53 protein-coding genes, 3 pseudogenes and 1 CRISPR repeat array are annotated in these 57,047 nt (G+C 69.9%); of the genes and pseudogenes, 21 read left to right on the plus strand and 35 right to left on the minus strand.

All coding sequences use genetic code 11. The annotated features are described in order from the left end of the window. The 4 genes from ACH4ZA_RS22585 to ACH4ZA_RS22600 all read left to right on the plus strand — a co-directional run. A partial coding sequence (locus ACH4ZA_RS22585) for an alpha-glucosidase C-terminal domain-containing protein (RefSeq protein WP_398431155.1) occupies window positions 1–360 on the plus strand: 360 nt, incomplete at its 5' end. Between the two features lie 28 nt (window positions 361–388). Further along, window positions 389–1,759 (plus strand): maltokinase, encoded by a 1,371-nt coding sequence (locus tag ACH4ZA_RS22590; RefSeq protein ID WP_398431157.1) that lies wholly within the window; start codon window positions 389–391, stop codon window positions 1,757–1,759. A 5-nt stretch (window positions 1,760–1,764) separates the two neighbouring features. Further along, on the plus strand, window positions 1,765–3,969 hold the full coding sequence (gene glgB, locus ACH4ZA_RS22595; protein WP_398431158.1) for a 1,4-alpha-glucan branching enzyme: 2,205 nt from the start codon (window positions 1,765–1,767) through the stop codon (window positions 3,967–3,969). Window positions 3,970–4,027: 58 nt separating this feature from the next. Beyond that, the gene (locus ACH4ZA_RS22600) at window positions 4,028–5,119 is read left to right on the plus strand and encodes a glutamate--cysteine ligase (protein ID WP_398431159.1); all 1,092 of its coding nucleotides are present in this window, start codon (window positions 4,028–4,030) and stop codon (window positions 5,117–5,119) included. A gap of 6 nt (window positions 5,120–5,125) precedes the next feature. Here the strand turns inward: ACH4ZA_RS22600 and ACH4ZA_RS22605 are convergent. Beyond that, window positions 5,126–5,358: pseudogene (locus ACH4ZA_RS22605) on the minus strand (DUF6480 family protein). Between the two features lie 199 nt (window positions 5,359–5,557). Between ACH4ZA_RS22605 and ACH4ZA_RS22610 the strand changes: the two are divergent. Next, window positions 5,558–7,462 carry an AMP-dependent synthetase/ligase gene (locus ACH4ZA_RS22610; protein WP_398431161.1) on the plus strand — a complete coding sequence of 635 codons (1,905 nt, stop codon included), beginning with the start codon at window positions 5,558–5,560 and terminating at the stop codon, window positions 7,460–7,462. 179 nt (window positions 7,463–7,641) lie between these two features. Continuing rightward, the gene (locus ACH4ZA_RS22615; protein ID WP_398431163.1) at window positions 7,642–8,088 is read left to right on the plus strand and encodes an ATP-binding protein; all 447 of its coding nucleotides are present in this window, start codon (window positions 7,642–7,644) and stop codon (window positions 8,086–8,088) included. Window positions 8,089–8,118: 30 nt separating this feature from the next. On the opposite strand, the gene ACH4ZA_RS22620 is transcribed toward ACH4ZA_RS22615, so the two are convergent. Both ACH4ZA_RS22620 and ACH4ZA_RS22625 read right to left on the minus strand, forming a co-directional pair. After that, the gene (locus tag ACH4ZA_RS22620; protein WP_398431164.1) at window positions 8,119–8,577 is read right to left on the minus strand and encodes an ATP-binding protein; all 459 of its coding nucleotides are present in this window, start codon (window positions 8,575–8,577) and stop codon (window positions 8,119–8,121) included. Continuing rightward, window positions 8,574–8,945 carry a PRC-barrel domain containing protein gene (locus tag ACH4ZA_RS22625; RefSeq protein WP_398431166.1) on the minus strand — a complete coding sequence of 124 codons (372 nt, stop codon included), beginning with the start codon at window positions 8,943–8,945 and terminating at the stop codon, window positions 8,574–8,576. Before ACH4ZA_RS22625 ends, ACH4ZA_RS22620 begins: the two co-directional genes overlap by 4 nt. A 199-nt stretch (window positions 8,946–9,144) precedes the next feature. Between ACH4ZA_RS22625 and ACH4ZA_RS22630 the strand changes: the two genes are divergently transcribed. Beyond that, window positions 9,145–9,924 carry a sigma-70 family RNA polymerase sigma factor gene (locus ACH4ZA_RS22630; protein WP_398431167.1) on the plus strand — a complete coding sequence of 260 codons (780 nt, stop codon included), beginning with the start codon at window positions 9,145–9,147 and terminating at the stop codon, window positions 9,922–9,924. Between the two features lie 193 nt (window positions 9,925–10,117). Here the strand turns inward: ACH4ZA_RS22630 and xerC are convergent, their stop codons facing one another. After that, window positions 10,118–11,752, minus strand: coding sequence for a tyrosine recombinase XerC (xerC, locus tag ACH4ZA_RS22635; RefSeq protein WP_398431168.1), 1,635 nt, complete (start codon window positions 11,750–11,752; stop codon window positions 10,118–10,120). Between the two features lie 161 nt (window positions 11,753–11,913). Between xerC and ACH4ZA_RS22640 the strand changes: the two genes are divergently transcribed. After that, entirely contained in the window at window positions 11,914–12,183 is a 270-nt protein-coding gene (locus tag ACH4ZA_RS22640) for a DNA-binding protein (protein ID WP_398431169.1), read from the plus strand. A 70-nt stretch (window positions 12,184–12,253) separates the two neighbouring features. Here ACH4ZA_RS22640 and ACH4ZA_RS22645 read toward each other — a convergent pair whose 3' ends face one another. The 8 genes from ACH4ZA_RS22645 to ACH4ZA_RS22680 form a co-directional block, all read right to left on the minus strand. Then, a complete protein-coding gene (locus tag ACH4ZA_RS22645) occupies window positions 12,254–12,565 on the minus strand; it encodes a DUF6087 family protein (RefSeq protein WP_351683391.1) in 312 nt (103 codons plus the stop codon). 67 nt (window positions 12,566–12,632) lie between these two features. Further along, entirely contained in the window at window positions 12,633–13,766 is a 1,134-nt protein-coding gene (locus tag ACH4ZA_RS22650; RefSeq protein ID WP_398431171.1) for a methyltransferase domain-containing protein, read from the minus strand. After that, on the minus strand, window positions 13,766–14,734 hold the full coding sequence (gene tgmB / locus ACH4ZA_RS22655) for an ATP-grasp ribosomal peptide maturase (protein ID WP_398431173.1): 969 nt from the start codon (window positions 14,732–14,734) through the stop codon (window positions 13,766–13,768). Before tgmB ends, ACH4ZA_RS22650 begins: the two co-directional genes overlap by 1 nt. 3 nt (window positions 14,735–14,737) lie before the next feature. Further along, window positions 14,738–15,034, minus strand: a complete 297-nt coding sequence (gene tgmA, locus ACH4ZA_RS22660) for a putative ATP-grasp-modified RiPP (protein ID WP_398431174.1) — start codon at window positions 15,032–15,034, stop codon at window positions 14,738–14,740. Window positions 15,035–15,167: 133 nt separating this feature from the next. Continuing rightward, window positions 15,168–15,566, minus strand: coding sequence for a hypothetical protein (locus ACH4ZA_RS22665; protein ID WP_351683381.1), 399 nt, complete (start codon window positions 15,564–15,566; stop codon window positions 15,168–15,170). Between the two features lie 199 nt (window positions 15,567–15,765). After that, the gene (locus tag ACH4ZA_RS22670) at window positions 15,766–16,308 is read right to left on the minus strand and encodes a DUF6415 family natural product biosynthesis protein (RefSeq protein WP_351673511.1); all 543 of its coding nucleotides are present in this window, start codon (window positions 16,306–16,308) and stop codon (window positions 15,766–15,768) included. After that, entirely contained in the window at window positions 16,305–16,532 is a 228-nt protein-coding gene (locus tag ACH4ZA_RS22675; RefSeq protein WP_398431176.1) for a hypothetical protein, read from the minus strand. Before ACH4ZA_RS22675 ends, ACH4ZA_RS22670 begins: the two co-directional genes overlap by 4 nt. Next, window positions 16,529–16,846 carry a hypothetical protein gene (locus tag ACH4ZA_RS22680; protein ID WP_398431177.1) on the minus strand — a complete coding sequence of 106 codons (318 nt, stop codon included), beginning with the start codon at window positions 16,844–16,846 and terminating at the stop codon, window positions 16,529–16,531. The genes ACH4ZA_RS22675 and ACH4ZA_RS22680 overlap by 4 nt, the downstream gene beginning before the upstream one ends. 300 nt (window positions 16,847–17,146) lie before the next feature. On the opposite strand from ACH4ZA_RS22680, the gene ACH4ZA_RS22685 reads away from it, so the two are divergent. The 7 genes from ACH4ZA_RS22685 to ACH4ZA_RS22715 all read left to right on the plus strand — a co-directional run bounded on the left by ACH4ZA_RS22685 (window position 17,147) and on the right by ACH4ZA_RS22715 (window position 22,623). Then, window positions 17,147–18,442, plus strand: a complete 1,296-nt coding sequence (locus ACH4ZA_RS22685; RefSeq protein WP_398431179.1) for an XRE family transcriptional regulator — start codon at window positions 17,147–17,149, stop codon at window positions 18,440–18,442. Next, the gene (locus ACH4ZA_RS22690; RefSeq protein WP_398431180.1) at window positions 18,439–18,993 is read left to right on the plus strand and encodes a GNAT family N-acetyltransferase; all 555 of its coding nucleotides are present in this window, start codon (window positions 18,439–18,441) and stop codon (window positions 18,991–18,993) included. Before ACH4ZA_RS22685 ends, ACH4ZA_RS22690 begins: the two co-directional genes overlap by 4 nt. Window positions 18,994–19,196: 203 nt before the next feature. Further along, window positions 19,197–19,538, plus strand: coding sequence for a hypothetical protein (locus ACH4ZA_RS22695; protein ID WP_398431181.1), 342 nt, complete (start codon window positions 19,197–19,199; stop codon window positions 19,536–19,538). 3 nt (window positions 19,539–19,541) lie between these two features. Then, window positions 19,542–20,339 (plus strand): hypothetical protein, encoded by a 798-nt coding sequence (locus tag ACH4ZA_RS22700; protein ID WP_398431183.1) that lies wholly within the window; start codon window positions 19,542–19,544, stop codon window positions 20,337–20,339. Window positions 20,340–20,676: 337 nt separating this feature from the next. Beyond that, on the plus strand, window positions 20,677–21,102 hold the full coding sequence (locus tag ACH4ZA_RS22705; RefSeq protein WP_398431185.1) for a peptidoglycan-binding protein: 426 nt from the start codon (window positions 20,677–20,679) through the stop codon (window positions 21,100–21,102). A gap of 57 nt (window positions 21,103–21,159) precedes the next feature. Next, window positions 21,160–22,023, plus strand: a complete 864-nt coding sequence (locus ACH4ZA_RS22710; RefSeq protein WP_398431186.1) for a cutinase family protein — start codon at window positions 21,160–21,162, stop codon at window positions 22,021–22,023. 69 nt (window positions 22,024–22,092) lie between these two features. After that, window positions 22,093–22,623, plus strand: coding sequence for a zinc ribbon domain-containing protein (locus ACH4ZA_RS22715; protein WP_398431188.1), 531 nt, complete (start codon window positions 22,093–22,095; stop codon window positions 22,621–22,623). Between the two features lie 942 nt (window positions 22,624–23,565). Here the strand turns inward: ACH4ZA_RS22715 and ACH4ZA_RS22720 are convergent. The 16 genes and pseudogenes from ACH4ZA_RS22720 to ACH4ZA_RS22795 all read right to left on the minus strand — a co-directional run bounded on the left by ACH4ZA_RS22720 (window position 23,566) and on the right by ACH4ZA_RS22795 (window position 47,130). Then, the gene (locus ACH4ZA_RS22720; RefSeq protein WP_398431190.1) at window positions 23,566–24,315 is read right to left on the minus strand and encodes a transposase family protein; all 750 of its coding nucleotides are present in this window, start codon (window positions 24,313–24,315) and stop codon (window positions 23,566–23,568) included. 647 nt (window positions 24,316–24,962) lie between these two features. After that, window positions 24,963–25,937, minus strand: coding sequence for an endonuclease/exonuclease/phosphatase family protein (locus ACH4ZA_RS22725; RefSeq protein WP_398431191.1), 975 nt, complete (start codon window positions 25,935–25,937; stop codon window positions 24,963–24,965). A 365-nt stretch (window positions 25,938–26,302) separates the two neighbouring features. After that, complete coding sequence (gene cas2e, locus ACH4ZA_RS22730) at window positions 26,303–26,620, minus strand: type I-E CRISPR-associated endoribonuclease Cas2e (protein WP_398431193.1); 318 nt, start codon at window positions 26,618–26,620, stop codon at window positions 26,303–26,305. After that, a pseudogene (cas1e, locus tag ACH4ZA_RS22735) lies at window positions 26,620–27,560 on the minus strand (type I-E CRISPR-associated endonuclease Cas1e). Before cas1e ends, cas2e begins: the two are co-directional and overlap by 1 nt. Window positions 27,561–27,616: 56 nt before the next feature. Further along, window positions 27,617–28,267 carry a type I-E CRISPR-associated protein Cas6/Cse3/CasE gene (gene cas6e, locus ACH4ZA_RS22740; protein WP_398431195.1) on the minus strand — a complete coding sequence of 217 codons (651 nt, stop codon included), beginning with the start codon at window positions 28,265–28,267 and terminating at the stop codon, window positions 27,617–27,619. Further along, the gene (gene cas5e, locus ACH4ZA_RS22745; protein WP_398431197.1) at window positions 28,264–29,034 is read right to left on the minus strand and encodes a type I-E CRISPR-associated protein Cas5/CasD; all 771 of its coding nucleotides are present in this window, start codon (window positions 29,032–29,034) and stop codon (window positions 28,264–28,266) included. Before cas5e ends, cas6e begins: the two co-directional genes overlap by 4 nt. Beyond that, on the minus strand, window positions 29,031–30,158 hold the full coding sequence (cas7e, locus tag ACH4ZA_RS22750) for a type I-E CRISPR-associated protein Cas7/Cse4/CasC (protein ID WP_398431199.1): 1,128 nt from the start codon (window positions 30,156–30,158) through the stop codon (window positions 29,031–29,033). Before cas7e ends, cas5e begins: the two co-directional genes overlap by 4 nt. Further along, window positions 30,155–30,793, minus strand: coding sequence for a type I-E CRISPR-associated protein Cse2/CasB (casB, locus tag ACH4ZA_RS22755; protein ID WP_398431201.1), 639 nt, complete (start codon window positions 30,791–30,793; stop codon window positions 30,155–30,157). Before casB ends, cas7e begins: the two co-directional genes overlap by 4 nt. 68 nt (window positions 30,794–30,861) lie before the next feature. After that, window positions 30,862–32,451 (minus strand): type I-E CRISPR-associated protein Cse1/CasA, encoded by a 1,590-nt coding sequence (gene casA, locus ACH4ZA_RS22760; protein ID WP_398431203.1) that lies wholly within the window; start codon window positions 32,449–32,451, stop codon window positions 30,862–30,864. 503 nt (window positions 32,452–32,954) lie between these two features. Next, window positions 32,955–35,831, minus strand: coding sequence for a CRISPR-associated helicase Cas3' (gene cas3, locus ACH4ZA_RS22765; protein WP_398431206.1), 2,877 nt, complete (start codon window positions 35,829–35,831; stop codon window positions 32,955–32,957). Window positions 35,832–35,997: 166 nt separating this feature from the next. Further along, window positions 35,998–40,661: direct repeats of the CRISPR family, unit length 29 nt; unit sequence GTCCTCCCCGCCGACGCGGGGGTGTTCCG. A 66-nt stretch (window positions 40,662–40,727) separates the two neighbouring features. Then, window positions 40,728–40,970, minus strand: coding sequence for a hypothetical protein (locus tag ACH4ZA_RS22770; protein WP_398431208.1), 243 nt, complete (start codon window positions 40,968–40,970; stop codon window positions 40,728–40,730). Continuing rightward, on the minus strand, window positions 40,967–41,125 hold the full coding sequence (locus ACH4ZA_RS22775; protein ID WP_398431210.1) for a hypothetical protein: 159 nt from the start codon (window positions 41,123–41,125) through the stop codon (window positions 40,967–40,969). Before ACH4ZA_RS22775 ends, ACH4ZA_RS22770 begins: the two co-directional genes overlap by 4 nt. 2 nt (window positions 41,126–41,127) lie before the next feature. Beyond that, window positions 41,128–44,868 carry a phage minor head protein gene (locus ACH4ZA_RS22780; protein WP_398431212.1) on the minus strand — a complete coding sequence of 1,247 codons (3,741 nt, stop codon included), beginning with the start codon at window positions 44,866–44,868 and terminating at the stop codon, window positions 41,128–41,130. Then, window positions 44,861–45,061 (minus strand): hypothetical protein, encoded by a 201-nt coding sequence (locus ACH4ZA_RS22785; protein WP_398431214.1) that lies wholly within the window; start codon window positions 45,059–45,061, stop codon window positions 44,861–44,863. The genes ACH4ZA_RS22780 and ACH4ZA_RS22785 overlap by 8 nt, the downstream gene beginning before the upstream one ends. Then, window positions 45,058–46,638 (minus strand): hypothetical protein, encoded by a 1,581-nt coding sequence (locus tag ACH4ZA_RS22790; protein WP_398431216.1) that lies wholly within the window; start codon window positions 46,636–46,638, stop codon window positions 45,058–45,060. The genes ACH4ZA_RS22785 and ACH4ZA_RS22790 overlap by 4 nt, the downstream gene beginning before the upstream one ends. A gap of 159 nt (window positions 46,639–46,797) precedes the next feature. Next, window positions 46,798–47,130: a DUF1360 domain-containing protein gene (locus ACH4ZA_RS22795; RefSeq protein WP_398431217.1), complete on the minus strand. Its 333-nt coding sequence runs from the start codon at window positions 47,128–47,130 to the stop codon at window positions 46,798–46,800. Between the two features lie 399 nt (window positions 47,131–47,529). Between ACH4ZA_RS22795 and ACH4ZA_RS22800 the strand changes: the two genes are divergently transcribed. From ACH4ZA_RS22800 to ACH4ZA_RS22810, 3 genes are all read left to right on the plus strand, one after another. Beyond that, entirely contained in the window at window positions 47,530–47,664 is a 135-nt protein-coding gene (locus ACH4ZA_RS22800; protein WP_398431219.1) for a hypothetical protein, read from the plus strand. 552 nt (window positions 47,665–48,216) lie between these two features. Next, complete coding sequence (locus ACH4ZA_RS22805; RefSeq protein ID WP_398431221.1) at window positions 48,217–48,363, plus strand: hypothetical protein; 147 nt, start codon at window positions 48,217–48,219, stop codon at window positions 48,361–48,363. A 115-nt stretch (window positions 48,364–48,478) separates the two neighbouring features. After that, window positions 48,479–48,886, plus strand: coding sequence for a hypothetical protein (locus ACH4ZA_RS22810; RefSeq protein WP_398431223.1), 408 nt, complete (start codon window positions 48,479–48,481; stop codon window positions 48,884–48,886). Window positions 48,887–48,923: 37 nt separating this feature from the next. Here ACH4ZA_RS22810 and ACH4ZA_RS22815 read toward each other — a convergent pair whose 3' ends face one another. The 7 genes from ACH4ZA_RS22815 to ACH4ZA_RS22845 form a co-directional block, all read right to left on the minus strand. After that, on the minus strand, window positions 48,924–50,489 hold the full coding sequence (locus ACH4ZA_RS22815; RefSeq protein WP_398431225.1) for a terminase large subunit domain-containing protein: 1,566 nt from the start codon (window positions 50,487–50,489) through the stop codon (window positions 48,924–48,926). A 3-nt stretch (window positions 50,490–50,492) separates the two neighbouring features. After that, window positions 50,493–51,089, minus strand: a complete 597-nt coding sequence (locus tag ACH4ZA_RS22820; RefSeq protein WP_398431227.1) for a hypothetical protein — start codon at window positions 51,087–51,089, stop codon at window positions 50,493–50,495. Beyond that, entirely contained in the window at window positions 51,086–51,568 is a 483-nt protein-coding gene (locus tag ACH4ZA_RS22825) for a hypothetical protein (RefSeq protein ID WP_398431229.1), read from the minus strand. The genes ACH4ZA_RS22820 and ACH4ZA_RS22825 overlap by 4 nt, the downstream gene beginning before the upstream one ends. After that, a complete protein-coding gene (locus tag ACH4ZA_RS22830) occupies window positions 51,561–52,268 on the minus strand; it encodes a hypothetical protein (RefSeq protein WP_398431230.1) in 708 nt (235 codons plus the stop codon). Before ACH4ZA_RS22830 ends, ACH4ZA_RS22825 begins: the two co-directional genes overlap by 8 nt. 223 nt (window positions 52,269–52,491) lie before the next feature. Next, window positions 52,492–53,466, minus strand: coding sequence for a recombinase RecT (locus ACH4ZA_RS22835; protein WP_398431231.1), 975 nt, complete (start codon window positions 53,464–53,466; stop codon window positions 52,492–52,494). 3 nt (window positions 53,467–53,469) lie between these two features. Next, window positions 53,470–54,567 (minus strand): YqaJ viral recombinase family protein, encoded by a 1,098-nt coding sequence (locus ACH4ZA_RS22840; RefSeq protein WP_398431232.1) that lies wholly within the window; start codon window positions 54,565–54,567, stop codon window positions 53,470–53,472. A gap of 101 nt (window positions 54,568–54,668) precedes the next feature. Further along, window positions 54,669–54,959 carry a helix-turn-helix transcriptional regulator gene (locus tag ACH4ZA_RS22845; RefSeq protein ID WP_398431234.1) on the minus strand — a complete coding sequence of 97 codons (291 nt, stop codon included), beginning with the start codon at window positions 54,957–54,959 and terminating at the stop codon, window positions 54,669–54,671. Between the two features lie 145 nt (window positions 54,960–55,104). On the opposite strand from ACH4ZA_RS22845, the gene ACH4ZA_RS22850 reads away from it, so the two are divergent. From ACH4ZA_RS22850 to ACH4ZA_RS22860, 3 genes and pseudogenes are all read left to right on the plus strand, one after another. Continuing rightward, window positions 55,105–55,572, plus strand: a complete 468-nt coding sequence (locus tag ACH4ZA_RS22850) for a helix-turn-helix domain-containing protein (protein WP_398431236.1) — start codon at window positions 55,105–55,107, stop codon at window positions 55,570–55,572. A 293-nt stretch (window positions 55,573–55,865) separates the two neighbouring features. Then, complete coding sequence (locus ACH4ZA_RS22855) at window positions 55,866–56,516, plus strand: hypothetical protein (protein WP_398431238.1); 651 nt, start codon at window positions 55,866–55,868, stop codon at window positions 56,514–56,516. Window positions 56,517–56,766: 250 nt separating this feature from the next. Next, a pseudogene (locus ACH4ZA_RS22860) lies at window positions 56,767–56,919 on the plus strand (sigma factor-like helix-turn-helix DNA-binding protein); the annotation flags it as partial. Window positions 56,920–57,047 lie beyond the last annotated feature (128 nt).

Below are 57,047 nucleotides of genomic sequence, written 5' to 3' on the forward strand. Positions count from 1 at the left end.
TCGATGTCGTCGCCCTCCTCGCTGCTGCACTGGACCCGCCGCATGATCGAGATCCGCAAACAGAACCCCGCCTTCGGCCTCGGCACCTACACCGAGCTCCCCTCCTCCAACCCCGCCGTCCTCGCCTTCCTCCGCGAACACGAGGACGACCTCGTCCTGTGCGTGCACAACTTCTCCCGCTTCGCACAGCCCACCGAACTCGACCTCAGCCGCTACGACGGCCGCCACCCCGTCGAGCTCTTCGGCGGCGTCCGCTTCCCCGCCATCGGTGAACTGCCCTACCTGCTCACCCTCGCGGGCCACGGCTTCTACTGGTTCCGGCTCACCAGAGCCGCGTCCCGGATCGGTCGCCGCCCGTGAGCGTGCGCCGAGGAAAGGATGGGTCACCGTGACGAAGACCGCGAAGACCGCCCCCCTGCGCCCGGCCGCCGTGAGCGGAGTGCGTTCCGCGGGGCCGCTCGGCGCGCTGCTGCGCGAGTGGCTGCCCCGGCAGCGCTGGTTCGCCGGCAAGGACCGCCCGATCACCGACCTGCGCATGCTGTCGATGACCGAGCTGTATCCGGGCTGTCTGCATCTGCTCGTGCACGCCGGCCAGTCGGGCGTCCCGACGCCCGGGGGCACTCCCCCGGCCGGCGACTGCTATCAGCTGCTGCTCGGCCTCCAGGAGCATCTGTCGCCGCGGCTGGGGCGGGCGTTGATCGGCAGGGTGGAGGAGGGTCCACTGGCCGGACTGACCGTCCACGACGCGCTCCAGGACCCACGGTCGGCGCACCTCCTGCTGGAGCGGATGCGGCATCCCGGCACGCTCGGTCCGCTGTCCTTCGAGTCGGACCCGTCCGTGTCCCTGCCCCCGGGGCTCGCACCGCGGCTGCTGGAGGCCGAGCAGTCCAACACCTCCCTGGTCTACGGGGACGCGTTCATCCTGAAGATCTTCCGGCGTATCCAGCCGGGAGTGAACCCCGATCTGGAGGTGCCGGTCGCGCTGGCCGGGCAGGGGTGCGGGCGGGTGCCCGCACCGGTGGCCTGGTTCCGCACGACGCATCCGCAGGAGGCCACGCTCGGCGTGCTGCAGCCCTTCCTGCCGGACGCCTCGGACGGCTGGACGCTGGCGCTGCGCGCGCTCTCGCGCGGCGAGGACTTCACGGCGGAGGCCGAGGAGTTGGGGCGGGCCACGGCCGACGTCCATCTGGCGCTCGCCGCCGCCCTTCCGGCCGGCCCGCACGCGGAGGACGGGCGCACGGCGGCCGCGATGACCGAGCGGCTGGAGGCGGCGGCGCACCACGTGCCGGCGCTGCGGCCGTTCGTGCCGGGTCTCATCACCGCGTTCGGCGCCCTCTCGGCGTGCGACGCGGGTCCGCCCGCCCAGCGCATCCACGGCGACCTGCACCTCGGGCAGGTGCTGCGCGCCGGACGCGACTGGTTCGTCATCGACTTCGAGGGTGAGCCGTCCCGTCCGCTGGCCGAGCGGCGCAGCGCCCACTCGCCGGTGCGCGACATCGCCGGAATGCTGCGCTCCTTCGACTACGCCGCCCGCCAGCGCCGCCCGTGGCGGCCGGAGTGGGCGCGGCGTTGCCGGGAGGCCTACTGCGCGGGCTACGCGGCCCGCGCAGGCTGGGACCCCCGTAAGAAACATGCCCTGTTGCGTGCCTACGAGACGGACCGAGCCGTGTACGAAGTGCTGTACGAGGCCCGCAACCGTCCCGACTGGCTGCCCGTACCCATGGCGGCGATCGAACGACTCGCCGTCCGAGGAGGCTGACCCCTGTGGCCCTGCGTGACACCTCTCCGCCCGAGTCGGCCGGCCCCCGCCCGCGTACGGCGCCCGCGCTCGACGCGGGCGACCGCGGACGGCTGCTCTCGGGCGCCCACCACGATCCGCACGCGCTGCTCGGCGCGCACCCGGTGCCGGGCGGAGTCCTCTTCCGGGCGCTGCGGCCCTTCGCCGACGCTGTGAGCGTGCTGATCGACGGTGATCCCTCCCCGATGGTCTCGGAGGGCGACGGCCTCTTCGCGGTCGTGCTGCCGCTCGACGCGGTGCCCGCGTACACGCTGCTGGTGTCGTACGAGGGCGCCGAGCACAAGGTGGACGATCCGTACCGGTTCCTGCCCGCCCTGGGCGACTTCGATCTGCATCTGATCCGGGAGGGGCGGCACGAGGAGCTGTGGAAGGCGCTCGGCGCCGAGCCGATGGCCCACCAGGGCGTGCTCGGCACCCGGTTCACCGTGTGGGCGCCGAACGCGCAGGGGGTGCGGGTCGCGGGGGACTTCTGCTTCTGGGACGGGACGGCCTTCCCGATGCGGTCCCTCGGCTCGTCCGGGGTGTGGGAGCTGTTCCTGCCGGGGATCGGCGAGGGCGCCCGGTACAAGTTCGAGATCACGTCACGGCACGGCGACCGGTTCCTCAAGGCTGACCCGATGGCCCGGCGTGCCGAGGTGCCGCCGGACACCGCGTCGATCGTGCACGCCTCGCACTACGAGTGGTCGGACGAGGAGTGGATGGCGCACCGGGGCGACGTACCCGTTCACGTCGCCCCGTTCTCCGTGTACGAGGTCCATCTGCCGTCCTGGCGGCCGGGTCTGACGTACCGGGAGCTGGCGGAGGAGCTGCCCGCCTATGTGCGGGACCTCGGCTTCACGCACGTGGAGCTCATGCCGGTCGCCCAGCATCCGTTCTCGGGTTCCTGGGGCTACCAGGTCACCGGCTTCTACGCGCCCACCGCCCGGCTCGGCACGCCGGACGACTTCAAGTACCTGGTGGACGCGCTGCACCGGGCCGGGATCGGCGTGATCGCGGACTGGGTGCCGGCGCACTTCCCCAAGGACGACTGGGCGCTCGGCCGGTTCGACGGGGAGCCGCTGTACGAGCCCGGTGACTCGCGCCGGGCCGAGCATCCGGACTGGGGGACGTACGAGTTCGACTTCGCCCGGATCGAGGTGCGCAACTTCCTGGTGGCGAACGCCACCTACTGGTGCGAGGAGTTCCACGTCGACGGCCTGCGGGTGGACGCCGTCGCCTCCATGCTCTACCTGGACTACTCGCGCGACTCCGGGCAGTGGACGCCGAACGTGTTCGGGGGCCGCGAGGACCTGGCCGCCATGGCGTTCCTGCAGGAGATGAACGCGACGGTGTACCGCCGCAACCCGGGCGTGGTGACGATCGCCGAGGAGTCCACCGCCTGGGACGGCGTGACCCGGCCGACGGACGGCGGCGGGCTCGGTTTCGGGCTGAAGTGGAACATGGGCTGGATGCACGACTCGCTGCAGTACATCGGCAAGGAGCCGGTGCACCGCAAGTACCACCACAACGAGATGACGTTCTCCATGGTGTACGCGTACAGCGAGAACTACGTGCTGCCCATCTCGCACGACGAGGTCGTGCACGGCAAGCAGGCGCTGGTCTCCAAGATGCCGGGCGACTGGTGGCAGCGGCGTGCCAACCACCGCGCCTACCTGGGCTTCATGTGGGCCCATCCGGGCAAGCAACTCCTTTTCATGGGGCAGGAGTTCGCGCAGGGCGCGGAGTGGTCCGAGGCGCACGGACCCGAGTGGTGGCTGCTCGACGCCGGGTACGCGTCGGCGGGCGACCACCGGGGCGTGCAGGACCTGGTGCGCGACCTCAACACGGTGTACCGGGCCACTCCCGCGCTCTGGGAGCGCGACACCGACCCCGCCGGCTTCCGGTGGGTGCTGGGGGACGCCGCGGAGGACAACGTCTTCGCGTTCCTGCGGCACGACGCGCACGGCGCGCCGCTCCTGGCCGTCAGCAACTTCTCCCCGGTGGTGCGTCACGACTACCGTCTCGTCGTCCCCGCCGGCGTCCAGGCCTGGCACGAGGTGCTCAACACCGACGCCGAGCGCTACGGCGGCAGCGGCGTCGGCCTGTCCGGCGCGGTCGCCGTGCGCGACGGGGAGCTCAGGCTGACGCTGCCCCCGCTGGCGACGGTCTGGATGGCCCCGTCGTCCGTGTGAACGCGGCCGGACGGGGCAGTCGGGTGCGTACCACCCACCACAGAAGGGCTGACGTCGCGTGCGCACCGTGGGAGTGGAGGAGGAACTCCTCCTGGTCGACCCGGAGACCGGCGAACCGCAGGCACTGGCCGCCGCCGTCCTCGCCCGCGCCGCGCGGTGCGAGGACGGCGGGGACGACGTCTTCGAGAAGGAACTGCACAGCCAGATGCTCGAGTTCGCCACCCATCCCCAGTCCGGGATGGACGATCTCGGCGCGGAGATCGTGCGGATACGGGGCGAGGCGGCCCGGCACGCCCGGGGGGCCGGCTGCGCGGTGGCGGCGCTGGCCACGTCACCGCTGCCGGTGCGCCCGTCGGTCAGCATGAACCGGCGCTACCAGTGGATGGCGGAGCAGTTCGGCATCGCCACGCAGGAGCAGATGGTGTGCGGCTGCCATGTCCATGTGTCCGTCGACTCGGACGAGGAGGGCGTCGCTGTCGTCGACCGCATCCGCCCCTGGCTGTCGGTGCTGATCGCGCTGAGCGCCAACTCGCCCTTCTGGCAAGGCCGGGAGACGGGTTACAGCAGCTATCGCAGCCGGGTGTGGCAGCGCTGGCCGTCGGCCGGTCCGACCGAGCTGTTCGGTTCGGCGGAGGGTTACCGCCGGCGGGTCGCGGACATGGTGGCCACGGGGGCGATCCTCGACGAGGGCATGGTCTATTTCGACGCCCGGCTGTCGGCGCGCTATCCGACGGTGGAGGTGCGCGTGTCGGACGTCTGTCTGCACGCGGACACCGCGGTGCTGGTCGCCACGCTCGTGCGTGGACTGGTCGAAACGGCCGCCCGCGACCTGGAGGCCGGCCGGGAGCCGGTGGACCACAGTGTGAGCCTGCTGCGGCTGGCCGGCTGGCGGGCGGCCCGCTCGGGGCTGGCGGGCGACCTGCTGCATCCGGCGACCATGCGGCGTGCTCCCGCCGAGACGGTCGTCGGGGCCCTGCTGGAGCACGTGCAGGACGCGCTGGCGGACGCCGGGGACCTGGAGCGGGCCCGCGCCGCGTGCGCCGGGCTGCTGCGGCAGGGCAACGGCGCGCACGTCCAGCGCCAGGTGTGGGAGCGCACGGGCAGTCTGCGCGAGGTGGTCGCCGCCTGCGTACGCCACACCCAGGGCTGAGGGCCGTCAGAGCATCAGGTCGATCGCGTACGCCAGGAAGAAGGCGGCGATCAGGACGGCGAGGACGATGATCACGGTGAGCGGGGACTTGGCCCAGCCCTTGGGCGGGTTGTGCGTCTCCCGGGGGCCGGCCCCGGGCATGCTGCTCTCCGCGGGCGGGGTCTCGCCCGGGGGAAGCCGTCGCCCGGTTGCAGTCCGGTGGTGCGCTCGGGTTCGGGGCCGGGGCTGATGTGGGTCATGCCCTCCGAGTCCCCCCGCCCGGGCCGACTTCACCGTCGGGAGGTCCACGGAAGCCGGGCACCCCTCGCCGCCGAGATCATCAAGGCGGATTACATATTCGTTCCAGGCCACAAGCGGTCTCACCTGGGCTAGATTCGACCACCGTCGATAACAGTTCCCGTCGGCGGAGTCACAGCCCGTACACGTCAGGAGCAGCGCATGCGCGACTTCGCTCTCGCTCCCCCGGCCGCCCCGCCCCTGACCGGGGGCCTCGCCGACACCGTCTTCGACACCGCCGCCCGCACCCCGACGCTCGCGGTCCTCTCCCGCCGTGCGGACGCCGCCTCCGGCGACTGGGAGGAGGTGACCGCCGTCGAACTGCGGGACGAGGTGGTCGATCTGGCCAAGGGGTTCGTGGCGTCCGGCATCTCCCCCGGGCACCGCGTCGCGATCATGGCGCGCACCCGGTACGAGTGGACCGTGCTGTGCCACGCCCTGTGGGCGGTGGGCGCCGAGGTGGTCCCCGTCTATCCGACGTCCTCGCGCGAGCAGGTCGCGTGGATCCTGCGGGACGCCGACTGCGTCGGCGTGGTCGTGGAGGACGAGCAGAGCGTGATGACCGTGGGGTCGGTGTGCGCCGCCCTGCCGGCGCTGCGGCACGTGTGGCAGCTGGACGCGGGGGCCCTGGACGAACTCACCCGGCGCGGCGAGCCGGTGTCCATCACCACGGTGAACTCGCTGCGCAGGATCGTGCTGCCCGACTCGACCGCGGTGATCGCCTACACCTCCGGCACCTCGGGCCGGGCCCTGGGCTGCGCGCTGAGCCACCGCAGCCTGGCCAGCCCCTGCGACACCCTGCTGGCCGGCTGGGGCCACACCGCCGCGCCCGCGGGCCAACAGGCCAGCGTGCTCGCCTTCCTGCCGTTCTCCCATGTGTACGGGCTGATGATCCAGGGGCTGTGCCTGCGCGGCGGCATCGTGATGGGTCACCAGCCCGACATAGGGGCGGACGCGCTCGCGGAGTCGCTGCGCACCTTCCGGCCGACGTATCTGTACGCCGTTCCCTCGGTGTTCGAGAAGATCTACAAGAACTTCCTGCGGGCGGCACAGGAGGCGGGGCGCGGCGCCCTGTTCGAGCGGGCGGCGGAGACGGCCCGCGACTTCGCGGCCGCCGTCGAACGGCAGCGGCTGGGCCGCGGCTCAGGGCCCGGCCTCGACCTGCGGCTCCAGCACGCCCTGTTCGAACGCACGGTGTACCGCAGGCTCCGGGCCGCGCTCGGCGGCCGGGTCCACCGCGGCACGTCCGGCGGCTCCCCGCTGCACCGGGACCTCTCCCTGTTCTACGAGGGCATCGGCATCTACGTGCACGACGGGTACGGCCTGACGGAGACCGGCGGCGGGATCACCATGCAGCCGCTCGGCCGGGAGAAGTCGGGCACCGTCGGACAGCCCCTGCCGGGCGTGGACGTCCGGGTGGCGAACGACGGGGAGATCCTGGTGCGCGGCCCGTCGGTGTTCCAGGGCTACGTCAACGACGACGCCGCGACGCGGGCCGCGCTGTCGGGCGGCTGGCTGGCCACCGGCGACCTCGGTTTCCTGGACTCCGACGGCTACCTCACGATCACCGGGCGCAAGAAGGACGTCATCATCACCAGCGGCGGCAAGAGCGTGGCGCCGACGGCGCTGGAGCAGCGGCTGCGCATGCACCCGCTGGTCCACCAGGCGGTGGTGGTGGGCGACAACCGGCCCTGCGTGGGCGCGCTGATCACCCTGGACCCCGACTTCCTGGCGCACTGGCGGGGAAGTCTGGCGCTGCACGGCGACCCGCAGAGCCGGGAGGCGCGCGAGGAGAACGCCCTGCGCGAGGAGATCGGACGGGCCGTGGCCGCCGCCAACAGCTCGGTGTCGCGCTCGGAGTCGATCCGGGCGTTCCGTATCCTGCCGCAGCCGTTCGACCAGGCCAGCGGGCTGCTGACGCCGTCGATGAAGCTGCGCCGGGACTCGATCGTGGCGCACTACGCGGCGGAGATCGAGGCGATGTACCAGGCGCGGGCCCGGCTGCCCCGGCAGAGCCCGCAGGAGGAGGTCCTGAGCTGGGACGACGCGGACGACGTCTTCCGGTGAACCGGCCCGGCCACACGCGCCGCGCCGGAGGGTCACTCGGAGCGCACCGTGCCCGCGGCCATATGCCGCCGGAAACCGGACGCGTAGCCTGGAGATCCTCGGGAACCCAGAGAGGGCGACGCCTAAGAGCCGTAGAGAAAGGAAGACGGTCCCGGACGCTGTGGGGCCGCACTGACGACATGGCAGCCGAACCACGGGGTAGTGACGCATTGTCCTCCTGGGCCACTCCGAGCCGTACAGCTCGCTTCGCGGGTGAACCGCACGACGTGACGGGTGCGCGTCTGGCCACGGAGGCGTTCCTCCGGGAGCTGGCCGGGACGGCGCCTCCCACGGCGCCGGAGTGCTGGCACGACATCGTGCTGATCGTCACGGAACTGGCGGCCAACGCGGTCCAGTACGCACCGGGCCCCTTCGAGGTGCATCTGCGGCGCACCTTCGACGGGGTGCACGTCACGGTGCACGACACCAACAGCACGCCGCCGACCCCTCGGCCGTTTCACCCGGACACCGGGGGCGGGGGCATCGGCTGGTATCTGGTGGACACGCTCTGCAGTCAGGTCAGCGTGGTGCCGAACGAGCCGGGCCTGGGTGAGGGCAAGGACGTCCACGTCTTCCTGCCCTGGTGAGCCCGCCGCCATCGCGGGTTCCGCGGGCCGTCAGGCCTGCCCGTCCGCCGTGCGGATCGGCACGAACGCCCTGATCGTCTTCCCGCCCGCCGGCTCCCTCTCGATCTCGATCTCCCGGGCCAGCCGCCGCACCAGCGGCCAGCCGTAGCCGCCGGCGGCCCGTTCGGCGGGCGGCGGGGCGGGCCCGCAGACGCCGGACGGAATCTCGTCGCTGTGGTCGCGCACGGCCAGCCGGATCCCGTCGGGGACGAGCACCGCCTCGAACCCGGCCAGTCCGCCGCCGTGCCGCAGTGCGTTGGTCACCAGCTCCGAGACGACCAGCATGAGATCGATCACGTCCGTCTCGTGCGCCGGTCCCGTCGAGGCGTCCCGGCCGGCCTCCGCCACCGCCCGGGCGTGGGCCCGGGCAGCGGCAGCGGTCGCGACCGGCGCAGGCGCAGGCGGCTGCGCGAACGTCGGCCGGGTGCGCGCGAGTTCGTCCTCCCTCACGCCGGGGTCGTTCCCCGCGGGACCTGCCGCCGGTAGTGGTCGCCCACGGCGGTGAGGTACCCGGGGTCGGTCGTCTCGCTGTCGGTGTGGAAGCGGGGCGCCTCCTTCACCTCGTCCTTCGTACAGGTCAGGGAGACCTGTCCGGCCCCGGCGTCGACCGCGCTCACCACGCCGACCGGGACGACGGCGCTCCTGCCGAACAGCCACACTCCCGTGTCGACGACCAGGTGCCGCATGCCGTGCGGGTCCGCCTCGCGTTCCACGTGCCCGAGAGTGCCGTCGGCCGTCGTGACGGCGTAGCCGGTCAGATCCTGTCCCTCGACATGCCCGCTGCCCGGCGTGAAAGACCAGATTGCGTCGATGGTCACGCTGCTCCCTCCTCGTGTTCCGAAGCAGCGGCTACCCTGCCGTCGCGACCGCATTCGGGGCGTGAGGCCCCGGTGCGGACCCGGCCGGTGTACGGCGCGGGCCGCCGCCCGCGACTGTGCGGAACGTCTCGGCATACACGACGCGATCGGGGGCAGACGAGCCCCGTCATCGACCGCCCCGACGAACGGAGTGAACGGCATGGACGCCGTGACGGTACAAGCAGCGACGGCCACGGCAGAGCGTGCGGGCGCCGACGACCCGCGCGAGGGGGTTCCGTTCATCGACATGCCGGCCCAGGTGAGCCCCCGGGACGCGCGGGAGCTCTCCCGCCGCTTCTTCGACCGGCTGGCGGTCGTGGAGGAGGGCACCCCCGAATACCAGTACGTGCGCAACACCCTGATCGAGATGAACCTGTCGCTCGTGCGGTACGCGGCCTCCCGCTTCCGCGGCCGGGGCGACGCGATGGAGGACATCGTCCAGGTCGGCACCATCGGTCTGATCAAGGCCATCGACCGGTTCGAGCTGACCCGTGAGGTCGAGTTCACGTCGTTCGCCGTCCCGTACATCGTCGGTGAGATCAAGCGCTTCTTCCGGGACACCAGCTGGGCGGTGCACGTGCCGCGCCGCCTTCAGGAGGCCCGGGTCGAACTGGCGAAGGCGACGGAGGAGCTGCAGACGCGACTGGGCCGCATGCCCACCACGCGCGAGCTGTCCCAGCTGATGTCGCTGTCCGAGGAGGAGGTCGTCGAGGCCCGCAAGGCCTCCAACTGCTACACGTCCGCGTCCCTGGACGCGGCCCTGACGTCCGACGGCGGCGTGGACGGCGAGTCGGTGCTGGCCGACTTCATCGGCGCGGAGGAGCCCGCCCTGGAACTGGTGGAGGACTTCCACTCGCTGGCGCCGCTCATCGCCGAGCTGGACGACAGGGAACGGCGGATCATCCATCCGCTGAGCCCTCATGGCGTCGAATGCCGGTGAAAGCTGCTCCGTGTCGGCTAGTGCCGAACTGTGCAGGTCGGAAAGCCTTCAAGCACGCTACCTCGCCGCGCATCTATCGCTCTCGGACGGGTACTTCCGGGCCGTTCTGGGGCGTTCGGGCGAGCACGGAGCGAGCAAAGACCCCGCCATCAGTGAAGATGACGGGGCCCAGGGCATGCGCTCAATCGGGACCCTACCCGCCCTCCTCGTCGGCCTGACCGTCGCCCTCGTCCGGCTTCCCGGCCTCCGGCGTCGCGACTTCGGGAGCCCGGCGAGCACGGGGCACCAGGCCCGCCGCCTTCTCCGCGATCTCTCGGTCAACGTCCTCCAGCAGCTCGGTGTACGTGTCGCCCGTTAGCTGGATTGTGGTGTGCCTCAGCACCTTCTTCACCGCGAAGATGTCGCCCCCGCCCGCATGCGTGAGCGTCGCCGCCAGGTGCCGCAGGTCCCGGAGGCTGACCGGCGGCAGCCCTGCACGCCTGCAGATCCGCCGGAACTCTAGCGACACTTTCTCCGGGTGGAGCCATGTTCCGTCAGGCTCGGTCCACACCTTGCCCGTGTCCACCCAGTCAGCGACGTCCTTGCCCTCCGCGCGCTCCATCGCAGCCCGTCGATCCCACTCGTCCCGCTCGGCGAGCTGCTGCGCGCGCCGCTCCCGCAGCACACCGACATTGAGGGAGTCGAGGCCGATCGTCGACGACGACTCCTCCGTCTTCAGGTCATCCTCGAACACCTCCCAGTTGTCGACGACGAGCGCCCGCGACGGGGTGATCAGGCCTGCGTCCAGGTCGATGTTCGTCCACTCGATCCCGACGCCCTCGCCACGCCGCAGGCCACGGAAGGCGAGCAGGTGGAAGAACGAGTACAGGCGCGAGCTCTCCGCCTCGTCGAGAAACTCGCCGAGCTGCTGCGGGGTCCACACCATGACCCGCGACGGCTTCTCGCCCGTGCGCTCCCAGTGCGCGACGTTCGACGCCGTCCACAGCTTGGCCTTCGGCCTCTTGCCTGACTCCAGCTCGACCCACGCGGCCGGGTTGAACGTGATGAGTTGCTTGCGGATCGCCGCATTGAGCGCGGCCCGCAGCGTCGCTCGGATCCGCTGCTTCGTCGCCGGCCCCGTGATCGGCCGACACGGCAGCATCGCCTTCAGCTTCTCGCGCTCGGCGGCCAGGAGCGCAGAGACCGCAGGCGACGGTCGGCCGGGCTTGGTTCCCGGGCGCCACTTGCAGCGCGCCTCCTGCTTTCGCCGCTCCGCGTTCTCCGCCCTGACGACATCGTTCTGATCGTCGAAGCCGTCGAAGAACGCCTGCACATGGCCGATGTTCAGGCGGTCGAGCCGATGGTGCCCGAGGCCCGGCTTCAGATGAACGCGGATGTGCGAGGCGTAGCTTCGCGTCGTCAGGCGTTTCGTTTTCTTCGCTGCGACCCAGGCGTCGAGCCACTCGCCAACCCTCATACCGCCGTCGAGGACCACGCCGCCGGCCAGGCGCCGCTTGATCTCGGTCGCGTCGGGGATATCCGCGCGCTCGCTCATTACCTTGGCGAGGAGGTCACCGATCTGCGCGGCATAGTGCTCGTCGTCGTCGATCAGGTCGAGGAGGGCGCGGACCTTGTCGAGGTCTTTCTGTGCATCCTTGGCCAGGGCGTAGCCGGTGCGCCGGAACGGCCTTCGGTTGCCCCTCGAGTCCGCGGGTATCTCTTGGCGGACCTGGAAGCTCCCGTGATTGCGCTTCGGCAACTGCGGACAGTCGTTGCCGAGCCTCTTACCGTCCGTTCCGCGGCACTCGCAGCGTTTCGAGATGCCACCAGCGCGTCGCGCTCCGGTCATGTACATCCTCCGAATCGCCGCGCACTACGCGCGCACTTGTGCATGCCGTGACGCCAGCAACGTACGCCACCTGTTGTTTCGCATCAACCCGTACCGTACTGTGCGCACTACGCACACTAGTGCGCAGTAACGTTCCAACGCTGCACGGGAGTGGCACGGACATGACCCACCAGCCGAGCACGGACCACCAAGAGCTCACAACTCGCCACCTGCTCGACCTGCCGCCGACGACCGACGTCGAGACCGGCGGGAAGGCATTCGGGATGGGCCGCACGAAGGCCTACGAGCTGGTGCGGGCGGGGAAGTTCCCCTGCAAGGTCATCCCGGCAGGGCGCACCTACCGCGTCGTGACCGCCGACCTGCTCCGCGTCCTCGGGCTCGAGGCAAGCGCCGAGCCGCAGAAGACCGCCGAGCACGCCCCGGCGGCCTGACCACCACCCCATGCCAGCGGGCCCGGCTTCCCCCTCCCCCTCCGGAAGCCGGGCCCGCTGCGGTACCGGCTCAGGGGCGGCGGAACACCTGGGTAGGCCTGAACGGCCGCTCGAGGGCGGGCGGCAGGGCGGAGAAACGCGGGAGGGGAACCCGCTCCGCCGCGTCCATCGCGGTCTCCTGCGCGGCCGTGGCATGGTCCTCGGCTACACCGCTCGGGGTCCACTGGTGGCCGTCCCATTCCAGCATTGCGCGCGGGGCGTCCGGGTCGACGTGGCCGCCGTGCTCGGGGCTTTCGCCGAGAGGAACGGCCCTGCGGTCACCGGGCTTTGGCCGGCGAGTCTCCCGGCGTGCGGCCCACTCGTCCAGCGGCTCGTCATCCACGGGCTTCTCCTCCCTGTTCCTGCTGCCAGTCTGCCCGGGCCCGCGCTGTCGGCGGAACCCCGGCCGGTCAGAGCATGACCGTCCACCCTCCACGGGCCAAGGTGGTCGACCCGTCCGGCGTGATCGTCACCCGCGCCCCGTACACGGGCAGCTCGCCGTGCTCGATCCACCGCCACCGGATCGCCTCGAGCATCGTGTAAAGACGGCGGGGGCCGCCCTGGTGGACGGTCGTGGTGCGGCTGCCGGGCTGGGTGTGAGCGCGCGCCCACGAGCCGTCGGGGTGCAGCATCCACGTCATCCGATCGCCGTCGTCGCCGGTGCCGGTGCGGTGCTCGATGCCGGGGGCCGTGAGCGACAGCATCGACCACACCTCCCACGCCTGCATGACGTCGAGGACCGGGAACGAGGACACCGTGACGTCGTCGCCGTCCCGCTCGCGAACCTCCTGGAACAGGGCGTCGAGCTGGGGCGGGTAGTCGTCGCTCGTGCGGGTCGCCATGAACGCCGCCCGGTCCCATTCGATCCGGCCCGCCGCCCCGCCGTCCTCGCCCTTGTCCGCGGTGAGGATCAGCCCGGTACCGGCGAGGGTCGTCACCAGGCGTCCGCCCGGCCGCAGGACGCGCAGCCAGGAAGCGGGCACGCGCGGCATGGACACCATGGACACGATCCGGTCGTACTCGCCGGGCAGTTCGGCCGCCGCGTCCTGCGTGAGGACCTTCGGATAGTGACCGATGCGGTCGAGGCGTTCGTCGGCGGCCTCGGTGAGGTAGGGGTCGACGTCCACGGTCGTCACGTAGTCGTCGCCGAGGCGGGCGCACGCCAGGGCGGCGCTGTAGCCCGAGCCGGTCGCGACGTCCAGCAGTGTCTGGCCCTCGCAGAGCCTGCCGTGGGTGAGCATGCTGACGACGAGGCTCGGCAGGGTGCTGGACGAGGTGGGCCTGCCGGTCACCGCCTGGCCGTCGGCGGCGTGGTCGGCGTGCACGGAGCCGACCCGGGTCACGAGGGTCTGGTCCGTGTACGCGGCGCGCGCCCACGCCACCTCGTCGGCCGGGCCGTCGGCGGGCGTCCAGCCCTCGGGGCCGGCCGCGTACCAGCGGGGCACGCACAGGTGCCGGGGCGTGGCCAGGACCGGCCCGTGCCACGCGGATGCGGGGTGCACCGCCGTACGGGCGAGGTCGGCGGCGTGCTGCTTCCAGTCCATCAGAGGGTGACTCCTTGCAGTTCGTCGGCGATCGCCGCGGCTATCGGCTGCCCGGTGGCGCCCTGGATCCAGTCCCATTGCCCGCACGGATTCACCTCAAGGAACCACCACCGCCCTTCGGGGTCAACGACGAAGTCAGCAGCCCCGTAGGTGAGGTGGAGCCGGTCCATCAGGCGGCGCATCCCGGCCTCGACGTCGGCGGGGACCGTGGTGGTGGCATAGGTGAGCGAGCCGTAGTCGGACCGCCAGTCCTCGTGGGCGGCCTCGCTGCCCGCGTGGACCTCGGCGGCGAACATCCGCGACCCGACGACCGTCAGGCGAACCTCGTGGCTCTTGGCGACCCAGGCTTGGAACAGGTGGGCGGTGGTCTCGACGCCTCGCAGGTCGGCGAGATCATCCGGGGCGAGACGTCGGGTGTAGACGGCTTTCAGCTGGTCGTCCTCGATCAGCACCGGGGACGCCACGGGCTTGCAGATCAGCGGGCCCGGAACGGCGGCGGCGAACTCCCGCACCGCGTCCGGCCGGTTCGTGATCAGCGTGGCAGGGATGCGCAGCCCACAGACGCGGGCCGCGTCGAGCTGGACCGGCTTGTACTCGGCTCGGGCCATGAACGTCGGATGGTTGACCCACCGGCAGTCCAGAGCGGACAGGACACCGCCCAGGCCCGCCCGGGCCTGCGCTGCGGCGAACCGCCCCTCCGGGCCGGTCATGCCGTCGGGGAACTGGAACGCCCCGGGGGCGCGGTAGTACACCGCGCCGACCCGGGACAAGTCCACCGTGCGCTGCACGGTGGCCAGTTCGCCCGCCCATCCATGCCCCTGGTCGATCCGGCCCGACAGCGAAAGCTGCTGGGGGAAGGCGGCGATGTCCATGCGGAACACCTCGGCTCCTCGGCCGGTCAACTCGGTCACCACTCGATCGGTCGGCCAATCATCGGTGGCCGCGATCACCAGGACAGGCAGGGACATGATCTAGTCCTTCGCGCCCTCGTCGAGCGGCGGCGGGTTCGTCGTCGACCCGTCCGGCACCGTCGGCGAGTGGGTGTTCGCCATACAAGTCAGCAGCCCGCCGTCATACGACACGTTGACCTGGCGGTCCGAGTCGTAGAACGACGCCGGGATGCGGGCGGCGCCGGTCGAGTCCGGGGTGCGCGCGAACCGCAGAGCGAAGGGCCGCGTGTCCGGCCCGGACGGTGCCTCTGCGCTGTGCGGGAGCTTTCCGGCGGACAGCGGGAATGCTTCCCGCGCCCGGTCCATCGTGGTCGTCACAGATGTCTCCTTCGGTCTGGGTGTTGCGGAAGTCCGGCCGCCCGCCGTTCTGGGGCGGCGGGCGGCCGGTACGGTCCCCCTCCAGGGAAGGGGACCGGCCCGCGCAGCGGCTTGCCGGGGCACCGCGCGGGGGTCAAAGGGGCGTCACACCGAGGAGGTTGACGCCGGCGTACAGGCAAGGGCCTTGGGCCAGTTCGGCGCGGCCCCACGACGTTTCGAGGAACGGCCGCCCACGGTTCGGGACAGGCGCGCCATGCACAGCCGCTGGTTCCTGCGCCGGTATCGCGCTCACCGTCGCCCGGAACCCCTCGAGCGTGGCGGTCACCGCCACATACCGGCACGGCACCACCTTCCGGACGTCGCCGGCGTAGCCGACGGCCAGCTCGCCGAGAAGATCCGCGAGCTGCCAGGAGACGCCCCACGCGTGGAAGGTGTCCGCCACGTGCTCGAAAACGCGGTCGTCGAGGAACCGGGTGACACGCCAGGTCCAGCGCATCGAGTAGCCAGACCCCCACCAGGGGTCGCCGGACACAGGCGGCCCGCACGACGGCCGTGTCTCACAGGTTCGAGTCGGAGCAAGGTGCATCTGGGGTGTCCTCGCGGGGCTGTGGGGGCTGGTCGTGGTCGTCAGGCGCTCCGGCCGCCCGCCGCGGGGGTGGAAAGCAGGCGGCCGGAGCGGTCACCCCCGAGGACAGGCACGGGTAGCCCTCGGGGGGATCCGTGGGCGCCGGTCAGGGCACGGCGCGCAGCCGCGCCCGCCGCTCCTCGGCGACGGCAGCACAGCTGTCTGTGTGGAGGTATCCGTGTAGGCCGCCGCTCGCCTCGGAGGCGAACACCGCCGCCTCGGCGCCTTCACCCCTGGAGATCGGCTGCGAGCATGCGCCGCAGATCCGGCGCTGTACGGCCCGCTCGATCTCGCCGTCGTCGACCGCAGAGCCGAGCGGCCCGGGCCGCTCCCACAGTGCGAGGAGACTCCGGGCGAGGAGCGCCAGGTCGAAGACGTCGCACTGCTGCTCGGCCAGCGACGAGCCCGCCCGTTCCGCAAGAACGTGCTGCGCTCGCACAATGACGTAGACCGCGGTGCGCCGGTACTCGCCGCGCATGCGCGCCGCGAGGCCCGTCAACTCGGAGACGAGAAGCCGGACGTGCCCCCCGAGGAGACCGGCAGCCGCGTTGAGAACTTCACCTTTCGGCAGGCCCGCCGTGCCGAGGACGGCGCCGTACGACTGCCGGATCGTGGCGGCGTCAATCTCCACTCGACGTGCGCCGTTCACCGTGCCTCCCTGGGGTGGCTGTCCGCGGTAACCGGTGCCGGGTTGTCGAGCGCGCTCGGGTTCGTGGTCCATTCCATTCCCCCCGTCGCCGGCCGGAGCCACGCCAGCGCGCGTGTCCCGTTGAGGTCCGGAGCGATGGCCCGCAGGACCCCGCGGCGGCCGGTCGCCGTGTCCTCGACCTCGCGGCCGATCCAGGGGTGCTCGCGATGGAGGAGCGCGCTCACTTGGCCTCGCCTCCAGTCGAAGCCAACGGCGCCCACGAGTACCGCAGACGTACGCCCCGCTCCTGAAGCCAGCCGATCTCGCGGTGCCGCAGGTCGGGCGAGTGGTCCGGAGCGACAGACGAGGGCCACCGGACGATCACCACGTCGGCCGAGCCGGACTCCACCAGTTCCCGTACCCGCGCCCATCCCTCACGCTTGCAGGGGTCGGGTTCGCCGTACGGGTCGCTGATCACTTCAGTGATCGTCAGCCCGTGCGCTTCCGCAAGGGACTTGCCTTCTGCTTCGGCTCGTTCCGCCGCCAGGCTGGGTGTCATGAGGCTTCGCTCGGCGCACACGTAGAGAACGGCGGCGACTGCCGGGGCGGGGCCGGCGGAGGTGGCCGGCGTTTCCTGTGAGGTTCCTGATTCGGTCATCGGTGGAGCCTTCTGGTCGTCTCGGTGCCCGCTCGTCCCCCGTGAGGCGAAGAGGAAGCGGGGCGGGGCCGTACACAACAGCTAACCCACCGTCATCACAGGTTGTGCATGACGAAGTTGGCCGGGCCTCTCGCGCCGAGACTGACGAATTGACGCGCTCTTTACTGTCGGTCGCGCGCCGAACCTCCTACCGTGGAATGCATGGGTGAGACCCGAAACGAAGCCTTAGCCGCCTGGATCAAGGCTCACCGCATGTCGGCCGCAGAGCTTGCAGACGCCGTGAACGAAGCCATCGGCAACCTCACCGGCAAGCCCGGCGCCACGTCGGAACGGACCGTGTTCCGATGGTTGTCCGGCGAGAACCAATGGCCGCAGGCACGGCAGCGCACCGCGCTGGAGATCGTCACCAGCCGCACCATCACGGCCTTAGGGTTCGTGCCTCGGGGGACACGCAAGACCATCTCAGCACCCCCAGCACCACGACCGGAGGACACAGTGCACCGCCGCCGTTTCGTCGGGGCGGCCACCGGCACCGCCGCCGCCGTCGCCGTACCCCTCGTCAACGCAGCTTCCCACCCCTCCCGCGTCGGCACCTCCGACGTGATCCGACTCCGAGATCACATCGCGAACCTCGTCGAGCTGGACGCGGCACGCGGCGGACACACCGCCCTCGAGCGCGCAGCCCTCGCGGGAGCCTTCGAAGCCCTCGGGCTACAGAAGCTCTCCGCCACACAACGCGTGAGGCAACGCCTTTTCGCCGTCGCCTCGGACTTCACCGCAACCGCCGCCTGGTCCCTGATCGACGCGGGGCAGCTCGATAACGCCGGACGCCACCTCGACCGCGCCCTGACCCTCGCAGGCATGGCCCAGGACTCCGAAATGATCATGCAGGTGTGGAACCTGCGCGCCATGCTCGCCCGGCAGCGCGGAGACTACGCCGAAGCCGTCGCCGCAGCCCAGGCCGCCCAGACGACCACCGCCGCGCGCCGCAGCCCGCTGCACGCCTCACTCGCCCACGCCCGGACCTCAATCGGTCATGCCCACTCCGGGGACGAGCGCGGGGCCCTGCGCTCCCTCGGCCGCGCCGAGGAAGCCATGTCGAAGGCGGACACCGCCGCCCCACTGCCCATCTGGATCGCGTTCTACGGGCCTGCGGAACTGCACTCGATCACCGCCATCGTGCGGGACGTCATCGGGCAGCCGGCGGAAGCTGAGGCCGCCTCCTACCGAGCGCTCGCCGCCCTGCCTGAGGCGTACCGCCGCAACCGCGCGAACGCCACCGTACGACTCGCCCTCGCCCAACTCCATCAAGGCGACGTCGAGCAGGCGTGCACCACCAGCGGCGACGCATTCCAGATCATGACCGGCGCCCCGATCCCCGGCCGCATCAGGCGAACCCTCGGCGACTTCCAGCGAGATCTGATCACCATGGCTTCCTCTACGCACATCGCGCATGAGTGGATGGACCGCTACCGGACCGAATGGAGCACACCTTGACCACGGCGACCATCGAACTCCGCCACTACGGGCACGACGACCTACAGCAGATCCGGCAGACCCTGCTGGACGTTCACGCCGACGCGTACGCGGACGAGATGGAAGACGAGTTCAACCAGCGATTCCCCTGGTTCGTCGACCACTGGGGCGGACACCCCGGGTTCTCCTGCGTGATCGGCTACGACGAGGACGAACCGGTCGGCTTCGCCTACGGCGCCCCGTCCACCCCCGGCCGCGAGTGGTGGCGCGAACACGTAAGCCAGCCGCCGGCGGATAGCTCTACGTTCTCGTTCTCTGAGCTGATGATCCGCCCCAAATGGCGCAAGACCGGCACCGGCGAACGTCTCCACGCGGCACTGATTGGCGCTCGCCCCGAGGCCCTGGCCGTGCTCCTCGTGGACCCCGACCACCCCAAGGTGCAAGCCCTCTACGAGCGGTGGGGCTACAAGAAGGTGGGGAACCGTCAACCGTTCCCTGACAGCCCGAATTTCGCCGTCATGCTGCTCCCCCTGCACGCAGCGGTAACCGGCCAGAACGGGGATACCGCGTGAACGCGGAATGAGGCACACCAGCAGGCCCGCGCTCAGGCGTTGTAGCCCTCCTGCCGGGCAGCCCCGCCCCATCCGGCCGCCACCTTCACGAAACAGGCGCGGCACAGCGGGTTCGCACCGGTCCCGTAGCACTTGCACTCGTCCGCCTCACCGTCACCGACGTCACCGACGTCACCGACGACGAGACCACCGTCACCGTCCAGTTGGGAGACCCACTCTCCCCGCTGCCGGAGCCCGTCGCCGACCTGATGCGGGCCTGCATCCGGTTCCGCCAGCACCTGCCCTACGCCAGCAGCAGAAGCTCCCACTGGCTCTTCCCCGGCCGCCAGCCCGGACAGCCGATGAACCCGGTCACTCTCCAGGTCCACCTGCGCGAAATCGGCGTCCCGCCGCAGCGCGGCAGGGCCTCCGCAATCCGCCAGCTCGTACTCCAAGCCCCGGCCCCCGTCATCGCGAAGGCACTCGGCTATCACGACAAGACCACTACCCGCCTGGTCACCGAGGCCGACGGAACCTGGAGCCGATACGCCCCTGGCGACCACTGAGAAGTGTGGCGCCGCGTCAGCGTCGCCCTGGACTTCCTGGCCTGGATCGACCAGCGCGGCCTGGCTCTCACCGATCTCGCCCAGGAGCACATCGACGACTGGATCGCAGGAGCCACCAGCCAACGCCGCTACCTGATCCGGTACTTCCTGAAAAGGACCACGAGCCGCCAGCTCACCCGCGAGCTGACCGTCCCCTCCATCCCGAGGCAGGAGCCCCAGAACCTGCTCGACGAGGATGATCGGTGGCCGCTCCTCCAGCGCTGCTTGACCGACGATGCCCTGCCCACGGACGTCCGCGCTGCCGGCGCGATCACCCTGCTGTTCGGCCCGTCCACCGAACACCTTTGCCATCTGACGCCCGAGCACCTCAAGTTCGGCGATAAGCACACCCACCTCGTCCTGGGGCGCCACCCCGTACTACTGCCTCCACGACTCGCCGAGCTCCTTCAGCACCTCGCCGAACAGCCCCAGCTACGACCGCAGCTCTCGCGAGTCCACCCAGGCCCCCGGTGGCTCTTCCCGGGCATGGTCCCGGGCAAGCCGATCTCAACGCACGGCATGACCCAGAAACTGGGTCGCCACGGCATCCCTGTCCGCACCGCTCGCAACGCGGCGCTGGCCGCCCTCGCCGCTGATCTCCCCAGCCCGATCCTCGCCGACGTGACTGGGATGCACCGCCACACCGCACTCCGCTGGGTCGCCTACGCCCGACGCGACTGGGCCGAGTACCTCGCCGCCCGGACGGGCAGACCCGATGAACAGGCCAGCAGAGCGGAAGTGGTGAGCCGCAGTATCAGGTAAGTGGGGCCGCGCTCATGGACTAGGACGCGGCCGAAGAGTGTCCACCTGCCAAGAGAGCGAGCCCCCAGCGAGAGGCGCAGCGCGGTACAACGCCCCGTCACCGCCGCGGTGTTCAGGCACAAGTGTCAGGTCCACCGGCGAATTCACAAGCCCGTCGGCACACCGCACCGCATCAGTAAGCTTGAACAGTTCGCAACATCAGATTGCGACGGACACGGGTGGAGCCGCATCCGGTTCGGTGGGCATGCACCATGGCGCCGACAGCCCTCCCCGAGATGCAGCCCGGGTGAGGGAAGCGCACGATGAGAAAAGGGCACCCTCCCTGGAGGTGATCAGGATGCGACGTCTACTCACCGCCGCAGCGGCCCTGGCTCTTCCAATTTCCCTTGCAGGAGCACCGGCTGTAGCGGTATCGCACAGCATTTCTGCGACCACCGTGGTGACCAGCACTCAGGCCGCGCACAAGTTGACCAGTCCAACAAACGTCGTGGCCCAAGGACCGGACGACGTATGCAACTACACCGATAGCCGACCGAGCCTTCACGTTGGGTCATCCGGGCCGGCAGTCCAACAAGCCCAGTGCTACCTGAATCAGGCCATAGGCGTCGGCTTGGACGAGGACGGCGACTTTGGCCGGGTCACACAATCCGCAACAAAAGACTTCCAGCGATGTGCCGACATCGTCGTCGACGGGCGCATCGGAGCCCAGACTTGGTCGTTCCTTTCCTTCTGGGCCAACGCGCCAGGCGCTCCCTTCTGTTGAGGGACTCCGGCCAGTGTGGTCCTGAAACCGAGTGCCCGGGCGGCTTGGTGTTCCTGCGTGTCTGGCTCGCCCCACGCGCTTGATAAGCTCGCCGGGGGACTCATAATGCTTAGGAAACTAGCTTCTTACTTCGGGACAGCAGTTCTCTTCTGTGGCATAGCAGCACCTCAGTCGACTGCCATCGTCTATCAGCCAATACCCGAGCATTGTCGAGACTTTTATTTTTTTGGCGGGCACGGTCTGGGCGAAGGAGGAGCGGGTGACTGGGGGAGCACAGTCCAAGACATATACAATAACTACGTAAAAAGCATAAACGACGCTGACCCTGACGTGTCAGTCGACGGCGAAGCCATTGCATACCCGAGGACAGAGTTTCCTGGATTTGGGCCCGTGGAATACGCGAAAGAGGCGCTGAAAAAGGAACGGCCTGAGGTGGCCGCCGGAGCCGATGCACTAAAGAAGCAGCTCACGAGCAGGATAAGTGCTTGCCAGGGCGTGGAACACTACGTTCTTGCAGGATTCTCTCAGGGCGCATGGGTGATTCACCAGTACCTGAAGAACGTACCCAAAGAAATGCTGGACAAGATCTCAGGGGTCGCAGTACTCGGCGATCCCCAGTTCACGGGCAGTGGAATTATCTCGAAGCTGCTTCCAAACTATGCTATCCACCCTTATTTCCCCCCGGGAGTCAGACATCAAAGTTTGTGCCTCTCATACGACCTGCTAAGAGCAGGGCGCGCCGTAAATGACCCAATCTGCCGATTCTCCTATACCGACTTCACGAGAGGGGATAAATCGGACCGCAAGTACTGCGAACTAGCCGCCAAAGGATTGATCGACACGATCTGGTGCCCGCATCTTCGCTATGTGCAGACAGGTGGCACTAAGCGGGTTGCTGAATTCCTCGTCAGCGTGAGCTGAAAATAGGAGAATCCCCTCCTTTCTTAAGAAGAGAATGCCGCCACTCAGCCAGCCAGGCAAGGAGCGTCGATGATGTCAGAGGCAATTAGCTGCCCGCATTGCGGTGCGCTGGCTTCAGTGGATGATTCATTCTGTGCTATTTGCGGACGGAGGATTAGGCAGGAAAGTGTCGTTGACGCACGGAAGTCAACGACTGAATCAGACTCAGAGTCCGCGATTCCCGCCAATGAGCGGGGGCGTGACGGGCAAGTGGAAATCAATTCGAACGCTCTCTATGCGGAATATGATTCCCGGAAGCTCACCGTACTGACAGGATATATGGCGGGCGTCATCGGGTTCCCTGTCGGATTGCACAGGCTGTACGCGGGGAAGCCGCTATGGTGGATCTATTTGATTCTTTTCATCCTTGGCGCCATCGGCAGCCTCCTGCTCGTCGGTTTTGTCTTCTTCGGAATCCTGTTCGTCTGGTGGATTATTGACATGGCGCTGATGAAAGGGTGGGTAGAGAAGTATAACCAGACACTGCGCCACCAGATCTTCGGCTGGGCGCGGGAAGCAGAAAGGTATAAGCACTCGAGTTGGGAGACGCGAGTCGGCTGACTCTTATTGCGACAGGACCGTGTAGTCACGAAGATCCAGATCATTCGGAGGTTATCCGTGGCAGGGCAACCACGACTCCATTGCATGAACGGACATACACCGCCACCTGATAAGGAGGCGTCCAAGTTCTGCACGATTTGCGGCGCTCCCATAGTGATCACTTGTCCTAACGGTCACGAAGTCAAGCCAGCTCCTTTCTGCAGCGTGTGCGGGACGTCCTGGCCTTCCGGCGACCTTCCCGCTGATGACGGTTCATCCGAACCGTCGCTGCCACTGACCGGTCGACAGAAGCTTCGACGTGCCCCACCAGCCCTCCTGATCGCCGGGGTGGCGCTACTGGTATTGCTCGTCGGAGTTGGGGCTTACTTCGGCATCTCACGGCTCGGCAACTCGGGCTCCAGTCCCGAACCGCGCCCGCCCGCGCAGCCACCTGCGAATACGCAGACGCCTTCGGTGCCCCTGGCCAGCGAGGTCCCCCAGCAATACCTCGGCACGTGGGACAGCAGCATCGACAACGCCACGGGGCACCACACTCGCCGTCTCGTCATACAGCAAGGCGAGGTCGGCGATACAGTGCTCTTGCTCACAGCGGATGGCCCCACCAAAGACGGTGGCACGTACCACTGCGGCTTCTCGGCCGAGTTGGCCTCAGCACCAACGGCCGACGGCCCCCTCCACATCGGGCCGTCCACGGTGACAGTGGCTAAACCGGCGTCAGCCTGCACCCCAGGCGCCGCCAGCACCGTCACTCTCCTGTCCGACGGCAGACTCCGACGGGTAAACGGTGAGCAGTTGACGTACACAAAGGCAGACTGAACGTGGTCAGGGCGACGTCCGTCACTCGCTGCGCGGCTATCTCTTCCCACGATCAGGCCAACGAGCAGACAAGCCGAACCTGACCATCCTGAGCTATCGTCAAGACTTGTGGATCAGTGAGCATTTTCAGCGTTGCCTCTCCAGGGTGAGGACGGCTTTCGCGATGACGCTCATGCGGTTGGGGCTGACGCGGGATCTGCGGAAGATCTGCCAGGACTTCAGCCGCGCCATGCCTCGTTCGACAGGTGCCCGGGAGGCGGACAGGGCCCGGTTCTCGGTCCGCTCGGTGAGGGTGAGTTCACCGCCTGGCGGGCGACGCTTGGCAGTGGTGACCCAGTCGCCCGCACCGATGTAGGCCATGTCGGCGAGGATCGGGACGCCTTGGCGCGCGCAGATCCGGAGGATCTGGTGGGTGCGGGCGGCCGTCAGATCGTGTGTTCGGCCAGGCAATGCCGGCGACAGCCACAGAATCTCGCCGGCAGGGTTCGTGACGACCTGCACGTTCACCCCGTGCCGCTTATGTTTCGAGGAGTAGTCGGCCCTGCCGTCGCCGACGCGGTCGCACTCTGCGAGCGTGCCGTCCAGGAGGACGAAGTCCGGGTCGTGCGCGCGCAGCGTCTTCAGCAGGCCCGGCGCCTGCTCGGCGAGCAGACCCGTGACCGCGGCGACGTAGGTGTGGGCGGTGCCGACGGATATACCGAATGCCGCGGCGATCCTCGTGAGGGTGTCGTGGCGACGCAGGTACACGAGTGCGACCAGCGCACGGCGGTGCGGCGGGAGTTTGCACCGCCGGTCACCCTCACGGGTGACGATGAGCATCGTGACCCACTCGACCAAGGCGTGAGGCAGGTCGAGTGCGGCAGGATATGGAACCAACAGGGCTCCTGTGCTGCTGAGTTGAGACGTCGAACACCTCCCTCAACGGCACGGGGGCCCTGTCCGTTGCGCGCCCCGACCTCACACCGCCCCGTCACCCGTTCAGTGTGCTCCTGTATGCGGGTTCTGATCACGATCTGGCCGGGGCCGACGATGACCGGCTCGTCAGACCCGAAGTCTGGCTTGCTCTCCTTGCGCTCGAATCCCGGCTCCCACAACTCGCCGACGGGAAAGTGGCCGTACTCCACGCTGACGGCCCCCGCATGACTGATCTCTGACATGGCTTGAGCCTGCCAGGAGTACCGCCTTCGGTGCACAGGCACCAGTCAGCCAACGTCAGAAACCGGTCGGCGGTCGCGCGCACCTTCCCCTCCGCCGTGCTGGCGTCTCAGCCAGCGCAGCCGACGGTTTCGGCGAAGGGTACGACCTGGGGCCGCCCATTTATCAGCCCCCGCATGGACAGACGCCGGGCAAGCCCTTCATCCGCAAGGACGTGCCCTGCATCGTGAACTGTATTCAGCGGCCGGTGGACTCGGGGAAGCGCTGGCGGCGGTCCGGGTCGTCGACGCCGATCTCGTACCAGGACTCACCGATCGATCGCCCCACGTTGCAGATCGCAAACGCAGTCGGACAGGGCCACTGTCAGGTCAGAAGGTGGGGATCGCGAATTCAACCCACATCGGGTAATGATCAGAGATGTGCCACGACAATTCCGTCAGTGTGGCATCGTCTTGGAGTTCGGGCACGAAGTCCACATGGCCGCCCGCGCCTGCTTCCAAGGTCAGTACCGGTCGGCGTTTCTGCCCCTTGGTGAACCAGGCGATCTGGTCGTAGAAGTGCTCCGTTCCAGGGTGGTCGAAGACGGTCCGCGGAAGTCCCGCGAGCTGCGGGGCGGGGACCAGGCCGGTGGAGGTGAACGCCTTGAACAGCGGGTCGTCGGCCCGGTCGATGTTGAAGTCTCCGAGCGCGATGAGGTTGTGGTCCCAGCCGAACTCACGCTCCGCCCAACCGGCCAGCCAGTCGGCGATCGCCTGCAGCTCCGGGACCCGCTCGGTAGCGTCCTCGCCATACAACACGTGGAGCGTGACCAGCGTGAACGTCTGCCCGCGTGAGAGAAAGCTGACCGCGTAGGGGGTGCGGGCGAACTGGCGGTCAAGCCCTCCCGCCGGGACACCCGTATCCTTCTCAATAGGCACCACCAGCTCGCAGGCCAGCCCGGACGGTTTGACCCGCCGCGTGTCGAACAGGAACGCCAGCCGTTCGTCGTTGCCGGCCTTGCCTTCGGTCACGTCGGTGAGGATGAACGCCCAGTCCTCCCCCAGCACCTTCATCAGGTGCCGCAGGGCCCGCAGGTTCCCGCGGACCTCCTGCACCGCGACCACGTCGAACCGGCGCACCACCGCGGCGATCAGGTGCATATCGGCGAAGTTCCGCTTCGGCGAGGCGCCCTCAGGGGTTGTCCAGGCCTTGGTCAGGCCGGAGAACGCCCGCAGGTTCCAGGTCGCGATCCGCAGGCTCGTCCCCGGATTCGGTGGCACTAGCGCATCGAGGGCCTCCTCCCAGCGCGAAAGCCGCGCGGCGACCCTCTGCGGCGGCGCCAGGACATCCAGTTCCGTCAACACGTGGACCTCCCCGTTACAGCTGTTCGTGCATCGAGAGTCGGTGAGACATGAGGCAGCAGGCAATAGCCCATTGCGGTGGCAGCCGATCCGTGGAGGGTATGTCGCGCACACCACGAACAGGCACGTCCGACTGGTCAATCGGAAGTGGCTGGTGGGGCATCCCGATAGTCACGGGGAGCAATCGTAGGGGGATCACCACCCTTGACCGTAAGGGATTTTCGCCCAGACGCTCCACCTCGCAGCCTCAGCGCGGGGTTGGGAAAAGCACTCCCGCGACGGCGGTGAGGACGACGTCGTGCGCCAGCAGCTGCGAGCGCAACACGAAGCGCCCCGCGACGGCAGGGAGCGCCTTCGCGACCGGCGATTCATGATCGACTTTGCTCGCTATTTGTCGACTTCATGGCTGTCATTCGGATGAGGGTTAGGCCGTCGAAGTCTTCAGGGACGCGGCGGCGGGTTCCTGCGGTGCGGATGGCGTAGCCCTGTTCGGTGGGTGCTGGGTGAATGAGGACGGCTGCTCCGTTGCCGACGGTTTCGGTGACTGCTTGCCAGAGGTGGTCGCGTACGCGGGCGGAGACGGATCCGACGAAGATGCCGGGTACTACTTCGCTGGTCCACCGGCTCAGGGCGCCGCGCAGGTGGTCGGGGACGGCGGTGGTGGCGATGACCAGCATGGATGGCATCACGTACCGCCTGATGCGTAGTTGACGCCAGCCGGAAGTGTGCCTGCCTTGGGGTCCCACAGGTGGACCATGTCGACGTCGCGGCGTTCGGAGTGGTCCTCGCCGTCTGGGTCGGCGTCGGTCTGTGCTGGTGTCAGCAGGGCCTGGAGGTCGCGGACGATGCGGGGCAGCAGCCGCAGGAGGCGGAGGTCTTCGCGGAAGCGGCGGCGGGCTTCCTGTTCGGGGTTGGTGGACTGGTGCAGGGCGAAGGCGACGGGGAGGGTGGTCTCTGCTTTGTAGAGGTCGGCGATGTCGTAGACGAAGGCGTGTTGGGTGCCGGCGTGGACGAAGCCGAGGGCGGGTGACAGGCCCAGGGCGAGCAGGGCTGCGTGGACGATGCCGTAGAGGCAGGTGTTGGCGGCGGACAGGGCGAGGTTGACGGGGTCTTGGGCGTGCCATTGGTCGGGGTGGTAGGCGCGGCGAAAGCGGCCGATGCCGTGCTGCTGGGCGAGGATTTTATAGAGGGCTTTCATGCGCTGGCCCTCCATTCCGCGCAGCTGTTCCAGGGTGATGGCATCGGGGAGTTCGGTGGCGTCGAAGCGCATGCCGTACATGCGTCTGGCGACGTCGAGGCGCCGGGCGGGCTCTGCCCAGGCTGTGACCTGCTGTTCGAGCCAATGGGTGGTCAGGGAGTCGGGCAGGATGCCGGCGTAGGCGCGGACCCCTCCCGCTCCGGTGCAGACCACGCTGGTGCCGTGGCGGGCCAGAGTGGTCAGGGCAGGGGTGGTGATGGACACGCCCGGGCCGAGCAGCAGGCAGGACAGGGCCGCGGTGGGGAGGTACACGAGGTCGGTGCGGTCGTGGGCGACCTGGATCTGTGCGCATACGCCGGTGTCGTCCTGGACGACGCGGACCATGTCCAGGTAGAGGAACGAAGGGAGTCTGCGACGCGGGGCAGCATGGCCAGCGTGGGCGCGGCCAGGCGTCGGCGTGCCTGGCCGCTGTTGTCGGCGGCGCTCACGCTGCGGCAGCCGGGGCGAGGCTGAGCAGGCCGGCTCCATAGGGTTTGCCGCGGCCGATGCCGTTCAGGACGGCCTGGGTCAGGGCGTCGGGGTCGGTGACGGTGGCGGTGCCGTCGTAGCGGATCAGGCTGTGCCGCATCGGTGGGGCCTGCGGACCTTGGGGGCGTATGGGGGCCACGTTGGTGGGGGTCAGGAGGTGGACGTTCAGGCCGGCGTCGGCGGCGCGGCGAAGCCACCACTGGTCGGCGTCCCCTCCCGAGAGGGGGATGATCTTGCCGCGTTTGTTCTTCTGGTCCTGGGGGAGGCGTTCGCGTTTGGCGGGGTTGAGGACGATGCGGTAGCGGACGGCGAGCCCTTTGCGTAGCGCGGAGAACATGGGCGCCAGGTCTTTGATCTCGGCGTGGCCGTAGCCGGCTGGCAGTAGTGCCGGGTCGAGGTGGGCGGCCTGGACGAGGAGGGTGCTGGCGGTGTCGGTCTCCTCGAGCCGGTACAGCAGTCCGGCTTGCAGACGTGGAGAGTGGCCCAGGTTGTCGGGGGCCATGCGCATCACGGTGCGGTGCATCTGGGTGGCGTCGCGCAGGTCGCGGTGCACGGCGCGGTGGTGGGGGTTGAGTCGGATGCGGGCGAGGATCGGGTAGTGGTTCATGCGCTTTCCTCGGGGTGGGCGTAGTCGATCAGTCGCCGCATCAGGGTGTGTTGGGGGCCGGCCAGGGTCTGGGGCAGCGGTTCGATGCTTCTGTACAGGCGGCGCATGCGGTGGCTGCGGCCGTGCGGGGAGAAGCTGACCGGGATGTCGTTGACGTCGAGGGTGTCGGTCTCGGGCATGCTCGGGGCGGGCGGGGGCTCCTCGCGCAGGAACTCCACATCGACGGTGGCGTCTCCTGGGCCGGCAGGAAGAGTGCGGCTGAGCGGCACGTGGTGGCGCAGTTCGGCTTCGGGGTCTTCGACGTGGCTGCGCAACACGAAGGGCTCGTCCGGCACACAGGAGCGCCGGCCCAGGTAGGGGGCCCAGTGCGGGCGACACAGCGCCTGGGCCATCCGGTTCAGGATTTGGTCGGGTCCGGAGACGGCGACGACGAACACGGCGTCGGCCAGGTAGTGGCGTCGGGTGATCACTGCGGCACCCTTGTTGCTGCCGCCGCTGGTGGCGGCGGTGCGCGCTTTGGGCAGGCCGCCGCCGACGGTGTGGTAGTCGATGACACGTACGCCTGGGCGGTCGACGCGAACGATGAGGCGTAGGTGGTCGTAGTGGTCGGGAAGGCGGTCGCCACGGCCGATGCCCTCCGCGGCGGCGAAGAGTCCGATGAGGGCGGAGCGGGTGGGGAAGGGGGCGGTGTCCCGCACGGCGGTGAACGCGGAGCGCTCCCCCCACGATTGCAGGGGTCCGGCCAGGCGCAGCAGGATTGCGCTCACTGGTGCTCTCCGGACTGGGGCAGGGCTGCTTCCAGGGCGGCTTCGATCAGTTCGTCGTAGGAGTCGCATGCCTCACCCAGTCCGGTGAGGTGTTCGTCGGGGGCGATGGTGGCGTGGCCGTGGAAGCGGCGGCTGCGGTTGCCGGTGAGCCGGTTGATCTCGTGCGCGTAGGAGGCGAGTGCCTGACGGGAGTTGATCGAGAACCCGCCCCGCAGGTCGGCGGTCACGGGGGTTTCGAACGCGGCGGCCAGGGAGAGCGGCCGGTGTTCGCGCACCGCCAGGTAGGCCAGGTCGGGCAGGGTGTGCGGGGCGGTGCTGTTGCGTTTGGCCTGGGGCAGCGAGAGCAGGAAGTGCTCCGCGAACGAGGCCAGGACGGTGCGGGCGGCTTTGGTGTCGCCTTCGAGGTTCTTGGCCAGGTCGGTGACATTGACGGTGGCGTAGCGGTAGAAGACGCCGGCGCTGAACTCGGCGGTGTCCAGGTGGGCGCTTCCGGTTTCGGCCTCGCCCAGCCAGTCGTCGACGGCGGTGAAGTAGTCGCGCTGCGGCTCGGCGGTGTGGGTGGTGAAGGCGTGGGCGACCTGGGCGGCACCGTCGACATTGGCGTCGGGCAGTTCCGCGAGCATCCGTCCCAGCAGGCTGATGGAGGCGGTGCGGCGTTTGAGGATCTGTTCGATGCGGGCGGGGGGCAGCAGTTGTCCGGGCTTCTTGCTGTCTTTGCCCTTCTCCAGCGCTTCGCGGTGCTCGGTGCACACTGCGGCCAGCTCGTCGATGGCTGCCTCGGGCAGGAACAGCAGGACGGAGGTGTGTCCTTCCTTCTCTGTGCCGATGCCCTTCTTCCCAGCGCTGGCGGCGACCTGTGATCCGGCGAACTCCGCCAGGTCGGCCGGCCATCCGGACTTTTCCAGGGCCTGCTTGACCTTGACGGGCACCATGCGCGTTCGGGCGGCTTTCTCGCCCAGATCCTGCTCGACTCCGTGGCGGATGACGCGTTTCCAGGACTGGCTGGAGACCCGGATGCGGGGGGCGTTGCCGTATCGGACCTGTTTGGGGGAGCCGAGATCGTCGCGGTTGAGGTTCGCGGCCGGCACGGACTGCAGGGCGCTCAGGTCCAGGTAGAGGGTCATCGGGGGTTCTCCTCGGTCACGTCAGGGGTGTCGGCACCCAGGTCGTCGGGCGCGGTTGGGGCGCTGGTGATACGGAAGTAGCTTTCGAGCCAGGCGGTGGCGATGCGGTCGCGGTCGCGGTTCCACCAGGCCATGTCCTCCAGGAGGACGGCCCAGTCCAGGGGAATGCCGCCGGTGAGGAGCTGCCGGGTCAGGGCGGGCAGGCCCGGGTGGACGGCGTCGGCGGACTGCCGCGACATCAGATGCAGGGCGCTCTCGGCGGTCGCCGGCTTCAGGACGCCTTGGGTGACGGCCCGCCCGAGCGCGGCTCCGAGGTTGGCGCGCGCCCGCCGGGCGACAGGCCTCTCGCCGTCTGCCGCGACCGGGGCCGCCAGGTCGCGGGCCGTGCGCGGTCGGGCGGCGATCAGCGCAGCCACCGCGTAGTGGGCGCGCTTGGCATCGGGGTGCGCTTCGGCCGTCCACGGCACGAGGTAGCGGTGCAGGTAGTTGCACCGCTCGACGGGCAGCGCGAGCCCCCGGCGCAGTTCGGCCCTCGTTTGTTTGGACTCGCACAGGCCGAACACGTGGGCCACGAAACGGTCGGAGCCTCGTGTGGGCTTATTCGTCGTCGCGGGCACCGGATCGGAGAGGGGCATGGCACATCCCTGGTAGAGGGGGAATAGGGTCAGCGGGTGCCGTCTGGGCTCTGCTGGTACTGGCCGGATCAGGCCGTGTGCGTAGCGGGCAGCGGGGCGAGCAGAAGGGCGCGGGCGCGGCTGCGGGCGCGCGCCACCCGGATGTCGGCGCGGTTCGCCTGGCCGATCGCCTCGTCCAGCATGGTGAGCGCCACCTCGACGAAAGGCCGTTCGATGGCGGCCGAGGTCTGCTCGGGTGCGGCAAGACGCCAGAACTCTCGTTCGGCGGCTGGCCAGTAGCCGGCCAGCGCTGCCGATACCCAGGGGCCGGGCTTGCGCTGATCGATCCGGACTTTCGCGGTGGGAGATGGGTCGGCTTGTGCGTCGGTGGCGAGCCGCCAGGCGACCTTCGCGGCGAACTCGAGGCGGGACGCGGTGTCCTCGGCCACGCGGTGGCAGCGGCTGATGTGATGCGCCATGGCGGCGTCCGTCTCTTCCTGCCACCGCAGCACGGGCGGGGTGGTCGCCTGGAACCACACGCTGTCCTTTTGCTGACCGTCCTGCTCGAATCCGTATGCGCGTACCCGCAGCGAGGGCAGCAGCTGCTTCGGTAGATCCTCGAGACACGGCGGCCGCTGCGCGCCTTGCGCGCTGTCCTTCAGCAGCAGGGAGTCCAGGTCCCGCCACAGGGCTCGCGCGCCGTCGGCTTCCCGCGGCTGGAGCGCGGTGTCCTTGCGGCGGTCGAGGATCTGGTACGGATCACGCGCCTCAGGGGCCCGCTCGTGCGTCGACCAGGTGAGGTAGGCGTCGGTCACGGCCCGGCCATCGGGCGAGGGCACCAGCAGTGCTGCATGGCGAAACCGGCCCGTCAGCAGCCGGCCCGGCCACGTGATGGCAGGCACAAGCTCCAACGGGGCGTTCAGCTCCGACTCCCAGGGGCAGGCATCTGCCGTTTCCCAGTCCGCTTCGACATTCGGGCCGGGCACTGCCAGCACCAACGTGGTGAACAGTTGCGGCGCCCAGGCGAAATACGACACCGCCTTCCGCAGCGGCGCGGCGTCCCCGCTGCCCGTGCGTACCGCAGTGATCCGCCGAGGCGTGCACTGGCCGGAGGGACCGAAGTAGAGCTGCGCGATCAGGTGCCACGCCGCCTCATGGGCCGGCACCGCGACCGGCGACACGTCCGTGAAATGCCCGAACAGCACCGCCCCGTTGACGCCCGTCGGGCGTCCCAGCACCAGCTTGTTCACCCCGGACGGATTCGGCGCGCCCTTCGCGTCCACGCACTCGGCGGCCAGCCGCGGATCCTGCAGAAACGGCCGCTCTCCGTCGAACAGGTCGAAACGGCCCGTCGGCACCTCGCGGTCGAAGTAGGCGTCCACCGCCTGCGGATCGAACCGGCCGCGCTTGAGGACCCTGCGGCGCAACGCGTGCCAGTCATCGATATCCTCCGCGACGCCCGCATCGTCCAGACGCACTCCTGCGTCCTGGCTGATCCGTGCGGTCATCGCGGCCAGAATCCGAAGCAGGCCCGCCGCAGCCGGCGGCACCGATAGCTCCACATCCGCGATCTCATGCGCGCGCTGAAACAGATCCCGCAGACCCAGCCGCACCGATTCACCTGTCAGCAACCGCACCGGAATCCACGGCTCGTCCCGCAGATCGAACCCCCCACTCACGTCCTCACTCCTTCGTATGAACGCAGTCCAACGCAACACCGCGGCATGGCAACCAGCCCGCAGGCCAATCCCCGGCGTCGTGCCCGACATTGAAGCACCGGCCACTGACAATGGCCCCTAAAACGACCGGGACTTGGACCAGTGGAGCAGTATCGGGACCGTGACGCAGAAGAATGAGGAAGGTGGATGGCCAGGGGTGGTTTCAGGAGGGGTTTAGGGCTCGCGTGTGGTAGTAACGGAGCGGTATCTTCGCGTCGTCGCTGTCAGGGTGACGGTGCATCAGCCAGCCCCGCCCAGTACGGCTGAGCAGAGCTGGGCTGATCGTGCTGCGCGCCAATCCGGCTTCGGTTGGAGCGTGCGGCGTGCGGCACTGCTCCTTGCCGCAGCTGAATGCCTGCCTCCCCGCTTCCGTGGGGGTGTTTCCGTGGATGGGCACGGGTGGCTCTGCCCCGCAGATCCTTCCCCGCCGATGTGGGGGCACCGGGCAGAGTCCGGCTGCACGGTTACTGCCGTACAAGCCCGAGGTCCTCGTCCAGGCGTAGTGTCTTGCCGCCGACGGCCACCGCGCAGGCCTCTCCATCGACGACGGGCTGGTACAGCACACGGACGTCGCCGAGCATCGGATGCTCCGCCCAGGACGCTGGAGGAGCGAGCGCCTGCGGGTCCTCTGCGCGAAACCAGTCGGAGCTCACCGGGACGGTGCGCCGCATCACCGCTCGCACCGCCGACGCGGGTATCTTCTGCCCCGCCCCCGGGTCCGGGATCGGTTCACCGCCCGCGAGGTCGAGCGTCGTCCGCCCGTCGGGGTGTACGTATGCGCAGAGCAGTCGCACCGATTGGGCTCCCAGCCGGGTAGCGGTCTCCCACTCGTCCTCCTCGCCCGGCAGGCTGTGCAACGCGTGCAGGCCCCTCACGCTCCGCACCCGGCAGACAGCCACCAGGCCGGCCTGCCCCCGTTGTGCCAGCCGCTTGCCCTGATGCGCGGTCCAGGCCGCCCTACGCCCGCTGTCGCCCGTGTCCCAGTCGAAGGATTCCGCATTGGTTCCGTGCACCGACTCGACAAGTTCCTGCACGTCGTCGGGGATCGAGACCGCATCGTCGGTGATTTCGCTCAGCTTCTCGGAAGTCTTGTCGAGCAGGAACTCGGAGTACACCTCCCCCCACTGCCGAGGCACTGCTCCGCCGTCGGACAGCGGGTCCAGCACGACAAGACGCGGCTGCCGCGCCCAGCCCGGGCGGCCGCGGCCACCGGGGTAGCCGTTGCTGGCCCACCAGCTCTCATGGCGCCAGCACCGGCCGGCCCGCTGCAGCAGCAGGGCTAGCGGGGCGAGGTCGCTGATGACGACGTCGGCGTCCAGGTCGAGGGACTGCTCGACGACCTGTGTGGCGACCACGATGCGGCGCGCCGGGCGCGGTCCTGTGCGCCCCATCCCCTGCGTTACCTCGCCCGTCCGTGCCTCGCGCACGTCGCCGGGGAAGCGGGCATGCAGCAGCTGAACCATCCCCGCATCGGCGTGGGAGCGGTCGTCGAAGCGTGCGCGGAGTCTGAGGTACGTCTCCTGCGCATCGCCGACCGTGTTACACACAACCAAGGCGGTGCCGCCCTCGGGGCCCGCGGCCGCCGGTTCCACCAGACGCTCGATCACCGCCAGGCGGTCACGGGCCATGCCCGAGCCCCGGGTGACCGGCTCCACCGCGACATGCAGCTCCATGCTCCGCTCGACGGCCTGCTCCCGCCGCCGCGGCTCCGAGATCTGCGTCGCGCAGGCGCTGGCGCCGTCCACATACAGCCAGCCCGGATACGGGGCCGGAAACGTCCGCTCGCCCAACTCGTCGCGTTTGTGTCCGGCGCCCTGCAGATACTCCTTGATCAGCCGGTCGCTGACCGAAGCCGGCAAGGTGGCCGACAGCAGAACAACCGGAACGCCAAAGGCGCCGAGCCAGTTCAGCAACCGGCCCAGCAGCACCTGCATATAGGCGTCGTAAGCATGCGCCTCGTCCACGATGACCGTCTTGCCCGACAGCGCCAGCAGCCGCAGAGCGTTATGACGCACCGGCAACACCGACATCAGCGCCTGATCCACCGTACCCACCGCGAACTGCGCCAACAGCGGACGCTTAGAACCGCGCAGCCACTGCCGCGGACGCATATCGGCCTGCGCCCGCTGCCGCCCCGCCGCCACCTCGTCCCCGTCACAGGTCATCACCTGCTGGCCGGCCTCCAACGACTCATCCGAGTACGCCGTGTTCAACCAGGCCATGCTGTGCACCAGAGTCAGACCCGCCCCCTGACCGGACTGCCGTGCAAGAGCCCGCGCGATCCGCCCGTACATCTGGTCGCTGGTCGCCAGCGTCGGCAGCAAGAACGCGAACCCACGCGTGCCGAACACACCCGACAGCACCCGCTCCGCCTCCAGAGCAGCCTCGCTCTTACCGTCCCCCGGAGCAGCCGTCACCAGCAGGATCCCGCCCCCGCCCCCGGCTCCCACCGCCGCTGGCAACTCCTCAATGACCGAACGCTGCAGCGCATTGGGCCGCCCGTCGATCCCGTACGCCTCAGCGAAATCCCTGCGTCGCAACCGCACCGGCTCCAGCCCGGCATCGGCCACCAGGCTGGCGGTATCCGCACACGAACGCGCGAAGTGCGCCGCCAGCGACACCTCCAGACTCCTCTGCCTTGGCTGCAGATAATCAGCCTGGCTTACCAACCAGTCCGCGAGAATGACCACCCCCGTCACCAACACCCCGGCAGCCGGCTTGAACGACTCCGGAGCCTCGGGGGAACCCAGCAGCCCGTGCACCGCCGACGCGTGCGCCGCCCGCTGACGCGCCCAGGCCGGTCCGCCCAGAAACGGCGAACCGCCCCCGCCCTCGTTACGGTAGAAGCGGCCGTGATGACCCCCGACGATCTCTGCGACCCGCTCCGCCGCCACCGTCTCCCCATCGGCGTCGAACCCAAGAACTGCCAGCACGTCCGCGGCCGCCCTCATTCCGGCCACGTCGTGCCCCAGCCGCTCCGAGCCCATCCACTCGCGGTCCCCGCTCAGGGATGCGGCAAGTCCCTCGCTGCCGTGCCGGGAACAGAACTGAAACCCCGACAGCTTCCCGATGTCGTGCAGCCCGGCGCACAGCCCCACCACCGCACGGGCCCTGCCCGGCTCCTCAGTGAAGCCCAACCCTTGCGCGATACACCGCCGTTGCGCGGCCGACAGGTACGCGTCCCACAGGTGCAGCGCCATAGCGGCGGCGTCGAGCAGATGCCTGACCAGCGGGTACGGAGCAAGCTCTGGATCAAGACCACGGGACTTCCCCCACACCGACTCATCCGACTCCTCCTCTCCCCCCATGCACGACATGACAGAACCCCTTTCCTGCTCCACCCGCTCACTGTCCCGGTGAACCACGGATCCAAACACACGCCACTGACACCACCCAGGCCCTGTCGACCGACTAAGGTCACAATGTGATCCCGCCTCCACGACATCTCGGACCCACGCCCCTGGCAAAGCAAAGGCAAAGCCGCCACTGAGCCGCAGGTCAGGAAGAGTCCTCCCCGCCGACGCGGGGGTGTTCCGCAGGCGATGATCCGCGAGTGGGAGGGGTACGCGTCCTCCCCGCCGACGCGGGGGTGTTCCGACGAAGCGGTTGACCAGCCAGGTGGCGAACGCGTCCTCCCCGCCGACGCGGGGGTGTTCCGCAGCGGCGCCACTGCTTTCGCGGAGACGCGGCGTCCTCCCCGCCGACGCGGGGGTGTTCCGTAGTCGTTCTCGCGGACGGTCTCGACCTTCACGTCCTCCCCGCCGACGCGGGGGTGTTCCGCCGTCGACGCGGATGATCCGGGCGTGGTGGAGGTCCTCCCCGCCGACGCGGGGGTGTTCCGCTGTTCATCGCGGTCTGCGTACGGCATCTGAGGTCCTCCCCGCCGACGCGGGGGTGTTCCGCCATCCGGCTGCGCGGCTGGCCCGCCGACCTCGTCCTCCCCGCCGACGCGGGGGTGTTCCGACTTCGTGGTGAAGGGCGTCGCCCTCGCGCAGGTCCTCCCCGCCGACGCGGGGGTGTTCCGTCACGTGAGATTCCTCCGGACGCCCGAGGAAAGTCCTCCCCGCCGACGCGGGGGTGTTCCGTCGACGGGCACCGCGCCGGGCACGAAGCCGTCGTCCTCCCCGCCGACGCGGGGGTGTTCCGCGGCCAGGGCGGCGCTCCAAGACCGTCCGGCCGTCCTCCCCGCCGACGCGGGGGTGTTCCGCCCTCGACAACAGCGAGACCGGAATCGACGTGGTCCTCCCCGCCGACGCGGGGGTGTTCCGTCTGGAGGATGGTCACAACACCACCCCGGGCGGTCCTCCCCGCCGACGCGGGGGTGTTCCGCTGATCGAAACGCTGGGCTCCGCTGGGCTCCCGTCCTCCCCGCCGACGCGGGGGTGTTCCGATGCCCGGGCGGGTGGTGACCGTGTCCATGTTGTCCTCCCCGCCGACGCGGGGGTGTTCCATCGAATGCACGAGCAGGATCGAATCGGGATGCGTCCTCCCCGCCGACGCGGGGGTGTTCCGATCATGAGCGCCGAGTACGACATGGTGTTCGGGTCCTCCCCGCCGACGCGGGGGTGTTCCGTTCGGGCAGTTCGCCGCGGCTGACCTGACCGGGTCCTCCCCGCCGACGCGGGGGTGTTCCGGCGGGGGTCGACGCGTCCGGGTCGGCGTCGTAGTCCTCCCCGCCGACGCGGGGGTGTTCCGAGGACGGCGACCGCGACTTCACGCCCGAGGAGGTCCTCCCCGCCGACGCGGGGGTGTTCCGGCTGCCGACCGCAAGACGTCCAGCGAGTCCGGGTCCTCCCCGCCGACGCGGGGGTGTTCCGCTGGGGCCGTTGCCGGTGGTGGCGTGGGTGGCGTCCTCCCCGCCGACGCGGGGGTGTTCCGTACGATCAGGTCATTTTCTGGCCCCGCACGTCGTCCTCCCCGCCGACGCGGGGGTGTTCCGTACCTGATGCGGGCGGGCATCATCGCGCAGAAGTCCTCCCCGCCGACGCGGGGGTGTTCCGTTGACGAGGCTGGTCAGCGAGTCGGATACGGCGTCCTCCCCGCCGACGCGGGGGTGTTCCGTAGAGGTCTTCCACGCGGCCACGCTCGATGTGGTCCTCCCCGCCGACGCGGGGGTGTTCCGGCGACCCAGATGACGACAGCGATAACGCCTGAGTCCTCCCCGCCGACGCGGGGGTGTTCCGTCGGTGCGCCGCGGGTGCGGGTCTTCCGCGTCGTCCTCCCCGCCGACGCGGGGGTGTTCCGTACCTGTCGGTGTCCGCGGCGGACACTCTCGGGTCCTCCCCGCCGACGCGGGGGTGTTCCGCGGGGGTACTCTCCGGTTAGGCATTCCGTCAAGTCCTCCCCGCCGACGCGGGGGTGTTCCGCTCGAACTCCAGCCCGAGTCAGACGCTCAGGCGTCCTCCCCGCCGACGCGGGGGTGTTCCGTCGGGGTCGGTGGCGTGGTCGCGGCCAAGCCAGTCCTCCCCGCCGACGCGGGGGTGTTCCGCGGCCCGCGTCCGCGTCGTACTCCTCCGCCTGGTCCTCCCCGCCGACGCGGGGGTGTTCCGGGAGGGGCCATGCAGTTCTTCAAGCCGCTTTCGTCCTCCCCGCCGACGCGGGGGTGTTCCGGTAACTTCCTACCCCTCTGCTACAACCGTCTGGTCCTGCCCGCCGACGCGGGGGTGTTCCGCTGAAGCAGATCGGCTTCCCCTTCGAGTGGCTGTCCTCCCCGCCGACGCGGGGGTGTTCCGGGATCGGCCTGCTCGCTGGTGATCTGGTTGACGTCCTCCCCGCCGACGCGGGGGTGTTCCGATCAGCACCGAGTACGCGCACCAGCACGGGCGGTCCTCCCCGCCGACGCGGGGGTGTTCCTATGCCGCCGGAACTGTCGGCCGTGGTCTCGGCGTCCTCCCCGCCGACGCGGGGGTGTTCCGGCGCGGGCGATCGGCTGCGGCACCGAGCGCGGGTCCTCCCCGCCGACGCGGGGGTGTTCCGCCCGCCCGGACCACCGCCACGCCCACGGCCGCGTCCTCCCCGCCGACGCGGGGGTGTTCCGCGCACCCGCGGACAGATCGCGCTCCTCGACCAGTCCTCCCCGTCGACGCGGGGGTGTTCCGCTCTTCATTCGGGGGTCCCGTCGTCGTAGATCGTCCTCCCCGCCGACGCGGGGGTGTTCCGTCGTTCCTGGAGATCACGTTCGCCGCGATCGAGTCCTCCCCGCCGACGCGGGGGTGTTCCGTAGCCGCGTGAGCCGAGGACGTGGCCGTGCAAGTCCTCCCGCCGACGCGGGGGTGTTCCGTTCGCTTCGTGCGACTGGATGGCCCGCTCTCAGTCCTCCCCGCCGACGCGGGGGTGTTCCGGCGTCGCTGACCGACTACACACGCCAGCTCAGGTCCTCCCCGCCGACGCGGGGGTGTTCCGATCACCGCGCCGACGCAGGCCGCCCGCGCCCAGTCCTCCCCGCCGACGCGGGGGTGTTCCGATCTGAACGTTGGGTGGGTCGAGCTGGGGGTCGTCCTCCCCGCCGACGCGGGGGTGTTCCGCTCCGCAATCAGGCCAAGGATTTGGGCCGCACGTCCTCCCCGCCGACGCGGGGGTGTTCCACCGTCGGACTGCAACGTCTCGGACTGACGGAGGTCCTCCCCGCCGACGCGGGGGTGTTCCGCCCTCGCCACCGCTCAGGAGACATCCTGATGCGTCCTCCCCGCCGACGCGGGGGTGTTCCGCTCGACTGGGACGCCAAACACGGCCCCGTCACGTCCTCCCCGCCGACGCGGGGGTGTTCCGTCGGCCGATCAGCGAGGCTGCCCGTGGTGTCGGTCCTCCCCGCCGACGCGGGGGTGTTCCGGTGTGCGCTGCCACCTCGCGGCTGAACGTCGTGTCCTCCCCGCCGACGCGGGGGTGTTCCGACCTCCGGCTCGGCGACGGTCTCCTCGTCGGAGTCCTCCCCGCCGACGCGGGGGTGTTCCGGATCCGCCGGTCGCGCCGGCACCGGTCGTCGCGTCCTCCCCGCCGACGCGGGGGTGTTCCGCGCAGCCCAACGCTCGGGTTCAGTCCAGTCCTGTCCTCCCCGCCGACGCGGGGGTGTTCCGGTGATGACACCGCAGATGATCCAGATGGATGAGTCCTCCCCGCCGACGCGGGGGTGTTCCGGTGATGGCCGGGCAGGATGCGCGTGCGTCGCAGTCCTCCCCTCCGACGCGGGGGTGTTCCGGACATGGGCAAGCTGCGCGCGGCCGCGCTGGAGTCCTCCCCGCCGACGCGGGGGTGTTCCGCCGCGGCCGGGCCCGCCCCGCAGAGTGGAGAGGTCCTCCCCGCCGACGCGGGGGTGTTCCGTTCGCCGTCCACGGAGCAGGCTCGGTGAACGAGTCCTCCCCGCCGACGCGGGGGTGTTCCGTCGCCGGGGGCGGGCGGGGTCCTGGTGCAGGTGTCCTCCCCGCCGACGCGGGGGTGTTCCGGTCCCGCTCTCCCCGTAGTGGGCCTTGTGGGTGTCCTCCCCTCCGACGCGGGGGTGTTCCGCAGCCCGGCGACCGCACGCCATGCGGCCCCGTGTCCTCCCCGCCGACGCGGGGGTGTTCCGTCGACGCCGCCCCACACGCCGTGCTGCTCGTCGTCCTCCCCGCCGACGCGAGGGTGTTCCGTTCATCGAGGCCCGCCAGCACGACCACCGGGCGTCCTCCCCGCCGACGCGGGGGTGTTCCGTAGAGGTTGCCGTCCGGGCTCAGCTCGAGGCGTCCTCCCCGCCGACGCGGGGGTGTTCCGGCCTCTCCCCCCGCGCCCGCCTCACCGCCGTAGTCCTCCCCGCCGACGCGGGGGTGTTCCGCCGTCGTCCGGGGCGGCGGCGTGCTTGGTGTTGTCCTCCCCGCCGACGTGGGGGGTGTTCCGTCGACACCGCCCTGCACGCCGTTCTCGTTCAGGTCCTCCCCGTTGACGCGGGGGTGTTCCGAACCGCAAGGGGATCCTCGCCGCCGACCTGTCGGTCTCCCCGCCGACGCAGGGGTGTTCCCGAGCCGCCCGATCCGGTACGTGACGTCGAGCGGCCCTCCCCACCGACGCGGGGGTGTTCCGCGCCCGGCCCCGGTGAGGGGGTCGGGCGCTTCGTCCTCCCCGCCGAGGCGGAGGTGTTCCGTCGATCAGCCACAGTTCGAGGACACGATCGGGGTCCTCCCCGCCGACGCGGGAGTGTTCCGCCGAAGCCGACTTCGAGCTTGTGGTAGCGGATGGCCAGGTACAGCCGTCCTCCCACGCCAGGGGTGTCAGGGCGCGGGAGCAGGGTCCGGCGCTGGCTGATCGACGTCCGTCTCAGCGCCCTCGGCGATGACGACGCTGCCCGGGTAGTTCTTGGCGACGTTCTTCGCCGCCTGCGGGTTGTGGGTCTGGAAGGCAACCTTGCCCTTCCCGCCGTCGAGGACGACGCGGTGCAGGACGCGGGCCGGCTTCCCGCCTGCGGAAGCGGAGGGGGTCCGGGCCCTCGGCTTGTTGCAGCCGCAGCCCATCATTTACCGCCCTTGGTGACCTCGCGGACCTTGCGGCCTTCACCGCGCGCGGCCATGGCGTCGGCGGTCGTCTTGTACGGGGTGGGCCCGAACACCCGCTTCCCAGCAGCGTCGACGACCTCGTACTGCGTCTTGTTCTTCTGGCAGGCGCACGGCATGGTCAGTTCCCTTCCGGCTGCTGGGCAGCGCTTGCGGCAAGCTCGGCGCGGACGGGCGCGAGCCGGGCGGTGAGTTCGGCGAGCTCAGCGCGCGCGGCAGCGGCGCGGGCTTCCTCGCGGGTCTTGAGGGCGTCGGCGAACTGGTCGAGGAACGCGGGCTCCAGGAGCGCGGCGGCCACCTCGACGCTGTGCACGGCCGGGGCGCCGTCGCTCGAGGCCGCGTGTTCGGATTCCGGTTCGACGACCGGGGACGGGCTGGACTCGGCGGCCACTGCGGCGGCGGTGAGCGCCAGGTTCGACCGGTCGACGACAGCGGCAGCGGTGAGCGGCGACGAGTGCCCGGGCACCGGAACCGACAGGACGGCCTTGAGCTGCCAGCGCCCGTCTGTGCCCTGCGTCATGTGGTACGAGGGCTGGCAGGCGGCGAACACGGTGCGGTCCCACGGGGACAGCCAGGGCGCGGCGGCGCCAGAGAACCACAGGCCACCCTGGCTCATACCGACGGTGACGACGGCCGCGACGGTGCGGGAGTCGTCGAACTGGCAGACCGCGCTCTCGCATTCGTAGCCGTCCCTGTGGTGGCCGACGTTCATCGTCATCGCACCAGCACGGACGTCCGTCCCGTCGTCGAGGCGGAACCTGGCCCGTAGGAAGTGGGACAGGTCCAGGCCCCGGGCGGCGAGCTTCTCAATGGTGACCTTCCGGCCGTGCACGGCGTGCTGTACGCCGGCCTGCGCCACCCAGCCGTAGGCGCGGCCGTCGATGATGTGGACGCCGCCGCTGCCCGGCGGCAGCTCCTCCGGGGTGGGTTCCCGGAACCAGGCTGCGGGCATCGGCTTCTCGTCCTGCATTGCATGCCAGGCGGAGGCGACGATTTCCGCGCCGCGATCGTCGTACAGGGCGTCGAGGGCTGCGGCGGCCGTCGCCTCGTCTCCCCAGGGCGGGGTGAGCGCCGGGTCGTCGAACGCCTTCGCGAGCTTCCCGTACAGCGTGTCGACGTGGGCGCGTATCTCGGTGCGGTCGTCGTCGGGCAGGTCGACGCCGCCCATGGACCCTTCGAGGACGGCGGCAACCGCGGTGACGCCGCCTGCGACGATCTCCAGGCGCTGCGCGTCGCCGTCGCCGAACACGTCGGCGAAGGGCAGCTTGTACGCGCCGACCGTCGCCGGGTCCTTGTCGGGGTCGCGCCACAGGTAGGCCTGGGCGAGCTTGTCGGGGTCGACGTCGCCCTCGTCGTCGGTGGCCCAGGCGAGAACGCGCGTGGCGGCCTTCCCGGCGTCCCAGGGCGCGTCGCGGTCGTCGTGGACGGGCAGGTCGAGGTCGCCGCACGCCGCCGCGGTGATGTGCCCTTCCGGGATCGTCGACGCCCCCACATACAGGCCTCGGGCGATCCGTACGACGGTGCCGGCTTCCATGGCGCGCGACAGGTGGGAGTGGACCGTCTCCAGGCTCATGCTCAGCTTGCTGGACAGGTGGCGGGGTCCGACGGGGGTCGGCGAGCTCCGCACGTAGGTGACGAGCCGCTCATGCCCGCCGCCGGACGAGGCGACGATCGGCGCTGATGCGGTCTGCTCGTCGAACGGGTCGAGGACGATGCGGGCCTTGTTGTAGGCGGGCATCGACACGAGGGTCGCGCCGCGCAGCCGGGCCCGCGTGATCCGGACGAGGTAGTCGCCGGACTTCTCCTCATGGAAGACGACGCCCTCCGGGTTGTCGGAGTCGCCGGCGGCCGCGGTGATGTGCTCGCCGAAGACCCGGCGAGCAGTCCCGGCGGTGATGGTGCCGCCGGGGCTGGTGAACAGCATCACCGAGCGGGTGCTGTGGGCCATCTCAGCGCCGGACGCGGTCCACTCGGCGCGGCTGCGGCCGGTGATCATCCACGCCCCGTCTGCGAGGCGCATGACGCTCGCCGATGCGAACGACGCCGCGAGGGTGAACGGCGATCCGGCTTCCTCGTCTTCGGCGCTGGTGGTGGTGTCGACGAGCTGCACGTCGACGTCGTCGAGGTCGACGGACACCCCGAGCGGCGCTTCCTGGTCGAGGAGCATCGCGGCGTCGAACCCTGCGGGCTGCGTCATGTACAGCACGCCGGAGCCGGTGATGCGGTTGCCTTCCCGGCCGAGAGTCTGGATCGCGCCGGCGAGTTCGGCGCCCTCGTGGCCTTGCCCCATGGCTTCCGCGTACTGGAGCGGCCACGGGCCTGCGGCGTCCCAGAACAGGGCGCTGGGGGCGAACACGCGGCCGTCGCCGGTCTGCTCGTTCTCGAAGGCGAGCGCGGCACCGTCGGGCGTCGACCAGGAGCGGACAGGCGGGGGTGGTGGGGTGGGTTCCGCCTGCACGGGTGTGGCCATGGGGGGTTCCTCCTCTGCGGGGCCGAGCGGAATGTCGTAGTGGTCGCCGGCGAACGCGACCCGGATCCGGTCGAAGACGATCGAGCCGAGCCGTTCGCACATCTGGTCGAACGGCCATGTGTCGGCGCCGTACGCGCCGGTGACGTGCGCTACCCACGGCGTGTGCTGGGTGGGGGTGTCGGGACGGTCGTGGGTGTCTTCCAGGGACCAGGAGGCCAGGCCGCGTGCGTCGAGGAGGCTGGTGCCGTCGTGGTCGCGGTCGTCGCCGACAGCCCACACCCAGGCCGGGTTGTCGGAGTCGGGGTTCCAGTGGTTCACGCCGAACGCGCGGGCGACGACGGGCCCGGGGAGGTCGGCGGCGCGGGCGCTGACGGCGGCGACGAGCTCGTTGCGCTGGTCGTCGGTCCACTGGGAGGCGTCGTCTCCGAGGAACCACAGCGTGCAGTGGAGTTCGCCGGCGCCTTCCCCGTCCGCGAGGGCGAGGAACTGGGCGTCTTCGTCGCGCGGCAGGAGCGCGATCATGCCGCCCATGAGGTGACTCCCGTCGGCTGCGGCCATCTTTTCCTTCGATCCGAAGACTTCAGGGCGCTGCCCTTCTTTCGATCCGTAGGCGGCGGTGCGCTGCTCTGGCGCCAATCGCAGGACGCACCGGCAGTTGACGGTGAGGGCCGCGGGGGCGGCCGGGTCGCCGGGGTAGGCCATGGCCACGCCGGCGACGGTGAAGGTCTCGTCGAGGAGGCGGAGTTGCCCGTCGGCGTCGTCGTGGGCGTCGCGGACCTTCGCGTCGCGGCGGGTCTGCCACTGCTTCACGAGGGGCCGCCCCTCACCGCTGAGGTCCTCTGCGGCGGCGAGCGTGGCCGCGTTCCACGCCCGGGTGGACTCGGTGCGTGCGACACGCTCCTCCCGGGTCTCACCCAGTTCGACACCGTCACGGGAGAACAGGGCGCGCAGGCGGGCCCGCAGCGCGGCGACGTCCTCACCGGCGTCGAGGCCTGCGGCGAGCTCGGTGACAGCGGCCTCGGTGAGCCGGTCGCCGACAGCCCGCAACAGGTGCTCGGTGTCGGTGACGTAGGAGCCGAGGGAGGCGGGCAGGTCGTCGCCGCGATCGTGGCGGCCGGGCAGGTCGTCCCAGCCGTCGGGGAGTTCGGCGTCGACGTCGCTCGCTGCCTGCTGGCCGGCCGTCTCGGCGACACCGAGGAGGCGGCGCACCAGGCGCGGCACACGCTGCGTCCACATGCGGCCGATCTGGGCGAGGGAGAACCGTGCGGCGACGATCTCTGTCGCGTCGGCGAGTTCGGCCGCGATGTCGGCGGATACGTCGTCCAGGACGGCGCGCACCTCGTCGGCGATGGCCTGTTCCGCCGCGGTGAGCGCATCAATCGGGTCAGCCACGGTTCACCTCCGGGTCGTCGGGGTCGTCGCAGATCTCGCAGACGGCGACGGTGCTGATGAACGTCACTCCGGTCGGGAAGAGGGCGTGCACGTCGACGGCGAGGGCGCTGTTCGCCTTGCAGTCGGGGCACCACTTCGGCCGTGGCGGGCTGGTGGCCACGGTGACGGTGACGCGCGCTTCCCGGCTGTTCACGCGGCCTCGGCGATGCACGGGGCGCGCAGTACGCGGGCCGTGTCCTCGTACGTGTGCGGGTGCCGGGCGGCGAACAGGGCCCGCGCATAGTCGTCGAGGACGTCGGTCAGGCAGTCCGGGTTCAGGCCGTAGCGGCGGGCGATCTCGGGGACGCGCGCCCACGCCCCGTCGAGGAGATGCCAGGCGTCGATCATGTCCGGCTCTACCGGGAACACGGTGTGGAGCTCGGCGGGGACGATCTCGCGGGCCCGGGCGCGTTCGGAGCGGGGGCAGGCCGGCTTGTTCCGCAGGCGTTCGCCGGCGGCTTGGAGCGCGGCCCAGATCAGTCCGTCGACGGCGGCCAGGACGCGTTCGGGGTGGGCGGCTGTAGCGGCGAGGGTGTCGGGAATGCTGGTTGTCTCTCCCACGGGCAGGGTCGTCACGTTGCTCGGCGTCTCCTCGTCGGTGTCCGGGGTGTCGTTGGTGCTGTCCTCGCGCGCTGCGGTCTCGGCCGCTGTGGGGGCGTCTGCCTCGTCGAAGCCGGTCTCGCGGCGGGCAGCGGCGGCGGAGATCAGGCCGGCCTGGAACGCTTCCAGGGCGGTCTGGGCGCGGTTGGCCTGGACGCGGAGCTGGCTGGTGTCGTACCAGACGAGCCACTCGTCGGCGTCTTCCACGCCCTGGTCCTCGAGGAGGGGGCGCATCCACTGCGTGGTGAGCGCGTACGCGACGAGCGCGAGACGCGGCTCGACGCCGAGACGAACAGCCTCGGCGGAGATCGCCCAGGCGGACCAATGGTTCGCGTCGGAGAGACCCAAGAGGATCTCCGCGGGGACTTCCAGGCCGTTGGCGAAGCGGCGGATCGCCTCGTCCCGCAGCTTCAGCGCCAGTTCGTCGAAGTTCGACTCGAACGACATCCACTTGATGTCGCTGATCACGTCCGAGGGCACTTCGAGGATGATCGGGACCGTCGCCGCCGCCGAGTCGGGTTCACGGATCGCCGTCGAGGCGACCTCGAGGAAGACTTCCAGCAGATCATCCTCTGCGTCGCCGGCTGTGCCCGGCGAGGTAGGGAACCTGGTGCCCTTGGGAACGAGGAGGACGCCGCGCCCGGTGATGCGGGAGCGGGCGATCGCCGCGACGGCCGCGTTCAGCAGCTGGAGCTCTTCCAGGAGGACGAGGCTGGAGCGGACAGGGCTGTCGGCCTCGATGTGCCGGTCCGGGGACGGCTTCCACACGCGTATCGCGATGGGCGCGCTCGGGTCGGGTTCGGCGTCCGGGTCGTACGGCGGGATCGGCACGTCCTCGCCGTCGATCTCCGCGGTGAGCTTGCCGCCGCCCTGCTGCTTCACCTCACGGGTGGACAGGACCCGCCAGTCGTAGCCGTCGATCGTGTCGGTCTTGTCGACGGTGGGCCGGATAACGATCCAGCCTTCCCCGGCGACGACCAGGTGCGGGCCGAAGTCGCCGAGGAGGTTGGACTGCCCGTCGGGGCCGCCAGCGATCTCCCGCACGATCTCCTGCGCGGGATGGTTGTCAGGGGCGCGTTCGATCGTGCCGTCCTCGGCGCGGCGCCCGGCGAACAGGGTGGCGCCAGACATGGCATTGCCGACCCACGTGCCAGCGAAGCGAACCTCGGGGACCTCCTTGAAGAACCGCCACGCCTCCGCCTGCCATGAGCTGTCCGTCCGGGACGCCCGGCTCTTCGTCGTCTTGACGCTGTAGCGGGAGGCTGCCGCGGTGAGCTGTCGAGGCACAGGTCAGCCGCCGAACGTGTCGTCGCGGCGGTTCAGGAGGGCCTGCACGCCGGCCACCGCGAACCATTCGATGGCGTGGACCAGCCAGGGGGCGTCATCCCAGCTGTCGGTGGCGAGGAGGTACACGAGGAGCGTGACGCCGGACAGCCACCAGCCGAAGCAGTAGACGCAGCTGATCAGTTGGACGAGGAAGCCTCGGGACCTCGACTCGACCTTCTTCGCGCTCCAGGCGGCGAGACGCTCCCGGGGGCCGTCCAGGATCGAGTCATGGACGCCGAGCTGGGTGGCCCGATACGCGGCGAAGCCGAGCACAGCGAGCACGGGCAGAGAGATCACAGGCCGCCTCCGTCAAGATCCCCAGGTCAGGAACGGCGGCAAGGATACTGCGCATTACTGCGCGCGCAGTACGCGGCATTGGCTCGGGGATGCGACGGCGATACCCGGGCTTCGCCGAAGGGCGCACGTCGAAGCCGGGTACACGAAGGCGTACGCCTCGGGGGCGCTCTGTACCTATGCGCTGGTGGTTCACGCCCTGGCGCGCATCCCTCGTGCAGGTGAGATCGTCACGTGCACTGACAACCTCTAGAAGCGCGCCTCCGCGCCCAGAAGAACGCGAACGCCGACGCCGCCATCTTCCGGAACTTCACGCGGTAGCGATGACGCAGTCACCGCGGATGTTCGCGCCGGCGGTGCCTACCGCGGGCCGTGAACGGCGGCTTCAAGGGGCAGCTGAAGATGAAGCTGCCCTGCACCGGCTGCCTCAGGTACGGAGATCTTCGCCGAGGTCAGCGGCCGGTGGCTCTGGTCGCAGCGAGCTGGACCAAGGCGCACGACGAGATCGACGCGCTTGTCGACATCTTCGACGTCTGAAATGACCCGCGAGAACGCCTGCGCCGAAAGAGATGTTCTCCCCCGCGGTGCCTTCCGGGGGCCGTGCCCAGTGGCTTCACGTTTGCCCAGGTCAGGCCACAGGGCGCCTAGATGGCCCGCCGCGTGGGAGACCTGGCCGTCCATCGCGCCGAACACGGCGGGGCGCAGCCAGCCGCACGCGCCGCTGCTCAGTACCTGCCCAGCGGCGTGAGGCGTCGCACAGCCCCTCCGAGGTGATCCAACTTCACGTTTACGCAGGTCAGTACACCGCGCAGTGGATGCGTCGCGCGCGGGCACCGGCGGATCCTGCCGACCGGGTGTCGTCCCGGGCGTGGACGGCCCATTGTCGGAGTCGTACGCCAAGATGTGGCTGTGGCCTTTCGGGCCCGTCGCCGAAACGGCGGCGGCCCCCTGCTCGCAACAGGAGGCCACCGATCTCGAAGCAAGAACCGACAACCTGAGGAGGTCCCGATTCCCACCGACGACGAGCCTACGGGCTCCCACCGTCAGAGCAAGCCTGACCAGCACCTTGATGGTCCCCCGCTCGGCGAGATGCAGAAGACCAAGCGGCTGAGTCCGGCCCGGATGCGTGCGCGTCGCCTGCTGGACACCGCGAGTGACGAGCTCGTGCGGATGACCGTGAAGGCGATCGTGACCTTCGCGCTCGGATATCTCTACTACTGGCTCCAGAGCCGGTGAAGTGGGGCCGCCCGGGAGCAGAGTGCTCCCGGGCGGCCCCCGAGAGGGCTGGACGCCAGAGCAGGCGGCCAGCGCTCGAAGGCTGATGATCACGAGCATGCATAGGATCACAGGTATGGACATACGGACGGTCGTCGAGGCCCTAGCGGAAGAAGCCGAAGGGCTGATCCGTGATCAGGTGTGGGTCCCGACGTCTGGCGACCGTGCTGTCGCGGCGAAGGCCGCCGCCGACCTGCACGCCGCCGTGGGCGCCCAGCAGTCCCACCTGTCCGAGGTCGACCGGTTGGAGGACCTGCGGGAGGCACTCGCTGCTGTGGCCATCGCACTCGCTCAGAGCCATGGACCCCTGGCCTGGTTCCTGGGCGCAGCTGCCGACGCGCTCAGGCCGATCCTGCACTGGCGCGCCATGCCCGCCGAAGGCCCCACCTTCGGCGCCGTCACGCCGACACCCGAGCAGTACGCGGAAGCCGAAGACGCGGTTCGCCGGCTCCAAAGCACCTTCGCCAGCTTCAACACCGCCTGACCATCCGAAGGGGGGTGCCGGACCCCCCGGACAAGACCTAGCCGATCCTGCGCCCGTACGCCGATGCTGCCCCGCCCGGCCGGCCGCCCGGCTGCGGGGCCTGCGGGCGCGGCGCGTGAACGATGGCTCCCTGGTTGGCCTCGGGTATCAGCCCGTACACGAGGACGCAGGAGGCGTCGATCCGGCCGGGACTGTCCGGGTCCGTCGGCTGCCACGTCGCCCACTCGCGTTCCAGGTCGGTGAACACGCCCCGGAGCCGGACCTTGTCCTGCACCATCTGCTGCGCGATCGGCTCCGCCCGCAGCAACTTCCCCTGCTTGGCCCGCACAGGGTGGATCGCCGGCATGAGGACGTTCTGCGGTATCTCCCCGTCCCGCTGGAGTTTCTCCCACGACGTCTGGATCGCCAGGACACACATGTCCCGGCCGAAGTTCCACTCGACGTAGATGATCGACGCGTTCGAGCGGTACGCGAGCCGGCATGCCGCCATGGACCAGTCGGCGGACGACATCGGCGCAGACACGTCGTCGGTGACCCACACGCGGCCGTCGTCGCCGAGGAAACCACCGATGACGCCGGCGACGTCCCGGCCGCCACCGGACGGGTCGACCGAGACGGCGATCTTCTGCGGCTCCACCGGGGTGGCGGTGTCGCGCAGCAGGCGCAGCAGTTCCTCGGACACGAGCGCTCCTTCACCGGGCTGGGGGTCGCCCTGGTAGAGGGCATGCCAGTCCCGGACGATCGACGTCGCCTTCTTCTGCGCCCACCACGCCTTCAACCGGGCGACGGCACGAGTGGGGATCTTCGGGTGCGGCAGCGGTTCCCCGGGTTCACGGCCGAGCGGATCCGGGCCGAACTTGGGGTCGGCGACCGCGGGGAGGTGGATCACCTTCCACCGGCCGCCGTCCTCGATACGGCCCTCTTCCTGAATGCGGCGGCCGGCGAAGTCGTCGGGGTGCCAGCGGGTCTGGATCGCCACCACCGCGTTGCGGTCGGGCTGGAGGCGGGACAGGGCCGCCGACGAGTACCAGTCGTGCAGGGCCCGCCGTGAGGCCTCCGATTCGGCGTCGGCGCGGTCCTTGTGCGGGTCGTCGATGATCAGCAGGTTCACGTCGAAGCCGGTCAGGCCCTTGCCGACGGACACTGAGCGGCAGCCGCCGCCCTTGGTGACCTCCCAGTCCTGCATCGCCCCGGACCCGGGCTTCATCCGCAGGTCCCACTCGTCGCCATACTCCTCGACGTAGCCGCGGATCCTCTTGCCCCGCCGCAGCGCCAGGTCGTCCCCGTAGGAGGTGACCGCGACCTTGTCCATCGGGTACATGCACAGCCACCAGTACGGGAACCACTCCGCGACCGTGGTCGACTTCCCCACCTGCGGCGGGGTCAGGATGAGCAGCCGGTCGTACTCGCCCCGGCCCACGGCGGCCAGGGCTTCACCGATGAGCTTCAGGTGCGGGCGCATCCGGAACCGCCGGTCGAGGCCGCGAGCGAGCGTCACCGGGTCCCGCAGCAGATCGGCGCTCATCGCCCGGCGCGCTGCCTCCAGCTGCCGGTAGACCTCCGCGTCGTCCAGGTGCTCCAGCTCGTCCACGGCCACCGTCACCGTCTACGCCTCCTCGTCCTCGTCGTCGCTACCGTGCACGGCCTTGATCCGCTGGTTCACCGACGCCGCCAGCTCGCCGAGGCGGGACCGCCGCTGCTCCGGGGACATCTCCGCGAAGTCGGCGAAGTGCTGCGCCAGCGCGGTAGTGCCCTCGCTGGTGACGGCGATCGTCTCCGTGGGGTCGCCGAACAGGACGCGCCGGTGCCGCATGGCGACGTCCATGAGCCGGATGAAGTCGCCGGCGGACAGCTCATCGGCTCGGAGTGTCTGGAGCCGCTGCGCCAGCTTGCCGACCGCCGCGCCGAGGATCTTCGCGTCGTTCTCGGCGGCCTTGCGTCGCTCCTCCAGCCACATCGCCTCGTACTGCCGGTCTAGGTGCCGGTCGTACGCCTCGACACGCTCCCGCCACCGGTACTGGGCGGCGAGGTTCCTCACGTGCCCGTACGCGAGTGTCAGCCTTTGCGCGGCTTCGGTCAGGGTGCGGGTCCTACCGAGGTCCTTGTACGTAGCGAACTGTCCGTGTTTGTGGGGGGTCTCGTTGGGCTGACGTTCCCACGGGTCCAGTTCGGGGTTCAGGGTGATGGGTGGGCGGGTGCTCATGCGGGTTCGCTGGGGACGTGGTTGGGGCCGGAGAGGTACTCACCTGCCAGGCGTTCGAGGAGTCGCCAGCCCTGCCCCTGCTCTATCTCGCCGCGTCCTTCTGCCGCGGCCATCGGGACCTTGTCGCCTGAGCCCTTGCCGGTCGCGTATGTCTTGAGCGTCGCCGGGGTAATCAGCACGTACGGGATGCCCTGCTTTTGCAGCAGGTTCCGGACGACGCCGTGCACCATGGAGATCGGCTTCGCCGCGTGGCTGTTCTGCGGGATGTCCTCCATCGCCACCAGCTCGACGGCGGGCCCCAGGCCGAGGTGTTCGCCGCCGACGGCGATCTGCACGGCCTCCTCGATCTGCGCCAGGCGCCCGTCGCCGTCCTTCTGCCGGGTCTTCACCGTGGACGTCGAGCCGTCGCGGTAGGCGATGCCCGACGCCGTCAGCGACAGGTCGAGGCCGGCCACCGTGAAGGTGCGCTGCTCAGTCACCGCTGCCCCCGCTCATCCAGTTCTCGGGCAGCGGCGGCGCCAACTGGATCCGCGTCAGAACGATGTCGTCGGCGGTCTGGGCGTAGCAGTTGGCCTTGGCCTCCAGGAACCGGCCGATCAGCTGCTCCGGGTTCAGCCCGGTCGACTGGCGGATCGGGTCGAGGAGCACCGTCACGGGGTCTGCGATGTTCCAGCCGACGACCACGACGCGGGCCGTGCGCAGCTTGAGGTCGATGGACTCGACCTCGACGGGGGTCGTGAAGCGAGGCTCGGTGAGCGCGGCCAGGTAGCGGCGCCCGAAGTCCGTGATCTGGTACGCCGGCTCGGAGCCGGTGACGTACCGCAGGGAGCGCAGCGTCCGCAGGTGCCCCCTGGGGTCCTCGAACGCCATGGCGTCACCGGCGAGGGCGTGGAGGATGCTCTGCGCCTGGGGTGCCATCGGGTTCTCGGTCGCGTGCTTCGTGATCCGGAGCATGGCCGCCCGCCACGCGTGCGTGCCGCGCGTGGTCTCCGCCGAGCACGGGCAGTCGGCGACGGTGGCGGCATGGTCCGCGGGGGTGTGGGCGATGCACTCGCCGATGTTGTTCCGGCCGCGTTCGCACAGCACGGCGGAGCAGCACGAGCAGTGGGGGCACGGCAACTGCGCCGGTCGGAGCTTCTGCGGCTCCGGAGGCGGGCAGGTTGCGAGGGGTTGCGTCATGAGGTTCGTCCCGGGGTCTCGTGTCCGCAGCAGAAGCGACACCGGGAGCCGTCCACGCGTATCGCGTGCGGCGTCCGGCGGTTCTCCTGCGGGCAGTCGTCGAAATCGGCGAGATCGGCGCGGCCTTCCAGCCACAGCGCGGGCGGGGCCGGCTGGGTGGGGGCCGCGGCCGGGCCCGCGAACAGTGCGCGGGCCCGGCCTCGTAGGGCGGCAAGCACGGGGCTTACCTCTTGTTCCGGTCGCGGTGGCGGCGCCTGGGCTTCGCCCGGCCCCGGCCGCCCTTGACCGGCAGGCCCGGTGCCGGGCGGTCCTGCGACGCCTCGGCCGCCCTGGCGGCCTGCCGCGCCTCCGCTTCCAGCGCGGCCGTCTCCCGGTCGATCACGGCGAGGATCTGCGGCGTGCCGTCCTCGGCGGCCTGCTCGACCGCGACCAGGGCCCGCAGCTCCGCCGACTGCGGCAACAGCTTGGCCATGCGGCGCACGGCCGTCTTGACGTGCATGTCGTCGAACCGCAGGTGCCAGAAGGAATCCTTCGCGCCGGACTGCTCGGCCCGCTGGTAGGCCTTGCTGTACTCGTCGCGGGTGTCTTCAGCGGCCTCGCGGGTGACGACCGCGACCGCCGAGCGGACGCCGCCCTCCAGCCACGCGAACGCGTACGCGAACAGCGGCTCCCCCCGGTCCTTCGTCGCCGCGAGGACATCCGGCTTGTGCGTGAAATCGGCGGGAGGCGGGGCCGTCGGCTCCCAGTTCCAGTCGTCACCGGGATAGACCAGGCCGGTCACGACGGACTTCACCAGGCCCGACCGGTACATCAGGTCGATGTAGCCGTGATAGGTCGCGATGAAGGTGGCGATCCGGTCGTCAGCGGTGATGACCGCCTGGCGGCCGTCCGGGACCAGGCCGAACCGCGCGCACGTGATGACGGCCTGGAGGACGCTGGCCGGCGTGCAGCCGCGCAGCTTCGGCAGGGTGGGGCGCAGCGCGGCGAAGAACAGATCGGCACTGATGTGCTTCGGCAGTGCGGCCTCGACGTCGGCCCGGTACTGGCCGAGCCAGTCAGCGGCCGACGCCGCCTGGTCGTCGTGACCGGCGCGCGTCTCCTCGACGACGTCCTCGCCACGGTCGTGCCGGATGTCGTCGCTGCTCGGCGTCGATGCGGCCACCGCCCGCACGCGGTCCTTGAGTGATGTCAGAGCCATGGGTCACAGCTCCTTCGCGGGAACGCGCAGGACGCGGGCCCGGTACTTCTCGTAGACCAGAGGCTTCTCGACCTTCAGCCGCTCGACGTCGACGACCTCGACCGTGGTCATGTACTCGGCGGCGAGGTCGGGTTCCTCTTCCTGAAACCGCTTCGCCGCGAAGTTGCCGTTCTGCTTCCACGACCAGGCGACGCTCTTACCCGACTTGGCGACCGCGGCGCTCTCCGAGATCAGCCGCATCTCGTTCTCGACGGTGTTCCGCTCGCCGTCCAGTTCCTTGATCTGCTCGATCAGGGAGGCGCGCCGCTTGCGCAGCCTGACCGCCTTGTCGCGGGGCACCTCGACGACCTCGTTGGGCTTCGCTTCCCACAGGCGGCCGAGGAGTTCCTTCGTTGCCTCCAGTCCGTCAGCGGGCGGCGGGAACCCCTCGATCACGTGCCGCTGGTACCAGCGGCCGCACACGTCGATCAGGGTGTCGATCAGCTCGTCGTCGCGCTCGATGCGGTGGAAGAGGAGCTTGTTCCCGCCGACGAGGGCGACGGCCCAGCCGTACGACCAGCCGCCGACGGCCATGTTCCAGTGGACTTGCAGAGCGGGCGCGTCGGGGACGCCTTCGGTCCAGTCGTCGAGCTGGTACTCGCTGCGGTTCTTCAGCTCGACGGGTGCCAGGACGACGCCGGACTCCGCGTCGAGGGCGTACCGGTCGACGTTGCAGCGCATCCACGGCCGGTCGACGTTCGCGAGCGTGCCCGGGGTCGGCACGGCCGGGATACCGGACCGCTTGGTGAACATGTACGCGATGAAGTCCTCGATCTCCTGGCCGACTTCGGCGTACTCGCTGAGCGCTGCGCCGCTCGCCACGGCCCGGCCGTGCTTGGCCTCGAAGACGTGGCGGGGGCCGCGGTACTTGTCGAGGCCGAGGAGGGCGGCGACTTCGGAACCGCCGATGCCGCCGCGCCGGACCGCGTCCCACTGTGCGCGGTAGCAGGGGTCGTTGAGGTCGCCGGCGGGCAGCAGCAGCCGCGCGGCGGGTGCTCCGTAGGCGAGGTCGACAGCCGGGCCAGTGGCGGGGGTCCAGGGTTGGGTAGCCTGTTGGGACAACGTTCCATCTCTCTTCGTGGATCGTTCGGGGGATTCGAGGCCGTCGAGCTGTGCTGAGCTCGGCGGCTTCGTCGCGTCACAAGGCGCGAGGGCGCGCTTCGCTATGCGCGCTGTTCCTGGGGCTGGGGCGGCTCGTCGTCGAGCCGCGTCACGCCGCCCGCCGGTTGCAGGTCCGCGACCTGGCACTTCAGGACTGCGGCCATCGCGCGCAGCTTCTCGGGGGTCGCATTGCGGCGGCCCGCTTCGATGTCGCACATCAGCTGGATGCTGAACCCGGCCCGCTCCGCCAGGTCTGCCTGTGTCAGTCCGGCGTTCTCCCGTGTGCGTGTCACCGCCTGTGGCGAGTGATGGAAGGGGGCACCTTTACGGCGCCGCATTCGGTGAGTGGTCATGTGCGCACTCTATGCGTAGTACGGCGTAGCGTCCAGACTGCGCGCGCAGTACGTACATTGGGGCGCAAGTATGCGCAGTATGCACTTTTGGATACGATGCGCGCTCGTGTGGCGCAGTAGCGCGTAGTTGTGCGAACCTGCACCCATGGACGCGCAGAAGAAGCCAGCACCGCCACCCGAGGCCGTGCTGATCAGAGAAGCCCTCAAGCAGGTACGCATGTCCGGCCGCGAGGCCGCCCGAAGGTCCGGCGTCAGCGACGCACGCTGGCGGCAGATCACCACCGGCTACCAGACCGTCAGCGGCCACCACGTACCCGTCGTCGCCCCGGCCGAGACCCTCGCCCGCATGGCCCACGCCACCCAGGTCACCGCCGCCGAACTCCGCAAGGCCGGCCGCAGCGACGCCGCCGACGAACTCGAACGGCTCGCCACACCTCCGCCCGCGGCGACCGGTGCCTCGAGCCAGTACGCCGACGATCCGCACATCAGTGCGATCGCCGCGCTCCTCTCGACACTCCCCCCGGAGGCACAGGACGAGGTGCTACGCCTCGTCAACCGACCCAGCTTGATCCACGATCAAGAAATTTCACGGACACAGCGTGAAGCGGGTTGACTTCTGTCACTTTCCGAATAGGGACTTGCACATTCCGCTACGAAAGGGGTTTCATCACCAGAAAGCAACATGAATGCTCAACTACGGGGTGACGTATGGTCATTGTCGTTCTGTCAGCTCTACTCGGAGCTGCGATCCTTGCGCTCGCACAACTCGCATACTGGGTCAGAAAGACTCGATCCGACGTCACGCGACTCCACGCAGAGCTGACGGCGACGAAGATCGCCGCACTGACACAACTGCCCCTCGCCTGCGAGGAACAACCTCCCGAGCCCGCACGCCGCAAACGGCACTTGGCGCTCTACATAGGCGGCGGCGCAGTCGCCATCCTCGCCTCGTTCGGCGACCGCCTGCGCTCCCTCGTGACCCGACGGCGCGCGCAGGCCGTCGCCGTGGCCGCAACGTCCGTCCTCGTCGCAGGCACCGCCGCGGCCTACTACACCGCCAACACCCGCGACGGCGCGGCACCGACCCACTCGGCACCCGTCCAGTCGATGACGGCCCCCAGCTCCGGTGACATCGACACCCCGACTTCGGAGCCGGGCGCACCCACCGGGCACCACACCGACGCCACGTCGGGCACCCGCGACACGACCAGCGCGGCGACGCCAGACAGCGCCGGCGGCGTCCCCGCCTCCCAACTCACGCACCCCGGCCAGACCTTCGTCGCCGACGAACACCACCCGGGCAGCAGCAGCTACGGCACCCCTCAGCCCCCCAGGGCACACACCCCGGACCGGTCGTACCCGCCGACACCCGCGCCCCCGGCCGACACCGTGCCGCCCGCGCACAGCCCCGCTCCGGCACCGCCGGCGCTGCCGGTGCCACAGCCCGAGCCGGAACCCAGCCCGCCGCCGGCCCCGACGACGTTTCCCGGCGGCACCACGGCGAGCGTCTGCCTCTTCCCCGGCAACTCCAGCCTCGACCTCTGTATCCAGTTGTAGCCGCGCGGACGCTCCTGACGGCCTGTCTCAGAAACGATTCTCCGTGCCTGCCTCGCCGTTAAAGCCCTCATGCCGCACCTGCTCCGGCCGGAGATCAGACGGCGTTTTCACTTCGGGCGAGCATCGGGCGAGCTAGTGTTCTTGGAGGACGTGAAAAGGCCCCGCAGAAGCGAGGACCTGAAACGTTTCCGCTGCTCGCAGGGTGCCTGCCCGCGTGGCGCCTAGTGCAGCGGGTGGCACTCCAATCCACGACCGACGGATCATCCATCTGCGGTTCGTCGAGGAGCGCACACAGGCGGAGATCGGCCGGGAGCTCGGCATCTCGCAGATGCACGTGTCGCGGTTGATCAGCCGCATGGTGCAGCGGCTGCGGGCCGGGCTGCTGGGGTCCGAGGTCGGCTGAGCCGTTCCCGGGCGACGGGCCCGGGACAGCCTCCGGAGCACACCGGGATCGCCCGGGACGGCGAGCGGGCCGTCCCGGGCGAAACTGTGTCGGGTACCCGCCTTTCCCTCATGTATGCCATGTGTGCG

This window comes from Streptomyces sp. NPDC020597, from assembly GCF_044335095.1.
Lineage (GTDB): Bacteria > Actinomycetota > Actinomycetes > Streptomycetales > Streptomycetaceae > Streptomyces.

Bases quoted from the DNA above. Each gene is read 5' to 3' on its own strand.
- ACH4ZA_RS22610 (WP_398431161.1), top strand. From the start codon at position 5,558: ATGCGCGACTTCGCTCTCGCTCCCCCGGCCGCCCCGCCCCTGACCGGG.
- ACH4ZA_RS22615 (WP_398431163.1), top strand. From the start codon at position 7,642: ATGGCAGCCGAACCACGGGGTAGTGACGCATTGTCCTCCTGGGCCACT.
- ACH4ZA_RS22630 (WP_398431167.1), top strand. From the start codon at position 9,145: ATGGACGCCGTGACGGTACAAGCAGCGACGGCCACGGCAGAGCGTGCG.
- xerC (WP_398431168.1), bottom strand. From the start codon at position 11,752: ATGACCGGAGCGCGACGCGCTGGTGGCATCTCGAAACGCTGCGAGTGC.
- ACH4ZA_RS22640 (WP_398431169.1), top strand. From the start codon at position 11,914: ATGACCCACCAGCCGAGCACGGACCACCAAGAGCTCACAACTCGCCAC.
- ACH4ZA_RS22650 (WP_398431171.1), bottom strand. From the start codon at position 13,766: ATGGACTGGAAGCAGCACGCCGCCGACCTCGCCCGTACGGCGGTGCAC.
- tgmB (WP_398431173.1), bottom strand. From the start codon at position 14,734: ATGTCCCTGCCTGTCCTGGTGATCGCGGCCACCGATGATTGGCCGACC.
- ACH4ZA_RS22680 (WP_398431177.1), bottom strand. From the start codon at position 16,846: ATGACACCCAGCCTGGCGGCGGAACGAGCCGAAGCAGAAGGCAAGTCC.
- ACH4ZA_RS22685 (WP_398431179.1), top strand. From the start codon at position 17,147: ATGGGTGAGACCCGAAACGAAGCCTTAGCCGCCTGGATCAAGGCTCAC.
- ACH4ZA_RS22705 (WP_398431185.1), top strand. From the start codon at position 20,677: ATGCGACGTCTACTCACCGCCGCAGCGGCCCTGGCTCTTCCAATTTCC.
- ACH4ZA_RS22715 (WP_398431188.1), top strand. From the start codon at position 22,093: ATGATGTCAGAGGCAATTAGCTGCCCGCATTGCGGTGCGCTGGCTTCA.
- cas2e (WP_398431193.1), bottom strand. From the start codon at position 26,620: ATGCCATCCATGCTGGTCATCGCCACCACCGCCGTCCCCGACCACCTG.
- cas6e (WP_398431195.1), bottom strand. From the start codon at position 28,267: ATGAACCACTACCCGATCCTCGCCCGCATCCGACTCAACCCCCACCAC.
- cas7e (WP_398431199.1), bottom strand. From the start codon at position 30,158: ATGACCCTCTACCTGGACCTGAGCGCCCTGCAGTCCGTGCCGGCCGCG.
- casB (WP_398431201.1), bottom strand. From the start codon at position 30,793: ATGCCCCTCTCCGATCCGGTGCCCGCGACGACGAATAAGCCCACACGA.
- ACH4ZA_RS22770 (WP_398431208.1), bottom strand. From the start codon at position 40,970: ATGATGGGCTGCGGCTGCAACAAGCCGAGGGCCCGGACCCCCTCCGCT.
- ACH4ZA_RS22775 (WP_398431210.1), bottom strand. From the start codon at position 41,125: ATGCCGTGCGCCTGCCAGAAGAACAAGACGCAGTACGAGGTCGTCGAC.
- ACH4ZA_RS22790 (WP_398431216.1), bottom strand. From the start codon at position 46,638: ATGTCTGGCGCCACCCTGTTCGCCGGGCGCCGCGCCGAGGACGGCACG.
- ACH4ZA_RS22800 (WP_398431219.1), top strand. From the start codon at position 47,530: ATGAAGCTGCCCTGCACCGGCTGCCTCAGGTACGGAGATCTTCGCCGA.
- ACH4ZA_RS22805 (WP_398431221.1), top strand. From the start codon at position 48,217: ATGCAGAAGACCAAGCGGCTGAGTCCGGCCCGGATGCGTGCGCGTCGC.
- ACH4ZA_RS22810 (WP_398431223.1), top strand. From the start codon at position 48,479: ATGGACATACGGACGGTCGTCGAGGCCCTAGCGGAAGAAGCCGAAGGG.
- ACH4ZA_RS22820 (WP_398431227.1), bottom strand. From the start codon at position 51,089: ATGAGCACCCGCCCACCCATCACCCTGAACCCCGAACTGGACCCGTGG.
- ACH4ZA_RS22830 (WP_398431230.1), bottom strand. From the start codon at position 52,268: ATGACGCAACCCCTCGCAACCTGCCCGCCTCCGGAGCCGCAGAAGCTC.
- ACH4ZA_RS22835 (WP_398431231.1), bottom strand. From the start codon at position 53,466: ATGGCTCTGACATCACTCAAGGACCGCGTGCGGGCGGTGGCCGCATCG.
- ACH4ZA_RS22845 (WP_398431234.1), bottom strand. From the start codon at position 54,959: ATGACCACTCACCGAATGCGGCGCCGTAAAGGTGCCCCCTTCCATCAC.
- ACH4ZA_RS22850 (WP_398431236.1), top strand. From the start codon at position 55,105: ATGGACGCGCAGAAGAAGCCAGCACCGCCACCCGAGGCCGTGCTGATC.